The sequence below is a fragment of the Brevundimonas sp. M1A4_2e genome (assembly GCF_053345555.1).
On sequence record NZ_JBKFAI010000008.1, the window covers coordinates 1 to 57671 of the forward strand.

At 67.1% G+C, this 57671-nt stretch carries 51 protein-coding genes (1 of these 51 running past the window's edge); 22 read left to right on the forward strand and 29 right to left on the reverse strand.

Translation table 11 applies throughout. From position 1 onward, the window contains the following. The 7 genes from ACLBV5_RS14115 to ACLBV5_RS14145 form a co-directional block, all read left to right on the forward strand. Positions 1-685 (forward strand): CaiB/BaiF CoA transferase family protein (locus ACLBV5_RS14115; RefSeq protein ID WP_447606070.1); only part of this gene is annotated, 685 nt, incomplete at its 5' end. 155 nt (positions 686-840) lie between these two features. Further along, positions 841-1761, forward strand: coding sequence for an ABC transporter permease (locus ACLBV5_RS14120; RefSeq protein WP_003169797.1), 921 nt, complete (start codon positions 841-843; stop codon positions 1759-1761). Further along, positions 1758-2564, forward strand: coding sequence for an ABC transporter permease (locus ACLBV5_RS14125; RefSeq protein WP_447606071.1), 807 nt, complete (start codon positions 1758-1760; stop codon positions 2562-2564). Before ACLBV5_RS14120 ends, ACLBV5_RS14125 begins: the two co-directional genes overlap by 4 nt. Then, positions 2561-3370 (forward strand): ABC transporter ATP-binding protein, encoded by an 810-nt coding sequence (locus tag ACLBV5_RS14130; protein ID WP_253122574.1) that lies wholly within the window; start codon positions 2561-2563, stop codon positions 3368-3370. Before ACLBV5_RS14125 ends, ACLBV5_RS14130 begins: the two co-directional genes overlap by 4 nt. Further along, positions 3367-4260: an ABC transporter ATP-binding protein gene (locus tag ACLBV5_RS14135; RefSeq protein ID WP_253122572.1), complete on the forward strand. Its 894-nt coding sequence runs from the start codon at positions 3367-3369 to the stop codon at positions 4258-4260. Before ACLBV5_RS14130 ends, ACLBV5_RS14135 begins: the two co-directional genes overlap by 4 nt. Beyond that, entirely contained in the window at positions 4257-5798 is a 1542-nt protein-coding gene (locus ACLBV5_RS14140) for an ABC transporter substrate-binding protein (protein ID WP_447606072.1), read from the forward strand. The genes ACLBV5_RS14135 and ACLBV5_RS14140 overlap by 4 nt, the downstream gene beginning before the upstream one ends. A gap of 2 nt (positions 5799-5800) precedes the next feature. Beyond that, positions 5801-7240, forward strand: coding sequence for an FAD-dependent oxidoreductase (locus ACLBV5_RS14145; protein ID WP_447606073.1), 1440 nt, complete (start codon positions 5801-5803; stop codon positions 7238-7240). A 649-nt stretch (positions 7241-7889) separates the two neighbouring features. Here the strand turns inward: ACLBV5_RS14145 and ACLBV5_RS14150 are convergent. Together ACLBV5_RS14150 and ACLBV5_RS14155 are read right to left on the reverse strand one after the other, a co-directional pair. Further along, the gene (locus ACLBV5_RS14150; RefSeq protein WP_447606074.1) at positions 7890-8525 is read right to left on the reverse strand and encodes a hypothetical protein; all 636 of its coding nucleotides are present in this window, start codon (positions 8523-8525) and stop codon (positions 7890-7892) included. Positions 8526-8542: 17 nt separating this feature from the next. Next, the gene (locus ACLBV5_RS14155; protein ID WP_025977533.1) at positions 8543-8896 is read right to left on the reverse strand and encodes a hypothetical protein; all 354 of its coding nucleotides are present in this window, start codon (positions 8894-8896) and stop codon (positions 8543-8545) included. A 433-nt stretch (positions 8897-9329) separates the two neighbouring features. On the opposite strand from ACLBV5_RS14155, the gene copC reads away from it, so the two are divergent. Beyond that, positions 9330-9689, forward strand: a complete 360-nt coding sequence (gene copC / locus ACLBV5_RS14160; RefSeq protein WP_447606075.1) for a copper homeostasis periplasmic binding protein CopC — start codon at positions 9330-9332, stop codon at positions 9687-9689. Between the two features lies 1 nt (position 9690). After that, entirely contained in the window at positions 9691-10596 is a 906-nt protein-coding gene (copD, locus tag ACLBV5_RS14165; protein WP_447606076.1) for a copper homeostasis membrane protein CopD, read from the forward strand. Between the two features lie 9 nt (positions 10597-10605). Here copD and ACLBV5_RS14170 read toward each other — a convergent pair whose 3' ends face one another. Further along, on the reverse strand, positions 10606-11340 hold the full coding sequence (locus tag ACLBV5_RS14170) for a PepSY domain-containing protein (protein ID WP_447606077.1): 735 nt from the start codon (positions 11338-11340) through the stop codon (positions 10606-10608). 140 nt (positions 11341-11480) lie between these two features. Here ACLBV5_RS14170 and ACLBV5_RS14175 point away from each other — a divergent pair, with 140 nt between their 5' ends. The 7 genes from ACLBV5_RS14175 to ACLBV5_RS14205 all read left to right on the forward strand — a co-directional run bounded on the left by ACLBV5_RS14175 (position 11481) and on the right by ACLBV5_RS14205 (position 16919). Then, the gene (locus ACLBV5_RS14175; protein ID WP_025977537.1) at positions 11481-11762 is read left to right on the forward strand and encodes a hypothetical protein; all 282 of its coding nucleotides are present in this window, start codon (positions 11481-11483) and stop codon (positions 11760-11762) included. After that, the gene (locus ACLBV5_RS14180) at positions 11759-12199 is read left to right on the forward strand and encodes a Spy/CpxP family protein refolding chaperone (RefSeq protein ID WP_025977538.1); all 441 of its coding nucleotides are present in this window, start codon (positions 11759-11761) and stop codon (positions 12197-12199) included. Before ACLBV5_RS14175 ends, ACLBV5_RS14180 begins: the two co-directional genes overlap by 4 nt. Positions 12200-12206: 7 nt before the next feature. After that, complete coding sequence (locus ACLBV5_RS14185) at positions 12207-12761, forward strand: RNA polymerase sigma factor (protein WP_447606078.1); 555 nt, start codon at positions 12207-12209, stop codon at positions 12759-12761. 162 nt (positions 12762-12923) lie between these two features. After that, entirely contained in the window at positions 12924-14738 is a 1815-nt protein-coding gene (locus tag ACLBV5_RS14190; RefSeq protein WP_447606079.1) for a copper resistance system multicopper oxidase, read from the forward strand. Beyond that, a complete protein-coding gene (locus tag ACLBV5_RS14195) occupies positions 14735-16036 on the forward strand; it encodes a copper resistance protein B (RefSeq protein WP_447606080.1) in 1302 nt (433 codons plus the stop codon). Before ACLBV5_RS14190 ends, ACLBV5_RS14195 begins: the two co-directional genes overlap by 4 nt. Before the next feature lie 19 nt (positions 16037-16055). After that, on the forward strand, positions 16056-16442 hold the full coding sequence (locus tag ACLBV5_RS14200; RefSeq protein WP_025977542.1) for a copper resistance CopC family protein: 387 nt from the start codon (positions 16056-16058) through the stop codon (positions 16440-16442). Positions 16443-16589: 147 nt separating this feature from the next. Beyond that, the gene (locus ACLBV5_RS14205; RefSeq protein WP_447606081.1) at positions 16590-16919 is read left to right on the forward strand and encodes an amidase family protein; all 330 of its coding nucleotides are present in this window, start codon (positions 16590-16592) and stop codon (positions 16917-16919) included. Between the two features lie 156 nt (positions 16920-17075). Here the strand turns inward: ACLBV5_RS14205 and ACLBV5_RS14210 are convergent, their stop codons facing one another. From ACLBV5_RS14210 to ACLBV5_RS14255, 10 genes are all read right to left on the reverse strand, one after another. Then, positions 17076-18710 carry an alkaline phosphatase D family protein gene (locus ACLBV5_RS14210; RefSeq protein ID WP_447606082.1) on the reverse strand — a complete coding sequence of 545 codons (1635 nt, stop codon included), beginning with the start codon at positions 18708-18710 and terminating at the stop codon, positions 17076-17078. Positions 18711-18820: 110 nt separating this feature from the next. Then, positions 18821-21874, reverse strand: a complete 3054-nt coding sequence (locus ACLBV5_RS14215; protein WP_447606083.1) for a TonB-dependent receptor — start codon at positions 21872-21874, stop codon at positions 18821-18823. Between the two features lie 89 nt (positions 21875-21963). After that, positions 21964-23163 (reverse strand): hypothetical protein, encoded by a 1200-nt coding sequence (locus ACLBV5_RS14220; protein ID WP_208542171.1) that lies wholly within the window; start codon positions 23161-23163, stop codon positions 21964-21966. 232 nt (positions 23164-23395) lie between these two features. Further along, on the reverse strand, positions 23396-24085 hold the full coding sequence (locus ACLBV5_RS14225) for a response regulator (RefSeq protein WP_025977547.1): 690 nt from the start codon (positions 24083-24085) through the stop codon (positions 23396-23398). Positions 24086-24095: 10 nt separating this feature from the next. Further along, positions 24096-26765: a DUF4118 domain-containing protein gene (locus tag ACLBV5_RS14230; RefSeq protein ID WP_447606084.1), complete on the reverse strand. Its 2670-nt coding sequence runs from the start codon at positions 26763-26765 to the stop codon at positions 24096-24098. After that, complete coding sequence (gene kdpC / locus ACLBV5_RS14235; RefSeq protein WP_447606085.1) at positions 26765-27349, reverse strand: potassium-transporting ATPase subunit KdpC; 585 nt, start codon at positions 27347-27349, stop codon at positions 26765-26767. Before kdpC ends, ACLBV5_RS14230 begins: the two co-directional genes overlap by 1 nt. After that, a complete protein-coding gene (locus tag ACLBV5_RS14240) occupies positions 27349-28107 on the reverse strand; it encodes a TorF family putative porin (RefSeq protein WP_447606086.1) in 759 nt (252 codons plus the stop codon). The genes kdpC and ACLBV5_RS14240 overlap by 1 nt, the downstream gene beginning before the upstream one ends. A gap of 30 nt (positions 28108-28137) precedes the next feature. Continuing rightward, on the reverse strand, positions 28138-30201 hold the full coding sequence (gene kdpB, locus ACLBV5_RS14245) for a potassium-transporting ATPase subunit KdpB (RefSeq protein ID WP_447606088.1): 2064 nt from the start codon (positions 30199-30201) through the stop codon (positions 28138-28140). A 12-nt stretch (positions 30202-30213) separates the two neighbouring features. Continuing rightward, entirely contained in the window at positions 30214-31926 is a 1713-nt protein-coding gene (gene kdpA, locus ACLBV5_RS14250; RefSeq protein ID WP_447606089.1) for a potassium-transporting ATPase subunit KdpA, read from the reverse strand. Positions 31927-31942: 16 nt separating this feature from the next. Beyond that, positions 31943-32029 (reverse strand): potassium-transporting ATPase subunit F, encoded by an 87-nt coding sequence (locus tag ACLBV5_RS14255; protein WP_327020087.1) that lies wholly within the window; start codon positions 32027-32029, stop codon positions 31943-31945. A gap of 367 nt (positions 32030-32396) precedes the next feature. Here ACLBV5_RS14255 and ACLBV5_RS14260 point away from each other — a divergent pair, with 367 nt between their 5' ends. Continuing rightward, positions 32397-32546 carry a hypothetical protein gene (locus ACLBV5_RS14260; protein ID WP_447606091.1) on the forward strand — a complete coding sequence of 50 codons (150 nt, stop codon included), beginning with the start codon at positions 32397-32399 and terminating at the stop codon, positions 32544-32546. An 819-nt stretch (positions 32547-33365) separates the two neighbouring features. On the opposite strand, the gene ACLBV5_RS14265 is transcribed toward ACLBV5_RS14260, so the two are convergent. The 8 genes from ACLBV5_RS14265 to ACLBV5_RS14300 all read right to left on the reverse strand — a co-directional run bounded on the left by ACLBV5_RS14265 (position 33366) and on the right by ACLBV5_RS14300 (position 45758). Continuing rightward, positions 33366-35150 (reverse strand): CIA30 family protein, encoded by a 1785-nt coding sequence (locus tag ACLBV5_RS14265; RefSeq protein ID WP_447606092.1) that lies wholly within the window; start codon positions 35148-35150, stop codon positions 33366-33368. A gap of 17 nt (positions 35151-35167) precedes the next feature. Next, entirely contained in the window at positions 35168-36745 is a 1578-nt protein-coding gene (locus ACLBV5_RS14270; RefSeq protein ID WP_447606093.1) for an N-acyl-D-amino-acid deacylase family protein, read from the reverse strand. A gap of 10 nt (positions 36746-36755) precedes the next feature. After that, positions 36756-37532 (reverse strand): dienelactone hydrolase family protein, encoded by a 777-nt coding sequence (locus ACLBV5_RS14275; RefSeq protein WP_447606094.1) that lies wholly within the window; start codon positions 37530-37532, stop codon positions 36756-36758. Positions 37533-37689: 157 nt separating this feature from the next. Continuing rightward, complete coding sequence (gene ggt, locus ACLBV5_RS14280; RefSeq protein WP_447606095.1) at positions 37690-39423, reverse strand: gamma-glutamyltransferase; 1734 nt, start codon at positions 39421-39423, stop codon at positions 37690-37692. Positions 39424-39427: 4 nt separating this feature from the next. Then, positions 39428-40723, reverse strand: a complete 1296-nt coding sequence (locus ACLBV5_RS14285) for a dicarboxylate/amino acid:cation symporter (RefSeq protein ID WP_447606096.1) — start codon at positions 40721-40723, stop codon at positions 39428-39430. An 81-nt stretch (positions 40724-40804) separates the two neighbouring features. After that, complete coding sequence (locus ACLBV5_RS14290) at positions 40805-44119, reverse strand: TonB-dependent receptor (RefSeq protein WP_447606097.1); 3315 nt, start codon at positions 44117-44119, stop codon at positions 40805-40807. Between the two features lie 89 nt (positions 44120-44208). Then, positions 44209-45171: a FecR family protein gene (locus tag ACLBV5_RS14295; protein ID WP_447606098.1), complete on the reverse strand. Its 963-nt coding sequence runs from the start codon at positions 45169-45171 to the stop codon at positions 44209-44211. Further along, complete coding sequence (locus ACLBV5_RS14300; RefSeq protein ID WP_392353948.1) at positions 45162-45758, reverse strand: sigma-70 family RNA polymerase sigma factor; 597 nt, start codon at positions 45756-45758, stop codon at positions 45162-45164. Before ACLBV5_RS14300 ends, ACLBV5_RS14295 begins: the two co-directional genes overlap by 10 nt. A gap of 215 nt (positions 45759-45973) precedes the next feature. Between ACLBV5_RS14300 and ACLBV5_RS14305 the strand changes: the two genes are divergently transcribed. The 4 genes from ACLBV5_RS14305 to ACLBV5_RS14320 are packed head-to-tail and all read left to right on the forward strand — an operon-like array spanning position 45974 to position 49928. Further along, positions 45974-47311, forward strand: coding sequence for a serine hydrolase domain-containing protein (locus ACLBV5_RS14305; protein ID WP_392353949.1), 1338 nt, complete (start codon positions 45974-45976; stop codon positions 47309-47311). Between the two features lie 55 nt (positions 47312-47366). Beyond that, complete coding sequence (locus ACLBV5_RS14310) at positions 47367-48641, forward strand: FAD-dependent oxidoreductase (RefSeq protein WP_447606099.1); 1275 nt, start codon at positions 47367-47369, stop codon at positions 48639-48641. After that, complete coding sequence (locus ACLBV5_RS14315) at positions 48638-49018, forward strand: RidA family protein (RefSeq protein ID WP_392353951.1); 381 nt, start codon at positions 48638-48640, stop codon at positions 49016-49018. The genes ACLBV5_RS14310 and ACLBV5_RS14315 overlap by 4 nt, the downstream gene beginning before the upstream one ends. A 13-nt stretch (positions 49019-49031) precedes the next feature. Next, entirely contained in the window at positions 49032-49928 is an 897-nt protein-coding gene (locus ACLBV5_RS14320; RefSeq protein WP_447606100.1) for a LysR family transcriptional regulator, read from the forward strand. Positions 49929-50179: 251 nt separating this feature from the next. Here ACLBV5_RS14320 and ACLBV5_RS14325 read toward each other — a convergent pair whose 3' ends face one another. Next, positions 50180-50323, reverse strand: a complete 144-nt coding sequence (locus tag ACLBV5_RS14325) for a hypothetical protein (protein WP_392353953.1) — start codon at positions 50321-50323, stop codon at positions 50180-50182. Between the two features lie 151 nt (positions 50324-50474). Between ACLBV5_RS14325 and ACLBV5_RS14330 the strand changes: the two genes are divergently transcribed. Then, positions 50475-51671, forward strand: a complete 1197-nt coding sequence (locus ACLBV5_RS14330; RefSeq protein ID WP_447606101.1) for a DUF6880 family protein — start codon at positions 50475-50477, stop codon at positions 51669-51671. Here the strand turns inward: ACLBV5_RS14330 and ACLBV5_RS14335 are convergent. From ACLBV5_RS14335 to ACLBV5_RS14365, 7 genes are all read right to left on the reverse strand, one after another. Further along, entirely contained in the window at positions 51668-52249 is a 582-nt protein-coding gene (locus tag ACLBV5_RS14335) for an alpha-ketoglutarate-dependent dioxygenase AlkB (protein ID WP_447606102.1), read from the reverse strand. The two genes, ACLBV5_RS14330 and ACLBV5_RS14335, sit on opposite strands and share 4 nt — an antisense overlap. 5 nt (positions 52250-52254) lie before the next feature. Further along, positions 52255-53343, reverse strand: a complete 1089-nt coding sequence (gene dinB, locus ACLBV5_RS14340) for a DNA polymerase IV (protein ID WP_447606103.1) — start codon at positions 53341-53343, stop codon at positions 52255-52257. Between the two features lie 134 nt (positions 53344-53477). Then, on the reverse strand, positions 53478-54650 hold the full coding sequence (locus tag ACLBV5_RS14345) for a zinc-dependent alcohol dehydrogenase (protein WP_447606104.1): 1173 nt from the start codon (positions 54648-54650) through the stop codon (positions 53478-53480). An 18-nt stretch (positions 54651-54668) separates the two neighbouring features. After that, complete coding sequence (locus tag ACLBV5_RS14350) at positions 54669-55217, reverse strand: SRPBCC family protein (protein ID WP_303684395.1); 549 nt, start codon at positions 55215-55217, stop codon at positions 54669-54671. Between the two features lie 507 nt (positions 55218-55724). Then, the gene (locus ACLBV5_RS14355) at positions 55725-56159 is read right to left on the reverse strand and encodes a hypothetical protein (RefSeq protein WP_447606105.1); all 435 of its coding nucleotides are present in this window, start codon (positions 56157-56159) and stop codon (positions 55725-55727) included. A gap of 217 nt (positions 56160-56376) precedes the next feature. Beyond that, the gene (locus tag ACLBV5_RS14360) at positions 56377-56661 is read right to left on the reverse strand and encodes a hypothetical protein (RefSeq protein ID WP_303684398.1); all 285 of its coding nucleotides are present in this window, start codon (positions 56659-56661) and stop codon (positions 56377-56379) included. A gap of 294 nt (positions 56662-56955) precedes the next feature. Continuing rightward, positions 56956-57671, reverse strand: the 3' portion of a protein-coding gene (locus ACLBV5_RS14365; RefSeq protein ID WP_303684399.1) for a DUF72 domain-containing protein. Its footprint extends 73 nt past the window's final position; 716 of the gene's 789 nt are visible here — the last part of the coding sequence; its start codon lies off the right edge, out of view; the stop codon is at positions 56956-56958.

Here is a 57671-nt window from a genome sequence, read left to right on the forward strand (position 1 = left end):
CGCGCCGGGCGCCGAGCCGATGAAGGTCGGGGTGGCGGTCGTCGATCTGTTCACCGGCCTTTACGCCTCCAACGCCATCCTTGCCGCCCTGTGGCACGCGCGCGCGGCCGGCGAGGGCCAGCACATCGACATCGCCCTGTTCGACGTTCAGGCCGCCATGCTGGCCAATCAGGCGACCAACTACTTCGTGTCCGGCGCCGCGCCGACGCGGATGGGCAACGCCCACCCCAACCTGGCCCCCTATCAGCCCTTCGCCTGCTCTGACGGGATGGTGATCATCGCCGTGGGCAACGACGGCCAGTTCCGCGCCCTGTGCGCCGCCCTGGGGCTGGAGATCGAGGCCCGCTTCGCCACCAACGCCCTGCGGGTCGCCGAGCGCGAGGCGCTGGGGCCGCTGATCGCGGCGAAGACGGCGGGCTTCACCATGCAGGAGCTGATGCAGGCGCTGGAGGCGGCGGGCGTGCCCTGCGGGCCCGTCAACACCATCGATCAGGTGTTCGCCGAGCCTCAGGCCATCCATCGCGGCCTGACGGTCGAACAGACGCGGCCCGATCTGGCCGATCCGATCCGCACCGTCGCCTCGCCCATCCGCCTGTCGAAGACGCCGGTGCGATACGACGCCCCGCCGCCGAGGCTGGGGCAGGACACGGACGATGTGCTGAGCGATATCATGTCTGGCGATTGAGCGCCGTTGACAGGCGCTTCGCTTACCCTAAGGATGATGTCTTAACTTAGATACGACTCTGCGGCGGAGACCGTTCAGGACATGCCCAAGCCTCTACCGAGCGTTTCGGCCCGCAGCAAAGCGAGCCGCCGCCCCTGATGTTTTCCTCTTCTCGTATGCTTGGCGGCTTGAGGGACTTCGCCTTTGTCCTGATCGCCGCAATGACAGTGCTGTTTTTCTTGCTGCGGCTGACCGGCGACCCGGCCCTGGTCATTGCGGGCGAAGGCGCCTCTCCGGCTCAGATCGAGGCGATCCGCGTCGAATACGGCTTCGACAGGAGCCTGATCGTCCAGTACGGCCAGACCATGCTGCGGCTGCTTCAGGGCGACTTCGGCAAGTCGCTGACCGATGGAAGCCCGGCACTGGGCAAGGTCCTGGCCTCCCTGCCCGCCACCCTGTTCCTGGCCGCCATGGCGCTGAGTCTGAACCTGCTGATCTCCCTGCCGCTGGGCGCCTGGCTGGGGCAGAAGCGCACCGGGGCGGCGCGTCGTGCGGTGCGCGGCGTGCTGACGGTGATGCAGGGATTTCCCGGTTTCGTCATCGCCCTGCTGTTGATCAACCTGTTCGCCGCCGGGCTCGAATGGCTGCCCTCGATCGGCTACGGCGGACCGGCGACCTGGGTGCTGCCGGTGATCTCGGTCGTCTCCTTCCTGGCCCCCAAGCTGATCCGGGTGGTCGAGGCCAACACTCATGCCGCCCTGGCCGCCGACTTCGTGCGCACCGCGCGCTCGACCGGGGCGTCCGAAAACCAGATCCTGTGGCGCCATGTCCTGCCCAACGCCCTGCTGGGCGCCGTAGCCCTGATCGGGGCTGAACTGGCCTTCATGCTGACGGGGCTGGTGGTCATCGAGACCATCTTCGCCTGGCCCGGCATCGGCTGGCTGCTGGTGCAGTCCACGCTGAACCTGGACTTCCCCGTGGTGCAGGCCGTGGTTTTCGTCATGGTGGTCAGCGTCTTCCTCAGCAACGCCGTCACCGAGGCGGTGCAGGCCCTGCTGGACCCGCGCATCCGCAGCCGCGCGAGGGCTGCATCATGAGACGCAGCCTGTCCCCCACCATTGTCGGCGCCGGCGTGGTGGGCCTGTTCTGCCTCGCCGTCATGATCTTCGGCGACGCCTTGTCTGGCCACGACCACCGCGCCATCGACCTGTCGATGCGCCTGGCCGCCCCGCTGGCGCCGGGTCATCTATTGGGAACGGACGAACTGGGGCGCGACGTGCTGGCGCGCCTGCTGAACGGCATGCGCTGGTCGGTAGGGTCGGCCCTGTGCGCTACCCTGATCGCCTTCAGCATCGGCACGATCTTCGGCCTGGCGGCGGCGCACAAGGGCGCCTGGCTGGGCGGCGCCCTGAAGCTGCTGACCACCTTCACCCAGTCCTTTCCGTCCTTCGTCATGGCGGTGACGGTGATCGCCCTGCTGGGCGACAGCGGCTTCTGGGCGGTCACGCTGACGCTCGGCCTGGTGACCTGGCCGGTCTTCTCCCGCGTCGTCTACGCCGAGGCCAGCAGCCTGTTTCAGCGTGAATACGTCCAGGCCGCCGAAATGACCGGCATGGGCGTCGCGCGCCTTTACGCCCATCACGTTCTGCCGGCCCTGGTGCCGACGCTGTCGGTGCTGGTGGTCTTCCACTTCGCCGAGATGATCGTGGCCGAAAGCGCCCTGTCCTTCCTGGGCATCGGCGCACCGCTGGGGGCCGCGACCTGGGGCGCCATGCTGAGCGAAGGGCGCGCCTTCATGCTTCAGGCCCCGTGGCTGACGCTGGGTCCCGCCTTCGCCATGGTCGTCATCATCGTGGCCGCCCACAGCGTGGGCCAGCACCTGCGGAACCTGACCCGATGAGCGTTGCCGACCTGAACACGGCGCACGAAATCGTGCTGGATATCCGCAAGCTGAGGCTGGAGACCGTCGCCGACCGCCGCGTGTTGATCCCCAACCTCGACCTGACGATCCGCCGCGGCGAGATCGTCGGCCTGGTCGGCCAGTCGGGGTCGGGCAAGACGCTGACCTGCTTCGCCGTCGGCGGCCTGGTTCCGCCGGGCGTGCGCGTTGCGGGCGGCGAGATTCATCTGGAAGGCCGCCGCATCGACAACCTGGCCGAGGCGGACTGGCGCGCCGTGCGCGGCGGCCGCATCGGCATGGTGTTCCAGGACCCCCTGTCCTCGTTCAACCCGGTGAAGACGGTCGGCTCCATTCTGATCGAGTCGGCGCGTCGCCATCGCGGCCTCGACAAGGCGGCCGCCCGCGCCCTGGCCGTCGAAACCCTGCAAGCAATGCGCCTGCCGGGAACCGACGCCTGCGTCGACGCCTTCCCGCACCAGTTGTCGGGCGGGCAACGCCAGCGCGCCATGATCGGCCTGGCGCTAATCAATCAGCCCGCGCTGATCCTGGCCGACGAGCCGACCACGGCGCTGGACCCGACGGTCCAGTTACAGATTCTGGCCCTGTTGCGGCGTCAGGCCCAGCAGGCCGCCGCCCTGATGATCACCCACGACATCGCAGCCGCCGGCGCTGTCTGCGACCGTATCGCCGTCATGCTGGAGGGCGAGATCGTCGAGGAAGGTCCCACGACGCAGGTGCTGTACGAGCCCCGGCATCCCTTCACCCGCAGCCTGCGGGACGCCGCTCACCTGGGGAGACGGGCATGACCGCGCCGCTTCTGTCGATTCAGAACCTGGGGGTCGCTTACGGCAGCGGACGTGACCGCCGCTTCGTTCTGCGCGGCGCCGGTTTCGACCTGGCGCCCGGTCAGGTCATGGCCATCGTCGGCGAGTCGGGATCGGGCAAGTCGACCCTGGTGCGCGCCGTCGCCGGCCTGGCGACGCCCGCTGAAGGCAGGATCATGTTCGAAGGCGTCGCCCTGCCGCCCCTGGGCAAGCGCTCCAAGGCCATGCTGCACGGCATCCAGATGGTCTTTCAGGACCCCGGCGCCAGCCTGAATCCGCGCCAGTCGATCCGCACCGTGCTGGAAGAGCCGCTGATCGTGGTGGGCAGGCTGGACGGCGCGGCGCGACGGCGGCGGGTCGAAGAACTGATGGACCTCGTTCATCTGGACCGTCGCCTGCTGGACCTGCGGCCCTCCGCCCTGTCCGGCGGGCAGAAACAGCGCGTCGCCATCGCCCGCGCCCTGTCGATGGAGCCCCGCCTGCTGATCGCCGACGAGGCGCTTTCGGCCCTGGACTTCGCCAATCAGGACAAGGTCTCAGCCCTGCTGCTGGAGCTGAAGGATCGGCTGAATCTGGCCATGCTGTTCGTCTCGCACGACATGCGCAGCGTGCGCCGCATGGCCGACCACGTCTGCGTCATCGAAAGCGGTCAGGTGGTCGAACAGGGGCAGGTCGCAGAGGTCCTCTATCACCCCAAGAGCGCCTATACGCAGTTGTTGCTGGCCGCCGCCCTCAATCCGGCCGCCGCCCTAGCCGATCCGCGCCTGAGCGCCGCCCTGGAAGCCGGCGGCCCGATCACGGACGAGGCGCTGGCCGGCGTGATGGACATCATCGGCGCGAACGCCCTCATGCAGGAGCAGTCCCCCTCATGACGCCGAACCGCCTTCGCCGCTTCATCGCCGCCTGTCTGGGCGCCGCCCTTGTCGCCGCCTGCAGCCAGGGCGCCGCGAACAAGCCGACGCCTGCGGCCGGCAGCCAGGTGCTGCGCGTCGCCGCCGCCAGCCTGCCTTCCAGCCTCGGCAATCCGTTTCGGGGCAACAGCCGTCCCGGCTCCCTGCTGTGGCTGGCCATTTACGACGGCCTGACCGCCATCAACGACGACGACCAGTTGGGGCCGGGCCTGGCGACCGAATGGACGCTGGTCGAACCGACGGTCTGGCGCTTCAAGCTGCGCGAAGGCGTGCGTTATTCCAACGATCGCCCGTTCGACGCCGAGGTCGCGGCCGAGGTGTTCGCCTTCCTGCGCTCGGATCAGGGCAAGCGCACCCTGATCGGCTCCGAAGCGCGCGGCATCGTCGAAGCGCGCGCCGTCGGACCGCTGGAACTGGAGATCCGCACCGAGCGTCCCGACCCGGTCCTGCCGCGCCGCCTGGCCGCCATCATGATGATCGAGCCGAAAGCCCTGGCCGAGATGGGCATGGACGCCTACGCCCAGAAGCCGGTCGGCACCGGCGCCTTCGTCATGACCGGCTGGGACCAGCGCACCCGCCGCCTGACCCTGGCCCGAAACCCGAAATCATGGCGGTCGTCGACGATCGACGGCGTGGTCTTCTACGAACTGCCGAGCGCGGCGGGGCGGACTCAGGCCCTGCTGTCGGGCGATGTGGACCTGTCGCTGGTCGACTTGGAGGAGACGGAGCGGCTGGAGCGCAACGGCTTCCACGTTCTTTACAGGCCCTCCATGCAGGTGAAGGCCTACTCCTTCCGCAACGTGGGCGGCGATCCGTCCTCGCCCTTGCGCGACGTTCGCGTGCGTCAGGCGCTCAACTACGCCGTCGACAAGGAGGCGATCGCCTCCCTGCTGCCGCAGAACGCCAAGCCGTCGGGCCAGCCTGCGGCCAAGGGAGTGTTCGGCTACGACCCGACCATCGCGCCCTACCCCTATGACCCCGCCAAGGCGCGCAGTCTGTTGGCGCAGGCCGGTTACCCGAACGGCTTCAATCTGACGATGGAGGTCCTGACCGACGCGGCGCCGGGCGACGACATGATGTCCCAGGCGGTGGCCGAATACTGGCGCGCCGTCGGGGTCGACACCCGCCTCAAGGTCATGACCATGCCGGACTTCCTGGTGAAGTATCAGACCAACAGCTGGTCGGGCGAGGCGCTGGCCCTGTCGTGGAACAGCTTCCAGTATTACGATGTCACCCGCGCGATGGAGGACTTCTCCTGCATACGGCCGACGCCCTTCTTCTGCGACGCGGAAATCACCGACAAGCTGAAGACCGCGCGCGAGATCATGGACGATGACGAGCGGCTGAAGGCCTATCAGGCGCTGGGTCGACTGTACCGGGAGGCGGCGCCTTCGCTGTTCCTGATCGAGCACCAGGACCTGTTCGCCTATACGCCCAGGGTGGGCCACGTGAAAATCCGCCACCGCGTGCCGGTCTATGAAGAAATGACCCTGCGTTGAACATGGCCTCAGGCGCCGGTCCCTGGGACCTCGTTATCGTCGGCGGAGGGGCCGCGGGTATGGCCGCCGCCATCTTCGCGGCGGAGCGCACGTCTCGCGTCCTGTTGATCGACCACGCCGATGTGCTGGGCGGAACCCTCTGGGTCGCCAACGGCCAGTTGAGCGCGGCGGGCACGCGCCTACAGCGCGACAAGGGGATCGAAGACGACGCCCAGGCGCATTTCGACGACATCATGCGCCTAAGCCGGGGCACGGCGAACGAGGCCCTGGTACGGCTAGCGGTATGGAACGCCGCCGAGACGTTCGACTGGCTGATGGAACAGGGGTTCGACGTCGACCCCGCCTGTCCGGTCGACGGCGTCGGCCACGAGCCCTATTCGCGCGCGCGCTACTACTGGGGCCGAAACGGCGGCGCCTCGCTGCGCGACGTCCTGATCCCGCGTGTCGAGCAAGCCGTGGCAGACGGCCGCATCACTCTGCGGCTCGGCCATGAAGCACTGAGCCTGACGACCAACCCCGGCGGCGCCGTGACCGGAGTTAAGACCCGCGACGCCCACGGCGCCGAACATCATTTCGAGGCCGCCCAGACCGTGCTGGCGACGGGCGGCTATTCCGCCTCGCCCGACGTCTATCAGGCCCTGAACGGCGTCCCTCTCTACACCAATCTGCCCTATGCTTATTCGCAGGGGGTCGGGCACAGGCTGGGCTGCAGCGTCGGCGGATGGCTGCGCGGCCGGGAGAACTTCTTCATCAACTTCGGCTTCCTGCTGGACGGCGAAGGACCGCGCCCCGGCATGGTCGGCCGGTTGAACACCTATCCCCAGCGTCGTCCGCCGTGGGAGATCTACGTGAATGCCCACGGCGACCGCTTCGTGCGCGAGGACATGGAGTCAGTCGATGCCCGCGAAAACGCGCTGCTGGAGCAGCCCGAGCAACGTTACTGGGTCGTGTTCGACGAGCGGATCCTGACGGAGGCGCCGCCGTTCATCGCCGGCTTCGACGCCGGCGAAATACGCGCTCTGTTCGCGGACGATCGCCCCTTCTTCTACAAGGCGAATGATCTGGAGGCGCTGGCCCAGAAAGCGGGCGTCGACGCGCATGGCCTGATGCGCGCCGTGCGCGGCTATAATTACGGCGTCCATTCCGGCAACGATTTCCTGGGCCGCCGCCATCTTCCTCTCCCAATCGCGCAAGGCCCTTTCTACGCCATCCGGGTGCAGGGCGCGGCGGTCAGCAGCGCGGTCGGCCTGGCGGTCAACGACCAGCTTCAGGTGATCCGCCCCGACGGATCGGCCATACCGGGGCTGTGGGCCGCCGGCGAACTGCTGGGCGCCGGCCAGACCATGGGACGCGCCGTCTGCGGAGGCATGATGGCGACGCCCGCCCTGACCTTCGGACGCCTGCTGGGCCAGAGTTTCGTCCCCCTGAACTCCAAGGCCTGACTTCAAGCGGGGCTCCGGCTAGTGATCGTCGCGGTTACGTGGACCGCCTGCGGGGCGGATCACTAGCCCAAGCACTCTGGTCTCCGTTGGAAGTCACGCGGCTTTTGATGCACCTCCCATAATGCGGTCAGTTCGGCGACTACGGGGAGCGCCCAAGCCGTTCGACCGTCGAGCGATAGACACCAGTCGCCTGTTGCCGGGCGGGAACCATTTCGGGCGCCGTCCTCTCATGAGAGGCAAAGCCATGACGGGAGAGTCCGATGGGACAACCGAAGCAGTCGAAAGGTCGAGAGCAGAACGCCGCCATTCCGGGCGGCAAGCCAGATGCGGCCACGTCCGATGAAGCCGTGCGTCGGGTGGGACGAGAATCCAGCCGTCGCGCCGGGCCTGACGGACCTGACGCCCGCGAGGTTGGCGACACGTTCAAGAAGACGTCGGCCGCCCCCGCGGCCAGCGCGAAACCACAAAGCCGCCCTTAAGCTGCGGAACGGCCGTCGCGCCTAGGTGAAGCTTCGAGAGCCCCCTCGTGATCATGCCACGCCACGGCAGGGTGCCGGAACGAAGCCTTATCGGCGCGTCATCGCCCTGTCCTGCGCCTTAGACGTGAAGGCGGCGCGATTGCGTTCGCGCCGCCTCCCCTCATCGCGCCTTATCGATATCGCGCGCGCTCGGCCGCGATTTCTTCGGTGGTATAGGGCGCGGCGGCAGGGTCGAAGTTCGTCCAGCCGGCCTCGCGGTAGGCTGCGCCTCGAGCGCCGGCGTCCCAGCCCCGGCTTTCGTCCAGGATCGCCTGCGCCCTGGACCGCTCCGCTTCATCGACGCGAACGCTGACCAAGGTCCCGCCCCGACGCACGCTCTCGGCGTAGACGTGGGCGTCATTGTCATCATGGCCCGCCTCCTTGAGCGCGCCGAGGATGCCGCCGACCGCGCCGCCCGCAGCGGCGCCCGCGACGCCCGCAGCCGCCGCCGACGCAAGCCAGCCGGCAGCCACCACGGGGCCCAACCCCGGCACCGCCAGCATGCCCAGGCCTGCCAGAACGCCGGCGCCGACGCCGAGCGCGCCGCCCGTCGCCGCGCCCTTGCCAGCGCCTTCTGCGACGTCGTTCTCGCCATCGCCGTTCATATCGCCCGGCGAGCGCCCGTGATGGCGGTGGCCCTCATGCCAGTTATCGGAATTGTTGGAGATGATGCTGATGTCGCCCTCTGCAAAGCCTGCGGCTTCAAGGGCGGACACGGCATCCATCGCTTCGGTGTGAGTATCGTAAAGGCGCGTGATCGTGGGCATGGAAATCTCCTTAAGCATCAGGAAGCGGGCGAGGCGCTGACAACGCCCTTGTAGTCGACGGAAACCTTGGACTGGACGCCGTCCTTGACGGCGGTCGCCGTCCAGACGCCGTCTTGGCCTTGGCTCAGGGCGCCGATCTGGGCGTAGCCCTGTTTTTCAATGGCGCTTCGCGCCTGGCCCTCGGTGAAGGAGTTCGCGCCCGGCGTGAGCGTCCCGTCTGCAGCGTTCTGCGTCGTGTCGACAGCGGGATTCCTGGGCGTTTCGGACTCGGACACCACAGGCCCTTCAACAGGCGCCTCGGCGTCGCGACCATTGCCGCACGCTCCCAGCAGAAGGGCGGCTCCCGCCAGGCCGATGAGGGCTCTTGTCATGGACTTTCTCCTTTGATGAGGTGTTGAAGGAAGCCGCCCGGATTCAAACCGTTCCGCCGCGTCGAAGACTTTCTCGTCGACCTTGCGTCCAACATCCTGCGCAAAAGAAGCTCAGGCTGAGGCCGAGCCGCCGCCGCGCCTCCGCTCGGGAGCGGGACGCTTACCGCCAACGTCGATAGGCTTTTCGCGGGCCTGGGCGATCAGGCGAGCCTCTCCGAAAAACTTGGAAGGACCGCGTCAAAGTCCACTTTTATGTCAGCGACCTCGGCTCTTTCGGAAGCGATACCGGCGCCTCCTGGAAGGCCTGAATGAGTCCCGCTCGACTACTGTGTTTTCGATTTCGGCCAGCCAACACCGATCCGATGAGGGAAGCGCCCGCCAGACGCGTAGATGATCACGCGGCCAATATCGGCCAATACCTTGGAGACCGCGCGTGGGTTACTCAAATATCGTCCCCTTCGTCGCCGTCGCGGCCGTGACGATCGCGGCCGGCCCGGCGGCGGCGCACGCCCGTCTCGTCAGCGCGACGCCGGCGCCCGGTTCCGCCGTGTCGGCGCCCCGGTCCATCAGCCTGACCTTCAGCGAGCGGACCATGGCGGCCTTTTCCGGCTTCGACGTGATAAACGCCGCGGGTGCGAAAATCGCGATCAGGGTCGCTGTGTCACAGGACGGCAAGACCCTGACCGGAACGCTGGCTCGGCCGCTGCCTGCCGGCGCCTATGTCGTCAATTGGCGCATCGCTTCCAGCGACGGCCACCGCATGACCGGCCGCCACGACTTCACCGTCCGCTGAAATGGCCGACGTCTGGATCGTCGTCCTGCGCGGCCTGCAATACGCCGCCGGGGCGTTGCTGCTGGGGCTGCCCGCCTTCATGCTCTACAGTCAGCGGGCGGTCGGGCCGCTGCGCCTGGGCTGGCCGCGTCAGGTCCTGATCTGGGCGGCGGCGGCGGCGGCTGTGGCCGCGCCCGCCGCCCTGGTGGCCCAGACCGCAATCATGGCCGGTTCGTTGAGCGAAGCCGTCAAGCCCGCCTCCCTGGCGTTTATGGTCACAGGCACGGGATTGGGCCAGGCGCTGATGGTGCGGACGCTGGCGGCCGTCCTGGCGTTGGGAGCGGCCCTGCTGCTGCGGCCCGGTCGTCCGATGTGGAGCGTGCTGACGCTGCTGGGCGTCATCATCTCGGCCAGCTTCGCCTGGACCGGCCACGGCGCCGCGACCGAAGGCGCAGGCCATGCGGCGCATCTGATCTCCGACGTCCTCCATGCCCTGGCCGCCTCCATCTGGATCGGCGCCCTGGCCGCCTTCGCGGTCCTGGTCGTGCGGCGACCCGCGGAGGATCCCGTCTGGGAGGCGAGCGTGGCGCGCAGCCTGACCGGGTTCGCCGGGGTCGGCGCGGCGGCGGTCGGCACGTTGATCGTGACCGGCCTGATCAACAGCGCCTTCCTGGTCGGGCCGTCGAAGGCGCTTGAACTGTGGACCAGCCCGTATGGCGTCCTTCTGATGATCAAACTGGTCCTGTTCGGCCTGATGCTCGGCCTGGCGGCGATCCACCGTTTTCGCCTCGCGCCTCTGATGGCCAGGGACGCCGGTCAGGCGCTTCCCCATCTGAAGAAGAGCCTGACGATCGAGTTCGCTGCGGCCTTGGGGATTCTGGCCGTCATCGCGGTCATGGGAACGCTGCCGCCACCCGCAGCCCTGTAGCGACGAGTCCTAGAGGGCGGCCTTGCGGCGGGCCGCCCGCACCGCCCGCGCCGTCTTCAGGTCGCGCGCCAGGCGTATCCAAAGCAGGATGAAGCCGGTGATCACGATGCTGAGCGTCAGTGCCGTCAGGCCGATCAGCAAGGGATGGTTGAAGTTGTCGCCGTCCTTGAAGTCCAGGATATGGAGCCGCCAGAAGAAGTCGTAGAAGCGCCAGACCGCCGAGCGCCGCGTCACCACATCGCCCGTCTGCGGCGACAGATAGAAGGCAGTCCGTTCGGCGTCGTTGAATTCCACGCGCCAGATCGCCCCCTCGCGGCCCGTCTCCTTCGGCGCCTGATCCAGCAGAACCGCCTGCCTGGGCGCCGCCCCGCCCCGATAGGCGGCCGCTGCCAGGGCCGAGGCCTCGTCCTCCCTCATGGCGGCGAAGGGCCGGCCGGTCGCGGCTGCCACGGTGACAGGCGCGCCCTCAAGCGGAGTCAGGACCCAGGCAGGTCCGCGCGGCGTGGTTTTCAACTCGGCGCGCGCGGGCGCCACGCCGGACAGGCGCGCGGCTTCGGCCAGCGGCAAGGCCTGATCCAGGGCCAGGGCGACCTGCGCCGGCGCATTCAGCCGATGCTTGATGCGCACCGCTTCGATCGGGATTGCGGTCATGACCAGGCCGCCCCCGACCCAGAACAACACCTGCAAGCCCACCACCAGGCCGACCCATTTGTGAATCTGGGTCGAATAACGCAGGACCTTCATAGCTTCCCCTCAAGCTCAAGGCGCCGCGGCCGCTACGGCCGAATGAACCCTATACGCCTATCGACGCGCGCCCCCTCATGCGCTTTCAAGGGAAGGAACGACGGGCTGCGTATTCACCGTCGGGGCCGCGAGGATTTGCAATGACCGACGACATCGAGCGCATGCTGGCGACGCCGCTTTCAAGCGACGAAACCGCGCATCTGACCGGGCTGGAAGGGCGCGTCTGGCGCCGCATCGAGGAGCGGCAGGCGCAACGCCGCCAGGGTCAGGTGCGCCTGGCCGTCCTGGCCTTCGCGCTGCTGGTCGGCGTGACCAACGGCGGCGTACTGGGCCAGGCCTTCAAGCCCCGGCCGTCCGACATCCAGGTCTTCAGCGTCTCCGCCGGCCTGTCGCCGATGACGAGCGTCGAGGTTGGCGGATGAGCTCGAACTGGAAGTCGATCGCCCTGACCGTGGTCATGGCGGCCCTGGCGAGCGCCGGCGGAGCCTGGCTTGGCGCCGGCTGGATGATGCAGCGGCATGAGACGCCCGGCTTGCATGAGATCGTGCACCAGAAGCTGGACCTCACTGCCGAACAGGATGTCCGCCTGGACGAGATCGAAGCCCGCTTCGCCGTTCGGCGCGAGGCTCTGGAGGCAGACGTTCGCGCCGCCAACCGCGAACTGGCCCAGGCCATCGCCGCCAGCCAGGGCGACAGCCCCGAGGTGCGCGCCGCGGTCGATCACTTCCACGACGCCATGGGCGCGCTGCAGAAAGCGACCATCGCCCATGTGTTCGAGATGCGCGCGGTGCTGACGCCGGAACAGGCTCGCGTCTTCGACAGGGAAATCGCCGGCGCCCTGACGCAAGAGCCCAGGTAAGCCCGGGGTGGCGGCCGACGACGACACAGACGAAATCCGGGCCGCGCAGGGCGATCGACGCGCCTTCTCCGCCCTGATGGCGGCGACCAGCGGCGAGCTGTACCGCTTCGTCCGCCGGTATGTCGGCGATGCGGACGAGGCTCAGGACCTGCTGCAGGAAACCTACGCCTCCGCGTGGATGGCCATCCGGCGCTACGATCCGGCGCGGCCCTTTGCGACGTGGCTGCGCAGCATCGCCGTCAACAAGTGCCGCGACTGGGGCAGAAAGCGGACGGTGCGGCGCATCGTGCGCGGCGTCATGGGACTGGACGGTCCCGAAGCCATGGCCGTGGGCGAGGATGCGCCCGAGCCCGAGGCCCGGCTGGACGCCGGCCGCCGCATGGCCGACCTTGATCGCGTCCTGGCCGACCTGCCCGACGCGCTGAAGGCGCCGCTTCTGCTGGCAGCCCTGGAAGGCCGCTCTCACGCAGAGATCGCCGAAGTGCTCGGCGTCACCCCCAAGGCGGTGGAAACCCGCATCGCCCGCGCGCGACAGAAACTGAACCTGGCCCTGAGGGGTTGAGACCGACGCGCGTCGGACACCCTAGACCTGGACCTTGGCCGAGCCTGCGGCGCCCTGCCGCAACGGCGGGGCGAGGGGCCATCGCATTCTTCGCGTATCCCGATCAAACCTCTTCCCTGCCCGCCATCCCTTGGCGAACGGCTTCCTTGAGACCTGGACGACATGGCGACAACATCCCTGGACCGTCGAACCCTATTGAGAGGCGCCGCCCTGGGCGGCGGCGTCCTGGGCCTGCAGGGCCTACTGCCCGCCTGGGCGCAAACTGGATCGCCGGGCCTTCGCGCCGACCTGCCGACCCTGACCGGGCCGAACATCGACTTGAGGGTCGGGCGCTCCGACTTCACCGTCGGCGGGCGCACCGGCCATGCAGTGACGGTGAACGGCCTTTTGCCAGCCCCCCTGCTGCGGATGCGCGAGGGCCAGAACGTGCGCCTGTCGGTGACCAACACCCTGGACGAGGACACCTCGATCCATTGGCACGGCCTGCTGCTGCCGTTCCAGATGGACGGCGTGCCGGGCATCAGCTTCCCCGGCATCAAGCCGCGCGAGACCTTCGTCTATGAGTTCCCGATCAGGCAGTCGGGCACCTATTGGTACCACAGCCATTCCGGCCTTCAGGAAGCCATGGGCCACTATGGCCCTATCGTCATCGATCCGGCGGGCGCCGACCCGGTCGCCTATGACCGCGAGCATGTTCTGGTCCTGTCGGACTGGAGTTTCCTGCATCCGCACGAAATCCTCGACAAGCTGAAGAAGAGCCCCGGCTACTTCAACCAGCAGAAGACGACGCTGGCGGGCCTGATCGACGGCTCCGACCGCATGGACCTGGCCGAGCGGCGGATGTGGGGCTCCATGCGCATGGACCCGCGCGACATCCTGGACGTCAACGGCTCGACCTACACCTATCTGGTCAACGGCCACGGGCCGGACGAGAACTGGACCGGCCTGTTCCGGCCCGGCGAGCGCGTGCGCCTGCGCGTGATCAACGCCTCGGCCATGTCGATCTTCAACGTCCGCATTCCGGGTCTGGCGATGACCGTGGTCAACGCCGACGGCGAGAACGTGCGCCCGGTCGAGGTGGACGAGTTCCAGATCTCAGTCGCCGAAACCTATGACGTCATCGTCCGTCCCACTGAGGATCGCGCCTACACCATCGTATCCGAGGCCATCGACCGTTCGGGCATGGGCCGCGCCACCCTGGCGCCCCGCCTGGGCATGACGGCCGAGGTCCCGCCGCTGCGCCAGGTCCCGAACCTGACCATGAAGGACATGGGCATGGGCGGCATGGATCACGGCGGAATGGACCACAGCGCCATGGGCCACGGCGCTGCCGGCGCCGACCACGCGGCCATGGGCCACGGTACGGCCGCAAGCGCGGCCGCAACCGCCGCGCCGATGGACCACGGCGGCATGAGCCACAACATGCGCGATCCGAACAACGCCCCGGCCGACATGGCGGTCGGCGTCGGCGTCGACATGATTTCGCCCGCTCCTTCCAACCGCCTGGCCGACAGGCCCCAGGGTCTGGATAACGTCGACCACCGTGTGCTGGTCTACGCCGATCTGGTCTCGCTGACGCCGAACAAGGATCGTCGCGCGCCCTCGCGCTCCATGGAGATCCACCTGACCGGCAATATGGAGCGGTTCATGTGGGGCTTCGACGGACGCAAATTCTCTGAGGTCGTCGAACCGATCCGTTTCGAGCTGAACGAACGGGTGCGCGTGACCCTGGTCAACGACACCATGATGGCCCACCCCATCCACCTGCACGGCCATTTCTTCGAACTGGTCAACGGCCACGACGGACATCAGCCGCTGAAGCACACGGTCAACGTCGCCCCGGGCGGCAAGGTCGCCTTCGACCTGACCGCCGACGCGCCCGGCGACTGGGCCTTCCACTGTCACCTTCTGATGCACATGCACGCGGGCATGTTCAACGTCGTCACTGTTCGCCCGCTGGATGGAGCCGTCTCGTGAACTCCCTTTCTCTTTCGCTCGCGCTCGCCCCGCTGATGGTGGCCGCGGGCGGGCCCGCCCTGGCCCAGAGCCATGCCGGACATGCCGGCCATGCTTCCGCTGCTCAAGCGGCGCCTCCGCCGGCCAAGCCCGCGCATGACTGCCCGATGATGCGCGACGGCAAGCCCTGCCCCACGCACGGCGCAGCCCCCACCGGCGCTCAGGCCGATCCCCACGCGGGCCACGCCACGGCTCCAGCCCCAGCGGCCCAGCCCGACCCGCACGCCGGTCATGACATGAGCAGCCATGCCGGACACGGCGCTGCTGCGGCCGATCCCCACGCGGGCCACGCCACGGCTCCAGCCCCAGCGGCCCAGCCCGACCCGCACGCCGGTCATGACATGAGCAGCCATGCCGGACACAGCGCTGCTGCGGCCGATCCCCACGCGGGCCACGCCATGGCTCCGGCCCCTGCGGCCCAGGCCGACCCGCACGCCGGTCATGACATGGGCGCGACACGCGGTGGTCCGAACATCCCGACCAGCGTGGACGCCGTCGGCGGCCGCATGGTCGAGACTCCTCCCCCCGCCGCCGCGCGCGCGGCCCCCGCCCACGCCGCTGACCTGCTGTTCGACCCGGTCGTCATGGCTGCGGCGCGCAAGCAGTTGCTGGCCGAGAACGGCGACATCCGCTCGACCGCCGTATTCATCGACTCCCTCGAAGCCAACTTCGGCGACGGCGCCGACGGCTACAGTTGGGAGGCCCAGGGCTGGACCGGCGGCGACATCAACCGCTTCTGGTGGAAGACCGAGGGCGAAGGCGAGTTCGGCGGCAAACTGCACGAGGCCGAGTTCCAGGCCCTCTACAGCCGTGCCGTCGCCCCCTTCTGGGATCTGCAGGCAGGCCTGCGCCAGGACATCCGTCCCGACGGCGACGACACGACCCACCTGACCGTCGGCGTCCAAGGCGTGGCCCCTTATTGGTTCGAGATGGGCGCCGCCGCCTTCCTGTCGACCGAGGGCGACCTGACCGCCCGCTTCGAAGCCGAATACGACCAGCGCATCACCCAGAAGTGGATCCTGCAGCCGGCGGTCGAACTGCATATGTCGGCGAGCGACATCCCGGAACTGGAGGTGGGCTCGGGCCTGACCTCGGTCACGGCGGGGCTGCGCCTGCGCTATGAAATCCGCAAGGAGTTCGCGCCCTATGCCGGCGTCGAGTGGAGCCGCTCGCTGGGCGACACGGCCGATTACGCCAAGGCCCGCGGCCAAGACGCCGAGGACATGCGTTTCGTGGTCGGCCTGAAGGCCTGGTTCTAACACTGAAGGATAGCTGACAATGATGCGCACCTTGGCTTTCACCACTGCGCTGGCTCTCACCGCCGGCGCAGCCTTCGCGCAGGATCCCCATTCCGGCCACGCTGGAATGCATCCGCAGGCATCGGCCGCCTCGGGCATCGTCACCAGCCCGGCCGACGGCGCCATGACGCACGGCTCGCCGGAGCGCTTCAACGTGACCTTCCCCCATCCGATGATGCTCAGGACCGTCACCCTGACGATGGAGGACCATGCTCCGATCGTGGTCACGGCGCCGGAAGCGCCTGCCGCGCTCAGCGTCGGCGCGCCCCTGCCGCGTCTCGCGCCCGGAACCTATCGGGCGATATGGGTCGCCGAGGCGCCGGACGGCCACCGCATGACCGGGACCGTCAGCTTCATGGTTCACTAAGAGCGACGCTAGCTCGAGCCCAAGGGTCGACCTGGGGCGCGAGGCAGGCCCCGACGACCTGGAGCCCCTGACCCTCGCCCTGGCCGAGATCGGCCGACGCTCGCCCCCGAAGCCATGAGCGCTGCCTTAGGAATCCTCGGCGGGTCTATGGAGGGCTACCTCGCCCAGTTCGACAGCATCGATGTCTTCATGACCCCGACGCAGAACAAGCCGCCGGTCCCGCTGTCCTATCTGGATCAGGCCCTGCCGGTCGAAACCCAGATGGAACGTCTGTTCGGCTACGCCCCGACGTGGCTCGACAACGTCGCCGGCACGCCCGCGATTACCCTGCCGATGGGCCAGAGTCGTGACGGCCTGCCTCTCGGCCTGCAGTTCTCAACCCGCCCCGGGGGCGAAGCCATCCTGCTTCAACTAGCCTTCGAGCTTGAACGCGAGTTGCAATGGCGCCTGCGCAAGCCGCCGGTCTGGGTGGGGTGATGGACGGAGCCAACGCCCAAGTGACCTCCACGGCCGAAGCCGCAGTCTATGGCGTAGCTGAGCGCCAATTCACGGCCGGACCTCGGTTCCGCTTCTGATCGGATACGCCGGTCCGGGTGGGCCCGCGCGTCGATCTGCCTGAAGACCAGCAAACCCTCAGGCGACGAAACGTCGCCGTCCCTTCTGGACTGTCATCCGGTGCGCGCCTGCGACGGCGGTGCTGCGCGCCTTGATCGTCTCCATGAAGATCCACTCGCCGCCGACGCGGTCCGGCGTGATGTCGATCATCATATAGCCGCGCCCGCTGGTCTGGGCCCAGGCCATCTCCGGGTTGGCGGCGACGAAGGAACGGGCGGCGACCGAGGGGGCCACGCCCAACTGTTTTTCGATGCCGTTGGAGGTCACGGCCTGACCGGCGAACTCCACCCCGGCCGGGCGACCGTCCTCGGACAGTGAATAGGCCCAGGCGTTGTGGCTGTCGCCGGCCAACATGACCAGATCCGCGTCGGCCGCCTGCGCCGCCTTGAGGAAGCGCGAGCGCGCCGCCGGATAGCCGTCCCAGCGGTCCATCCACATGGGCAGGCCGACCCGCCCCGCCCGCGCGGCGTTGGTGAAGGAGCGGACGGCGCCTTCGCTCAGGTCCGAGCGCAGCCAGCTGACGGCGTCGTGGGGCATGACGGTGCGCCCCATGATCGTGCCCATACCCACCACCTGCCAGGCTGTCTTGGGTGCGTTGATCCGCAGTTCGCGCGCCAACCAGGCCTCCTGGGTCGAGCCCAGCATGGAGGCCGAGGCGTCCTGCCAGGCGCCGTCGCGGAAGGCGGTCAGGGCGGCTTCCGTCCCCTCGCGATAGGCGGCGCCGATGTCGGCCTGGCGCGTGCGGCCGATCAGGCGCGATTCCGTGCGATAGAGGGTGGCCAGATCGCCGATCGGATAGGCTTTCCACGGCTCTTCCGAGATCGGCATCCATTCCAGATAGGCCTGAGCGGCGGCGGCGCGGCGCGTGCTCCAGTCGCCTTCGGTGGCCGCCTGATGGTTCTGCGCCCCGCCTTCCCAGCTGTCGTTCGTCGATTCATGATCGTCCCAGACGCAGACCATGGGCGCCGCCGCATGCACGGCCTGCAGGTCGGGGTCGGCGCGATAGCAGGCGAAGCGGAGGCGATAGTCGGCCAGAGCCACCATCTCGTGGTCATGGGCGGGCAGGACCGCGCGCTCGGCGATCCGGTCATCCACGGCGTAGGAGCCCAGGCCGTACTCATAGACATAGTCGCCGACGTGCAGCCACAGATCGACGTCGTCGCGCGCCGCCGCATGGGCATAGGCATTGAACCAGCCCATCGGCAGGTTGGAGCAGGAGAACAGCCCGATGCGGAACCGCTCGGCCCGGCCGACCGGCAGGGTCCGCGCCCGCCCCGTCTGCGACCGCGAACCTTCTGGGCCGATAAAGCGATACCAGTAGGTCGTGCCGGGTTGCAGACCGTCCAGGGTGATCTTCACCGTCCAGTCGCGATAGGCGCCGGTCCGCACCACGCCGCGCGCTGCGACCTGATGGAAGCTTGGGTCCAGGGCGATCTCGGCGTCCAGGCGGACCTCGTCGACGCCGCCCGAGGGAACGTAGCGGCTCCACAGCAGCAGGGAGTCCGGCCCTGGTTCGCCGCTGGCCACGCCGTGGGTGAAGCCGGAGGCGCTGAGAAGTTCGCGCGCCAGCGCCGCGCCGCCCGGCAGGCCCAGCGCCGCCAGGCCCAGGCCGCCGCCCAGCACCAGCCGCCGTCGATCAAGCATCAGAGGCATGCCATATCCTTTGGAAATGCAATCGAGCGACAGGGCCGCCCGCTTAGGCCCAATACGGCCGCGCCGTCGCGAGACGACGCAGCCGCCGGGCCTTCAGACGTTCAGGCGGATCAGAAGACGCCCTTGACGCCGATGTTCCACATCGAGCCGTAGACGGTGTACTGCTGCACCCGATCACGCTCGTTGGAGTAGATGACGTCCGGCGAGTTGAAGATGTTCCGACCGGCCAGCATCAGGTCGAAGCGGTCGTTGATCTTGTAGTTCACGCTGACGTTCCACAGTTCGCGCGGCGAGTGGTAGAGGACGCCGTTGTTGGCCGTGGTCGGCGTGTTGTTCAGACCGCTGACGCGATACTTCGACTGCCAGTTGCCGTTCAGCTGGAAGTCGAAGCGCCCGATGTTGTAGCGCACGCCCCAGTTGGCGGCCTGTTTCGGCGTGCCCTGACGCTCGCCGTCCGGATCCAGGTAAGTCACCGAGCCATGCAGGCCCAGGCCGCGCCAGGCGCCCGGCAGGAAGGTCAGTTGCTGGCTGTATTCCGCGACATAGCCGCGGTTGGTGCTGGTCCCCGGCAGGTTCTGGGCGCTGCGGAAGGTGTAGCCGGCGTATTCGGCCGGATCGAAGCCGACGTCCTCCGGGTTTACCGTCATGCCGGTGACCTGCATGTCCTGCATGTCGAGCTGGTAGGCCGACAGACCGATGATGCCCGCCGGCGCCAGATAATACTGCAGGCTGGCGTAATACTTCGTCGAATGCTCCGGCTTCAGCTCGGGGTTCGGCACGGTGACGATCATGGTGTCGTCGTTGACCGACACCACCCCGCCCAGGTTGCCGTAGTCGGGGCGCAGGACCGCCTGACTGAAGGACAGCTGGCCGACCAGCTTGTCGGTGAAGTCGTACTTCACCCCGCCGCTCCAGAACCAGTCGTCGTACTCGCCCTTGCGATCCTGATAGGTCCCGTTGTTGTACTGGTACAGCAGCCCCTCGACGGTGTTGACCGACAGGCCGGCGTCCGCGACCTCCTTGGCCGGACGGATGACGGCGATACGGGCCGCCGTCTCGGTCTTCTCATAGCGCAGCCCCAGGTCGAAGCGCGCGCGGCCGGCGTCGGCCTGGGCCTCGACGTAGGCCGAGGTGATGTCTTCCTTGACCCGCTTGTTGTTGTCGAGACGGCGCTTCAGGTTGCCGACCTCGTCCGCCACGAAGTACTCAGGGTGTTCGCGGTAGATGTCGTACATTCCGTAGTGGCTATCGGCGCGCCAACCTTGGGCGTTCATGTTGCCCGCATCGAAGCCGATCATCTCGAAGCGGTATTTCTGCGTCCACGGCACCACGGCTTCGGGGGCGGTCTGGGTCAGATCGCCGGTCGAGCCGACATACTGGAACTGCTGATAGGAGCCCTCGTCCGTACGCCAGTCATTGCTGCGCGCGCCCAGGCCGCCCATCAGGGTGAAGTGGACGTCGCCTAGGCTGAGCCGCTTCTTCGCGTCGAGGTTCAGCGAATACATGTCGTTGACGGCGTCCGATTCCGCCGTGCGGACGTTGTTGCCGATGTCGATGTCGCGATTGAAGTTCATCGGATCGCTCCACGAACGACCCGCCGTCTGGCGCAGATACCAGGCGTTGGAGTCCGTGGAGTCGCGCTCCATCTCGAAGCCGATCCCCGTCAGGTGGTTGTCGGTTCGCTGGAAGAAGCCCTTGCTGGTGTCGCGGAAGTTGAACTCCGCCGACGAGTAGCTGGCGCGCAGCGCCGCTTCCCACGTCTCGCCCTTATATTCCAGCTTCGGCGCGATCAGATAGGTCGGCGTTCCGGCGTAGCGGTGCGAATAGCCGGTGTGCAGCCGGGTGTTCCGGCCGTCCGGATTGACCACGATATGCGTCCCCGTCGAGTCAGGCGTGGCGTAGGACTTCGTCGTCGTGCCGAACGTCAGATAGGTGTACTGGTTGAAATACTCGACGTCATAGAACGAGTAGTTGCTGCGCAGCGAGAAGATCAGGTCTTCGGTGAACTTGTAGTCGACCGCCAGGTTGGCGGCGGATCGGCTGGTCAGCTTCGGCCCCGGACGCCACATGACCTGGTAGGGGATCACCCGGCCGTCAGCCAGGTAGGACCAGTCGGTCTGGATGCGATCCTGCTGCACATAGTTGGCGTTGTGGCTGGCGCTGACCGCGACGCCCAGGCGGCCGTCCAGGAACACGTCGGCGTAGGAGAACTGGGCCGAGGGATAAAGGCTGGCGTGCTTCTTGTCGTCGGGCATGTAGTGGCGCGACAGGGCCGAGTCCGAGGTCGCCACCCCGCCCACCTGAAAGCGCAGCTGCCGCTCGGGCAGCTGGAAGGCGTACTTGCTGCGCAGGTTGATGCTGCCGCCCGGCGAGTCGGCGTCCATGCTGGCCAGCAGGGTGTGGTTCAGCTCGATCGTCTCGATGCCGGTGATCGACATCTGCTCGAACGAGTTCTGACGGCCCGAGTTGTTGTTCGAGGTGGCCGTGGCCATCCTGGCCCCGTCCATGGTGAAGGTGGAGTATTTGGGCGGCAGGCCGCCGATGCGCACGGCCGTGGCGTCGACCTCGGTATAGTCGATCGACAGGCCCGGCATCGACTTCATGAACTCGCCCACGTCGCCCATGGTCAGGGCGCCGAAATTGTCGGCCGGGACCACGTTCTTGGCGTTCATCGCCACGCGGCGCTCCATCAGCGCCTTGGCCTGGCCTCCGCGTGCGGCCGTGACCACGATGTCCTCCACGGCAGACGCCTCATCGGAGCCAGCATAGAGCGGGGCCTTCAGCGCGATGTCGACAACCGTGGTCTGGCCTGCGACGACGCTGGCTGTGGCCCGCGCGTCCTGCAGGCCGGCGTAGCGGACCACAAGCGTGACCTCGCCCGTCGGCACGCCGCTGAGACGGAAGGCGCCGCCGTCCTCGGAATAGGCGACGATGCCCGTGCCTTCGACGCGAACCTCGGCATTGCGCAGATACTCGCCGCTGACGGTGTCGAGCACCCGGCCGCGCAGGGCGCCGGCGGCGGCGGGCGCCTGGGCCGCGGGCTGGCTGGTCGTTTGCGCCACCGCCGCCTGAGGCGTCACGGACGCAAAGGCGGCCGCCATCAGCGGATACAGCAAGAGGGCTCGCGGGCTGGCGCTGGCGAGGTGGCGAGAACGGGCCTTCATGGGAGTTTACTCGAACAACTAGGAGGGAAGAGAAAAAGCGAGGGGGATGCCGCTCACAGCGAGCGGCGCGCCGAGAGGGCGGGCGCAGCTCAGGGCGTGGAGCTTCGTCGCCGGCGCTCTTCGGCGTCGACGGGCGCGAACGGCGTCTGCGGATCGCCGGTCCAGCGCATCAGGGTCAGGTCGGCCGTCTGGCTCCCCTTCCCGCCGGAATTCATCGCCAGATAGAAGAGGCCGCGTCCCAAGGACTCCAGGCCGACATCCGCCTTCCAGCGCCAGCCGCGCAAGCCAGTGGCTGGATCTTCCAGGCCATCGGCCGCCAGGGGCAGAAGCATCCCCTGCTCCCATCCTGGGCCGGACGACGCAGGCACGCCGATCAGGTCGCCGCGCACGGGCCGGCTCCCGGCCTCGACGGCGAACAGCAGATAGTTGGGAAACTCCGCCTTGCGGCCCTGATAGACCCCCAGGAACCAGCGCCCGAGTTCGGCGTCGTAGGCGAGGGTCTGCACCCCATAGGTCGTATTGCCGGTACGGACAAAATACTTGCCGTCAACGGCGGCGGGGCCCTCGCGATGCGGCGCGGCCTCGGACAGCGGACGGGCGTGACGCTCCCAGTCAGCGATGTCGTACTGCAGCAGGACCTGGTGGTCGTTGTCGGCCCGCGTCACATCGCCATAGACGCCGTAGGCCACCGTCAGCAGCGAGGGGCCGTCCCTGCGCCCGAAGCGCGGCCCAAAGGCCACCCCGTCGATGCCCGAGGCGCCGTAGCGATGGTCGCGCGTCTTGGCCGTATCGCCGTCGAAGCGTCCGTCCCCGTCCATGTCGGCGACGTAGTCCCGCGCGACCTCGGCCAGATGAACGGTCTTGAACAGGTCGCTGCGGCCGGCCTCGACCCCGACCCGATCCAGTCCGCTGACATCGATCACCGCGATGTAGAACGCCTGATCCGCCTTGTATTCCAGCGAGCCGTAGAGCTTTCCGTCGGCTGGATTGAAGGCTAGGTCGCCCAGGTGCCCGGTCCACCCGACCAGCGTCCCCACCAACCGACCCTCGAGGTCGTATTTGGCGAGCAGGTTGGTGAAGGAATAATAGATGAAGCCGCCTTCGAGATCGACGGCGACGCCCTGCACATGGCCGGCGTCCCACGTCCCGCCATTCTGGCTCAAAGGCAGCCGCAGCAGAGACTGTCGCTCGGCGGTCGAGGCCGTAGCCTGATGCGGCTGCCACGCGACTAGCGCCGCCGTCACAAACGCCACGCCCGCCCGCTTCAGCGGCGCAATACTGAACTTCATCCTTGCCCCCTGCGACAGCCTGGGGGTCTAGGGCGGGTTCATGATCGCTCGCTCACGCTTCAGCTACATTCGCGCCAAGTTTGGATGAAGATAGCTTTGCGATTAGGCCGCCCACGGATAAGCGCCAGGGGAAGACTGGCTGGCTCCCCATGCAGACAATGGCGCCCCGCCTTCGAAGCTGACCTCTAGACGCGCTTAGCCGTACTCCCAAAGTCGCGCCTTGAGGCGTTGATCAATCCACCAGGCGATAACCGACCCCTGGTTCGGTGACGATCAACCGGGGCTGTGCGGGGTCGATCTCTAGCTTCTGGCGCAATTGGCCGATGACCACGCGGAGGTACTGGGTGTCGTCCGCGTGAGCCTTGCCCCAGACGGCGGTCAGCAGGTCGCGATGGCTGACCACCTTGCCGACGTTGCGCGCCAGATGGGCCAGGACGTCGTATTCCTTGGGCGTGACGCGCACGGCGACGTCGGCGCGGGTAATCAGGCGGCGCTCCAGATCGATGATCACCTCGCCCGCCGTCAGCGGCCCCTGCATCTCGACGCGCGACGCAGCTTGCCGCAGGTTGGCGCGGACCCGGGCCAGCAGTTCGCCGACGCCAAAAGGCTTTTCGACATAGTCGTTGGCGCCCAGATCCAGCGCCGCGATCTTCTCCGCCTCCCTGTCGCGCGCCGACAGGATGATGATGGGGCCGGCGTAGAATTCTCGCGCCCGCGCCAGAACGTCCTTGCCGTCCATGTCGGGCAGGCCGAGGTCCAGCACCACGGCGTCGGGGCTCCACAGGGCGATGCCGCGCAAGCCCTCCTGCCCGCTGTCGGCGCGGCGCGGCTCATAGCCGGCGGCGTCCAGCGCCGGCGACAGGAAGCGATGGATCTGGGGCTCGTCGTCGATGACGAGAATCTGGGGACGAACGGCGGCCATGCGGCGGACCTTAGAGCAGGCTCGGGTGGGTGACGACGGCCTTGGGCAGGCTGATCAGGATACGGGTCCCTTTTCCGTCCATGATCGGGCTGGCGGCGGCGATGCGGCCGTTCATGGCCTCGACGAAGCCCTTGGCGATGGCCAGACCCAGGCCGGCGCCCTTGGTGCGGTCCGACGGCTCCTCCATGCGGCGGAACTTGTCGAAAACCCGTTCCAGCTCGGCGGTCGGGATGCCCTTGCCCTCGTCCTCGATGGAGATGACCACCGCCCCCCGGTCCTCATAGGCGGCCAGTTCGACGGTCGAGCCGTCGGGGCTGTAGGCGATAGCGTTTTCCAGGATGTTGACCAGGGCCTGTTCCAGCAGCCCCTGATCAACCATGACCAGGCTGAGCTGGGCCGGGAAGTCGCGGGTCATCTTGCGCGCGCCCAGACGCCGCGCGACCCGCTTGCCCGCCGCGTTCAGCACGTCGCGCACATCGACCCAGTCGGCGCGGATGTTCAGCCCCCCGCCCTCCAGACGGGTCATGTCCAGCAGGTCGCCGACATAGCGGCTGAGGCGCTCGGCCTCCTCGCGGATCGACAGCAGCAGGTCGGCGCGGACCTCGGGCTTCAGCTTGTCGCCGAGATCAATCAGCGTGGTCGAGGCGCCCAGCACTGTGGACAGGGGCGTCCTCAGGTCATGGCTGACCGAGTTCATCAGCGCTCCCCGGAAACGGTCGGTGCGGCGCAGGGTCTCGGTCTCGACCGCCTGACCGGCCAGATCGGCGCGCTCGACCGCGACCGCGCCCTGATCCAGCAGGGCCAGGGCCAGTTTCTCCTCGTCCGAGCCGGGCGACAGGGCCGCCGCCTCGATCCCGGCCACGCCCGCACGGTCCCGCACGCCTTGCAGCGGGCGGAAGGTCCAGCGCGCCTGCGGCAAGGTGCCGGTGCCGTGACCCGCCGGTTCCCCCTTCTCCCAGGCCCAGCGCGCGGCGGCCATGGCCTCGGCGTCTAGCGGGGTCTTGGTCGGCGCGCCGGCGACCAGGGTCAGTTCGTCGTTGACGGGCAGAAGGACGACGGCCCCCGCCCCCGCCGCCGCCGCCGTCTGCTCGGCCAGGATGCGCGCGGCGGTGGTCCGATCGCCGACGCCGGTCAGCCTCTGACTGGCGGCCAGCAGAGCGGAGACCGCCGAGGCCCGGCGCTGCGCCGTCTTCGCCTGCTCGCGCACCCGACCCGCCAGGAAGCCTGTCGTCAGGGCCACGGCCCAGAAGACGATCAGGGTCAGGACATCGGTCGGCGAACCGATGGCGAAACTATATTTCGGCTGAAGAAACAGGAAGTTGTAGGTCAGGAAGGCGACCGTCGCCGCCGCCAGGGCCGGTTTCAGGCCGTAAAGCACCCCCGCCGCCAGCACCGCCGATAGGTAGATGACGCCCAGATCGACACGCTCGAACGTGCGGTCCAGCAGCAGGGCCAGGCCCGTCGCCGCCACGACGCAGGCGGCGCCGACCGCATAGCCGCGCCAGCCGCCGGTCAGACGCAGACGCGGCTCCCGCAGCGTCTTCTCTTCCAGATCGACCCCGTCGGTGATGACGTGGATGGCGACGCCGCGGGCCTGGCGCAGCAGTTCCGCCGCCAGCGACCGCCCCAGCCATTCCGACAGGCGGCTGTCGCGCCCCTTGGCCAGGACGATCTGGGTGACGTTGTTCTGATGGGCGTGATCCATGACGGCGCGCACCACGTCGTCGCCGCTGAGGACCACCGTGCGGCCGCCCAGTTGCTCCGCCAGCTTCAGCGCGTCCGACAGCTTGCCCGCCGAGCCCACGCCGTGCCGCGCGCCCGAGGGGCGGTCGACGTGGGCCACGGTCCAGGGCGCGTCCATCATCATGTCCGACAGCCGCCGCCCGGCGCGAACCAGGGGCGCGGCCATGGCGTCGCCGGCGATCAGCACCAGAATCCGCTCGCCCGCCGCCCACGGCCCCGGCACCCCCTGCTCGCGCAGTCGGGCCACCAACTGATCATCCACCGTCTGGGCCGCCCGGCGCAGCGCCAGTTCGCGCAGGGCCGTCAGGTTCTCGACCTTGAAGAAATTGTCCGAGGCCAGCCGCGCCGTCTCGGGCACATAGACCTTGCCCTCGGCCAGCCGCTTGCGCAGTTCCTCCGGGGTGATGTCCACCAGTTCGATGTCGTCCGCGCGCGACAGGGCGCTGTCCGGGACGCTCTCGCGCTGCCTGACGCCGGTGATGCGCAGCACCACGTCCGACAGGCTTTCCAGGTGCTGGACGTTCAGCGTGGTCCAGACGTCGATCCCGGCGTCGAGGATCTCCTCCACGTCCTGCCAGCGCTTGGGATGACGCGAGCCGGGGGCGTTGGAGTGGGCGTATTCGTCGACCAGCAACAGGCCGGGGCGGCGCGCCACGGCGCCGTCGAGATCGAATTCCAGCAGGGTCCGGTCGCGATAGGCGATGGGGCTGCGGGCCATGACCTCCAGCCCGCGCAGCAGGCTCATGGTCTCCTTGCGGCCGTGGGTCTCGACCACGCCGACGACGACATCATCGCCCTCGGCTTTGCGGCGGCGGGCGGCGCGCAGCATTTCGTAGGTCTTGCCGACCCCAGGCGACATGCCCAGAAAAACCTTCAGCCGCCCACGCTTTCGCGGGGCGGCCGGGGTCTTGCTCGTCGGAAGGATGGGCGGCGCCATCAGCCCTCCGCAGGACGCGGGAAGCGGGCGTCCAGCGCCATGTTGGTCAGCAGCACATTGACGCGCGGCTGGCCCAGCACGCCGAATGTTCGGCCTTCGACATGCTGTTCGATCACCTTGCTCACCTCTTGCACCGCCACGCCTCGCGCCTCGGCGATGCGGGCGGCCTGAAGCCTAGCGTAGGCCGGAGAGATATGCGGGTCGAGGCCCGAAGCCGAGGCTGTCACGGCGTCGGCGGGGATAGCCGCTGCGCCCGTTTCGGCGCGCAAGGCATCGGCGTCCGTCTTGACCCGGGCGATCAGATCCGGGTTCAGCGGGCCGAGGTTGGCGCCGGAAGACGACGAGGCGTCATAGCCGTCGCCCGCCGCCGAAGGGCGCGGATGCAGATAGATCGGCTCCGCAAAAGTCTGGCCGACCAGGGCCGAGCCCACGACCTTGCCGGCCTTGTCCCGGACCAGGCTGCCGTCGGCCTGCTCCGAGAAGACCGTCTGAGCCACGCCCGTCACCGCGAACGGATAGGCGACGCCCAGAACGCCGGTGAACAGGGCGATCATCACGACCGCCGGACGGATGTGGTTCAGCATCAGAAGGTCGCCTTCAGGCTGGCTGCGACGCGACCGTCATAGGCGGCGCCGAAGTCGTGTTCGTCGGTGTCGAAATAGCGGACGTCCAGCGCCAGATGGTCGGTCAGCTGATAGGCCGCGCCCAGGTTCCAGGTGGTGTAGTCAAAGTCCGACGACACCCACTGGCGCCCCACCGCCGCCGAGATGATCCACTTGTCGGCCGGGCTGATCGCGCCGTTGATCTCGGCATAGGTCGCCTCGTCCTCGGACGCGCCGAAGAAGTCCGGCGAGTAATAGATCGCCGCCCCCAGGGTGGCCGGGCCGACCGCGCGCGAGGCGGCGGCCTTCAGCTCGACATAGTCGTGGTCGGCCCCGTCCGGCTGGCCGGCGTAGACATAGCTGACCACGCCGAAGTCCCAGTTGAAGCCGCCGAACTCGGGCCGGACGCCGGCGTAGAGGTCGATCTCGGCGTCGGTGTCGGCGTCTCCGGCGAAGGAGACGTTCCCGGCCCAGGCCCCGGCGTAGAAGACGCCTTGCGTCACATCGACCCCGGCCGAGATCGCCGGATCGCCTTCATTCTGGCTGACGCCCCGGAAGACGTAGTCAGATCCAATGGCGGCGTTGAAGGCGACCTCGGGACGGGCGCCCTTCGCAAAGTCCTGGGCCTTGGCGTCCGTGGGCGCCGTGCACAGGCCCAGGGTGATGACGGCGACCAGGCAGGCCCCGCCCACCAGGGCGTTGTTCAGGTCCGAGCCGTCGAGTTTCTTGCGTTTACGCATGGTGGTTTCCTTGATCGCTCAGGGCGGGCTTCAGGCCAGGCCGAGGGCGGAGATGACGATGTCGATGAGCTTGATGCCGACGAAGGGCGCGATCAGACCGCCCAGGCCGTAGATCAGCAGGTTGCGGCCCAGCAGCTTGCCCGCCCCCACGGCGCGGTATTTCACCCCGCGCAGCGCCAGCGGGATCAGGGCGACGATGACCAGGGCGTTGAAGATGACCGCCGACAGGATGGCGCTCTCCGGGCTGGACAGCTTCATCACGTTCAGCGCCGCCAGCGACGGCAGGCCGACCACGAACATCGCCGGGATGATGGCGAAATACTTGGCCACGTCGTTGGCGATGGAGAAGGTGGTCAGGGCACCGCGCGTGATCAGCAGTTGCTTGCCGACCTCGACGATCTCGATGACCTTGGTGGGGTCGCTGTCGAGGTCGACCATGTTGCCGGCCTCGCGGGCGGCCTGGGCCCCGGTCTGCATGGCCACGCCGACGTCAGCCTGAGCCAGAGCCGGGGCGTCGTTGGCCCCGTCGCCGCACATGGCGACCATGCGTCCCTTGGCCTGTTCGGCCTTGATCAGGCGCATCTTGTCCTCGGGCGTCGCCTCGGCCAGGAAGTCGTCGACCCCGGCCTCGGACGCGATGGCCGCCGCCGTCACCGGGTTGTCGCCGGTGATCATGACGGTGCGCAGACCCATGCGGCGCAGATCGGCGAAGCGCGCTTTCACGCCCGGCTTGACCACGTCCTTCAGGTGAATGACCCCGACCAGGGCGTCGTTCTCGACCACGGCCAGAGGCGTGCCGCCCGAGCGGGCGATGCGATCCACGGCGGCGCGGAACTCGGCGGGCGCGGCGCTTTCGGCCAGACCCAGCGACTTCAGCACGGCGTCGACCGCGCCCTTGCGCCACGACTGGCCGTCCGCTTCCAGACCCGACTGGCGGGTCACGGCGCTGAACGGGATGGTCCTGGCGCCGACAGGCAGGTCGCCCGTCACCCCGGCGTTGCGGCCCAGCTCGACGATGGAACGGCCCTCCGGCGTCTCGTCCGCCAGCGAGGCCATGACCGCCGCCCGCATCGCCACGTCGGGACGCACGCCCGGCACGGTGATGACCTCGACAGCCATGCGGTTGCCGAAGGTGATGGTGCCGGTCTTGTCGAGCAGCAGGGTGTCGACGTCGCCTGCCGCCTCCACCGCACGGCCTGAGGTCGCCAGCACGTTCACCTTCAGCAACCGGTCCATGCCGGCGATGCCGACCGCGGACAGCAGTCCCCCGATCGTCGTCGGGATCAGGGTGATGAACAGAGCGCCCAGGACGATGGGGTCCAGCTTGATCCCCGAATAGGCGCCCAGACCCAGCAGGCTGGCCACCGCGATCAGGAAGACCAGGGTCAGCCCGGCCAGCAGCACCGACAGCGCCAGCTCGTTCGGCGTCTTGCGACGGTCCGCGCCCTCGACCATGGCGATCATGCGGTCGAGGAAGGTGGCGCCGGGGGCCGAGGTGATGCGCACCTTGATCCAGTCCGAGACGACCGTGGTGCCGCCGGTGACGGCCGAGCGGTCGCCGCCGCTTTCACGGATGACAGGCGCGCTTTCGCCGGTGATGGCGGCCTCGTTGACCGAGGCGACGCCTTCGATGATCTCGCCGTCCGAGGGGATGACGTCGCCGGCCTCGACCAGGACGATGGAGCCGATCTCCAGCTCCCCCGCCGGGGTCGGGACCACCGTGCCGGTCTTCGAATCGACGATCAGCTTGGCCTTGGTGGTGACGCGGGTGGCCCTCAAGGAGTCCGCCGCCGCCTTGCCGCGCCCTTCGGCGATGCTTTCGGCGACGTTGGCGAACAGGACCGTGGCCCACAGCCACAGCGCCAGCTGGATGGCGAAGCCCGCCGCCTGGCCGCTGGCTGTCGCCACGACCGCCGAAGCGGTCGCCAGCAGGGCGACGATCCAGGTGGCGAAGATCACCGGGTTGTTGAGCAGTTTCGTCGGGTTCAGCTTGGCGACGGCGTCGCCGAGCGCCCGGCCGAGCATGGCCCCGGACAGCCCGCCCGCGATGGGCGTTGACCGGGGGCTCGACGGATCGAGCGTGACTTGGGTCATAGGATTATCCGATCAGAACCGGGCCACGACCTGGAGCATGTCGAAATGCTCCCCGATCGGACCCAGCGAGAGGGCGGGAAAGAACTGCAGGCCGCCGAGGATCAGGATCACCCCGATCAACAGGCCGATGAACAGCGGGCCATGGGTCGGCAGGGTCCCGGTCGAGGGGGCCAGCTTGGGCTTGGCGACCAGGGCGCCGGCGACGGCAAGCACCGCGACAGCGGGCACGAACCGGCCCAGCAGCATGGCCAGACCCAGGGTGGTGTTCCACCAGGGGGCGTTGGCGGTCAGACCCGCAAAGGCCGAGCCGTTGTTGCCGGTCGCCGAGGTATAGGCATAGAGAATCTCGGACAGGCCGTGCGGCCCCTTGTTCAGCAGACCGGCCAGGGCTTCGGGCAGGACCGCAGCCACGGCCGAGAAGCCCAGCACCGACAGCGGCACGACCAGAACCGACAGCATGGCGAACTGGATCTCGCGCGCCTCGATCTTCTTGCCCAGGTATTCAGGCGTGCGACCGACCATCAGGCCCGCCACGAAGACCACCAGCATGGCCATCAGCACCATGACGGCGATGCCCGAGCCGATCCCGCCGGGCAGGATCTCGCCCAGCTGCATCAGGAACATGGTCACAGCCCCGCCCAGCGGCATGTAGCTGGCGTGCATGGAGTTGACCGAGCCGTTCGAGGCGCCGGTCGTCTGGGCCGCCCAGGCCACGGAGGCCGGGACGCCGAAGCGGACCTCCTTGCCCTCCATATTGCCGGCCGAGGTCTCGACCCCGGCGGCGACCAGAGCCGGCGCCGGCTGGCTCTCGATGACGTAGAGCGCCGAGCCGGCGGCGCCCAGCAGCAGGATCGCCGCGATCACCAGGGCGCGCACGTCCTTCTTGGCCAGGACGCTGCGGCCAAAGGCGAAGAAGGCCGCCCAGCCCAGGACGTTGATGCTGATCGCCGTGATCAGCGTCGTCAGCGGCGTGGGGTTTTCCAGCGGGTGGGCCGAGTTGACGTTGAACACGCCGCCGCCGTTGATGCCCAGCTGCTTGATGGCCAGCTGGCTGGCGGTCGGGAACAGGCTGATCGTCTGCGATCCGCCTTCCAGCGTCGTCGCCTGGGCCGCGGCCGCCAGCGACTGCACCACGCCCAGCCCGGCCAGAACCACGGCCACGATGAAGGCGATGGGCAGCAGGACATAGAGGCTGGTGCGCGTCAGGTCGGCCCAGAAGTTGCCGACGCCCTCGCCGCGATTGGCGATGAAGGCGCGGGCGAGAGCCGCCGCGATGGTCGCGCCGGTGGCCGCCGACACGAAGTTCTGCACCGTCAGGCCGACCATCTGGGTGAAGGTCGACATGGTGGTCTCGCCGCCATAGCTCTGCCAGTTGGTGTTGGTGACGAAGCTGACGGCCGTGTTGAAGGCCAGATGCGGGCTGACGCCGTCAAACCCCTGCGGGTTCATCGGCAGGACGCCTTGCAGACGCAGAATGGCGTACAGCAGGACAAACCCCGCCAGGTTGAAGGCCAGCAGGGCGCCGGCATAGCCCAGCCAGCCCTGGCTGCGCGTCGGGTCCACGCCGGCGGCGCGATAAAACAGGCCCTCGACGGGCCTAAGCACCGGGTCCAGCCAGGTGCGTTCGCCGTTCCAGACGCGCGACATATAGATCCCGATCGGCCAGCCGAGCATGACGGCGAGGCCGAGGGTCAGGGCGATTTCCGCCCAACCTTGAATATTCATGAGAAGGCGGCTCCGCTCAGAACCGCTCGGGGCGCAGCAGGGCCGCGACCATGTAGCCAGCAATGACGAGGGCGCCGGCGCCCCACAGGACGTTCAGCAGCATCGTCACAACCTCTTCAACGCAACAGCGAGGGCGGCGAAGGCCAGAAAAGCCCCGCCGCCGATCGCCAGAAAAATCACATCGGCCATGCCGACACCTCCAGCTCGACTGAGAGCCGGAAGAGACGCCCTGAGGACCTAAGCGGGCCATGTGGAAAGCGCGGCCGAGCATAACGCCTGCATAAGGGCGCGCTTTGTTCGAGACGGTGCTGCGGCGATGCATCCAGCCTGATCAAGGCCGACGCCGACCGCCAACGCGGCGTGCCCGGGCGACCACGGCCTGCCGCCCGAGGCCGCCAGCCGAGCTATCGACGAGCATCTGGCCGTGCTGGACGAGGCCGAAGCGACGGCGACCCGCACCATGATCGAGCGTGCGCGCGAGCATCATGATCTGTGGCCCGCCCGGCTGGGGGGCGGACATGACCTATGGCTCGGCCGAGATGCTGGACTGGCGGGTTCACGGTCGGCGTGACTTCTCGACGCCCCGGACCCAGGCCCCGCCTCGTGACACCCAGCGCTAGGTGCCCAGGACTCCGCCCGCGGCATCGCCGAGACCGACGCCGACGACCGCGTGAGGCGGGAGCCAACCGCAGCGTCCGCTTCAAGCGGCGATCTCAGCAGCCGCCTTTTTCAAATCAGTCGGAAGCTGACCTAATGAGCCGCATCAAGCCCACTGCGCCCCTTCCGCCTCCGTAGATCTACTACCGCAGACCCGAGGGAGCGCACTCGCCGAACGCGACCGCTCCCCCCCTCTTCCTCATTCCCACTCGATTATATAAACCGACTTATCGGTCTGTTATTGCTTAATTTTTCAAATCCCAAAACGCCCAAACCGTTCGCAGCACCGACAAAACTTAGTCATCTTGAAAACAATGAGAAAATATACTGATGTAACAAGTACGTCATCGCGACATCTTTCGATACATATTGACAACGCCACAAAGCTGACTAGCTAAAAAGTTTAGCTGATACCGACTAGAGAACCAGACTATCACAATATCCTTTTCTTCAAATCGCTCGCCTTCAAAGAAATAACATATCGCGCTTCAGAGCGGGTCCGACTTTTCACCGTCGCGACGCTTTCTAGAGTCAGCCGGTGCAACACTCAGGCCAGGGCCCTAAGGGTAATCGAATATCGCGCGCCGTCGCGATCACCGAGGTGGCCATTCTCAGAGCTGACCTGACCGGCGTGTGCGGAAACACTGACCAGAAAAGCTTGGCAGCCTTATATATAGCGGGCCGGCTCTACTTTGCCCCCGCCTCCGCATCGTCCAGAAGGCTGTACAGGTTTTTTAAAAGGACGCGATCTTGCGCGTTTAAACGCCGGAAGCGATCGGGCCTCAGTAGAGCGCGACATTGTCGAGCTCGAGCCAAACCGCCTCGCCGCCTTCTCGGCTGGCTCTGACCGTCAAATCGAAGAACAAAGCCTCTGTCTCAAGGGACCGCCTTGACGACCGAAAAGCCTCGAACGGAACATCAACGGTCCGCCATTCGGCATCCGCCACAACCTCGGCCAAGCTAACGCCGCCTGGGCCGCGCAGGCGAACCTGATAGGCGCCGCCGTCGCCTCGCACGTCGAAGCGCAAGCCCTGGTAGTCTGACAGGTCGACAGGCTCCACGCCGCCCCGGCTGAGCGGAAAGGTCACACCAGCGAAGGGATCGTCCTTATAGGCCATGCGCGCGGCCAGACTGAGATAATGATTGCGGCCAGCGCCCTGGACCAGCTGAGTTATCAGCTCAGTCCGCTCCCCGCCGCTGTCGAAATGATCTAGGCGCGCCGTGTCCAGCGCGGTGCGACGATCCGGCCGTTCGAAATCGTCGATCAGGCCTCCGATCTTGATCGCCGGCATCAGGGCCGGCGCGTCATCCCGCAGCGGTTTGCCCGCACTGTGAACCTGGCGTCCGTCGATGAAGACGCCATGGATGCGTCGCACGTCCGCGATGTCGCGCCACGGCGTCCCGTCGATCAGGACCAGATCAGCGCGTTTGCCGACCTCGATGCTGCCTCTGTCGTCGTGCACGCCCATGGCCTTGGCGCTATTTGATGTGGCGGCCAGTAGGGCTTCAGTCGGGCTCAATCCAGCCTGGACCAGCAATTCCATCTCGCGGAGGGTCGCTACCCCGTGCGGCGTGCCCGGCATGCCGGCGTCAGTGCCCACGGCGATCAACACTCCCGCCTCGTGCAACCGGCGGACGTTGTTCAGCGCATGCGCGAACTTGCGCGTCTGCTGGCGCATTCGCGGCGTGTCCATATTCCGCGGCCGCGTCGCGCCCGGTTTGACCGGCTCGTAAACGGCCAAGGTCGGCGCATAGGCCACGCCCCCCGCGCGCATCAGCTCGGCCGTCGCTGCGTCGACCTCCCGGTCCTGCAGGCTGTGGACAATGACGTCCACCCCTGCCCTAACCGCCTGGGCGCCCCGCTCCACTGTCACCGTATGTGTCACGACGCGCAGGCCGCGTTCGTGAGATGCCGCGACCAGTGCGCTGAGCACGCTCTCGTCCATGCTGCTGTTGTCCGCCGACAAGCCGTAACGCCAGCCGTCCGCGAACGCCTTGATGAGGTCAGGCGAATAGGCGGCGATCGCCTCGACGCCGGCGCGCGCTCCGTCCGGCGTGTTGACCCAGCGGGTGGTGTTCTGATCGGCCCAGTCGGCCCCGTGACCGCCCGGCGTGCTCATTCGGGCGGTCAGGTTGACGTGCGGCGAGACGAGGTTGGCGAGCCAGCGACGACGAGGTTCGAACGCTTCCGGCGGCTGGTGGAAATCGTTCACGGTCGTCACCCCCGCGGTGACATAGGCATGAGCGATAGACGGGGTGGCTGCCGGCGAACCGCCCGGCGTCCAATGGGTGTGCAGGTCAAAGAAGCCCGGCAGCAGCGCCTTCCCCCGCGCGTCGACGATGGTCGCGCCAGAGGGCGCGCGTATGGTCGGGGCCACTTGAGCGATGCGGCCGTCGCGCACCAGAACGTCGCCCTGGAAAGGCGCGGCGCCGGTGGCGTCAAAGATGGTCGCGCCTACGATCAGCAGCGGCGACGCAGGGTCCGCCGTCCCGCCGCCCAGCCCCACAACCGCTGCGCAGGCGACAGCGACAAGACGTGCTCGCCTGCGCCAGATTCCGTTGCTCATGCGTCCGGTTCCTTCATTCATGGGCACGGTGCCTGCGACGTACGCCGCAGCGGCCGGCCGGCCAGGTCCCCTGTGACTCGGCTCTCAGACACCGCCATCCGGCCGTTGACGACGACGTGGCTCACGCCGGTCGCCAGGGCGTCCGGGTCGAGGTAGGTGGCTCGCGGGGCGTAGCTGTCCGGGTCGATCACGGCGACATCGGCATAGGCGCCCTCCCCGATCCGGCCGCGCCCCTCGAGGCCGAAGAGGGCCGCCGTGCGGCCGCTCGAGCGGTGCACGAACGCCTGGGCGGAAAGAACCTCGCCCTCGCGGACATAACGATCATACAGCCGCGCAAAGCTGGCGGCGCGGCGGGGGTGGCCCGCCGAGGCGTCAGAGGCCGTCACCACCCAGGGACGCGCCATGAAGGCGCGGATATCCGTCTCGACCTGGTTGAAAGAAGCGATGGACGAGCCGCCGGCGCGAAGCTGTCGCAACGCCGCCTCGACAGGATCCACGCCCCAGTGAGTCGCTGCCTGCGCCAAGGTCTTGCCGCGCACCTCGTCCAAGGCGCCGGCCGTAAGCAGGATCGCGTCCGGCCCGCCGCGGCGGCGCAGGTTATCTTCCATGGCCGGCCGAATGCGCGCCATTTGCTCGGCGTCATTCAGGCGCGCGAGGAGTGCTTCGTCTCCATCCGCCTGGGCCCAGCGCGGCAGAAGAGCAGCGCCCAGCCCCGTGCCGGAGGCGTCCCAGGGATATTGGTCGGCGTGCACAGTCAGACCGTCCGCTTGGGCGGCCTCGATCTGGGCGATAACGGCCGGCGCCGCGCCGTGTACATCGACGCCCAGCGCCTTGATGTGGGCGATATGGACGGGAACGCCGGCCTTGCGGCCGATGTCCAGAGCCTCGCCCACGGCGGCCGCAAGGCCGATGCCATAAGAGGACTCGTCGCGCAGATGGGTGTCGTAAAGGCCGCCATGGGCCGCGACAGTCCTGGCCAGGGCGACCACCTCCTCGGTGGTTGCATAGCTTTGCGGAGCGTAGAATAGCCCGGTCGAGAGGCCCAGCGCGCCTTCGCACATGGCCTGCGCCGCGAACGTCGCCATCCGCGCCATTTCAGCGGCATCGGGCGCGCGATCGGCCTGGCCCATGGCCGCGCGGCGGATGGTGCCAAAGCCGATATAGCTGGCCACGTTCGGGCCGACCCCGCGCTGATCGATGCGCCGGAACAGGTCCCCCACTCCGGCCGAGGCGGATGTGCCGTCGTTGCCCACGAATACGGTGGTCACGCCCTGCATCAGAGCTGCTTCCACGCGGCGGCGCTGCGCGTCCCGTGAAGATATATCGGCTAGATAGTGGGTATGCGGATCAATAAAGCCGGGGACGACCCATTTGCCTTCGGCTGACACCTCGATATCGGCCTTCGCTCCCGATGGGGCCGCACCCACGAAGACGATTCGATCCTGTCTAATGCCGACATCGGCGCGGCGCGGGGGCGCATCGCTTCCGTCGAAAACGAGGCCGCCGCGGATGAGGATGTCATACGTTTGGGCCGCCGCCCCGCCCCCGCTCAAGACGACTAGAGCGGCCGCCAGTCCGAGTGTCCGAGATTTCATGCTTATCTCCTCAGCGCGGCGCCAGAGCCTGCTCAAAATACTCCGCAAGCCGCTCCCGTACGGTGCGGGTGGCGGCCGCATTCGCAGGGACGGACTGGCGGCGGCGACCGGGATCGTCGAAGCTGTGGGTCGCGCCGGCGAAGCTGTTGAAGCCCACAGGAGCGTCGGCCCCCGCGCCGGCGGCGAAGGCGCGGCAACGGTCGTGGCTGACTTCCTCGTCCGCCGTGCCGATGAAGATCTCTACCGGCGCATAGGCGCGATAGCCGCGTCGAAAGCGGTTCTGCAGCCCGCACCCTGGATACATGGACACCGCCGCGCGGAAGCCCAGTCGACGCATGTCGCCCGGCTTGTCATCCGCCATGGCGGCCAGCACAGCGCTGCCTCCATTGGACCAGCCCATCAAACCGACACGGTCGCCGTCCACGCCATCAAGGCTGCGCAGGAAGCGCAGCGCGCCATAGGCGTCTAGCGGACGAATGGTCACCTCATTTACGGTGGTGGGGCGCTGCGAATAGGTGCCGGCCGCGAAACCACCCGGAAACCCTCTCGCCCCGAAGCTGTCGACGATCAGCGCATAATAGCCCCGACTGGCCCAGTACTCGGCCCAGTAGCGGTGACGGATCGTCAGGGTGCTGGCGTCATAAACACCTTTGGCTAGGCTAGAATAGGCGCCCGCCCGGCCGTGCATGAGCACCACGGCGGGCGCCTTGCCGTCGCGCTCGTCCACAGGAGCGTAAAGGTACCCGGTCAATTCGGTGCGCGTCTCGTCCATAGAGCGAAAGACCACGCGCTCGGCCTGGGGCCGTGCCGAAGAGCGCGTCGCCGTGAGCTCACCGGTTTTAGGCGAGACTGTCTGTTGCGCCGCCGCCGGCGCGGCTGTCGCTAAAAGCAGCGCAGCCGTCAAACTCGATACCAACTTCAACTCATATCTCCCCGCGTTGAACTCAGTCAGCTGCGATGGCGGCCGCGTCGGGCCGTCGGCTGTCGGCCGCGCCCTCTAGCCCGCCGTCTGGTCGGATCAGAATGGACTGGATGCTGCCGATGGTGGAACGACGCCCGATCCGGTGCCCGCGCTGCGCAAGCAGGTCCGCCGTGTCGCCATTGAAGCCCGGCTCCACCTGCAGGCGCCCGCTGGCGCCGTCCTGGTGCGCCCGCGGCGCGTGGGTCGCCTGAGCCACCGTCATGTCGTGGTCGATCATGTTGACGATGAGTTGGAACAGGCTGTTGGGGATGCTGGCGCCGCCCGGCGTGCCGGTGACCAACCAGGGTTTGCCTTCGCGGAACACAACCGTGGGGGTCATAGTCGAGATCATCCGCTTGCCCGGCTCCATGCCGTTCGCCCGCAGCGGCCGTCCATCAGGCCCCATCCTGCGATTGAAGTTCTTCATCTGGTCGTTGAGAAGGAAACCGGCGCCGTCGATCACCGCCCCCGAGCCATAGGACGCGCCCAGCGTATAGGTGTTGGAGACGACGTTGCCCTCGGCGTCCACGACGGAGAAATGGGTCGTGCTTTCGCCCTCGACCGACCACGGATCCAGCGGATGAAGCGCCATCAGGGGCAGGGTTCGATCCGGCTGGATCAACCGCGCCCTTTGGTCCGCGAAGGCTTGAGAAACCAGCTGGCGGGTCGGCACCTCGCTGAAATCGGGATCGCCGATCCAGCGAACGCGGTCCAGCTGCGCCAGCTTCATCGCTTCGGCCATCAAATGAAGAGATGCGGCCGTCCCGGCCCCGGCGCCCTTCAGGTCGAAGTTTTCCACGATATTCAGCATTTCCAGCAGCATGACGCCGCCGGACGATGAAGGGGGCGTCGCCACCACCCGATAGCCGCGATAGTCGGCCTCGATCGGCTCGCGAAATACGGGTCGATAGGCGGCGAGATCCGCCTTGGTGATCAGACCATTGTTTTCGGCCATGGAGGCGACGACGCGATCGGCCACCGCCCCGAGATAGAAGGCGGCGGCCCCCCCTTGCTCGATCTGCGACAGGGTCCAGCCGAGGTCCGGCTGCACAAAGCGCTCGCCGGCCGCATAGTCTGAACCGTCCGCCTTGAGGAAGGCCTGCCGTCCGGCGGCATAGGGCTCCCACATGGGCCTCGACCACGCCAGGCCCTCGGCTTCGTCACGCGATAGAACCACGCCGTCCTCGGCCAGACGCCGCGCTGGCCGGACCACCTCGGCCCAGGGCAACCGCCCCCAGCGCCGATGAGCCGCCTCCAGCCCGGCGACCGTCCCCGGCACGCCCGAGGCGCGATACCCGCGGCGCAAATCCGCCGGGTCGCCGCCCTGGCTCTCGGAGAACAGGCCGACATGGGCGGCCATAGGCGCGATCGACCTGTAGTCGACGACGAGCGTTTCCCCCGTCTCCCCAATATGGGCCAGCATATAGCCGTCCCCGCCCAGATTCCCGGCGCGGGGGAGCGTCACCGCCAGGGCGAAGCCGACGCCCACTGCCGCGTCAATGGCGTTGCCGCCGCGCTTGAGGATATCGGCGCCCACCTGGCTGGCGATGACATTCTGGCTGACCACCATGGCGCGTTCCGCGCGGACCGGGTGCTGAATGGCCCCATAGTCCAGCAAGGCCGGTCGTGACGCGGACTCGCCATGCGCCGCGCCTGCTCCCACCGGCAAAAGGGTGGCGAGAAGTGCGCCAAGCATCGGACGGACGAAACGTGCCACGGCGCTACTCCACCGGCTTGGCGACATAGGCCGCCATGTCGAGTTCATCTTCCCAGCGCGCGACGGCCACGCAGACCGACAAGTCCGAGGTGCAGTTCGGCACCGTGCGCAGCATGTCCAGCGGGCGATCGAACGGCAGGATGAAGCCGACGATCAAGGCGGTTTGCTCAGGCCCCAGGCCGATCACCGAAAGCACGGCCGCCAGCAGGAACAGCGAGGCAGACGGCACCGGCGCGGTGCCCAGGGCGACGAGCGTCGTCACCGCCATGATCGCCAGGTAGTCGGCCAGTTCCAGGTGAACGCCGAAAACCTGGGCCGAGAAGGTCGCCAGCAGCCCGACATACAACGCCGTCCCGTCCATGCTGAGCGTGACGCCCAACGGCAGCACCGTGGAGGCGACGGTCGGGCTCACGCCCAGATTCATCTGCGCCACTCGCATGGCGACTGGCAGGGTCGCAGAGGAAGATGAGGTCGAAAGGGCCACAATCACGGCATCGGCGATGTCCCGGAAAAACGGTAGGACCGGCAGGCGCGCCAGCAGGCGTAGCAGACCGCCATGGATGATGATCGTCTGCACTGCGCAGCCCAGGATGACGCAGAGCGCCAACTTGAAGATGCTGAGGAAGGCGCCGGGGCCGCTGGTCCCCACCACCCAGGCGATGAGGCCGAAGACGCCGAACGGCGCCAGCTCCATGACGAAATGGACGAGCCGAAGCATCAGGCTGGACGCTGAGTCGAAAACAGCCTTGAGCGGCCGCGCCTCCTCCCCCACCACCAGCAGGCCCAGCCCGAGCAGAAGGGCGAAGAAGATCACCGACAGAGTGTCCCCGGACGCAAGAGCAGCGATGGGGTTGATGGGAATAATTTCCAGCATGGCCTGCCCCAAAGGCTTGGCTTGCTCGATCGTCTCGGGCGTCACCCCCGTCAGGTCGACCCCGACGCCGGGCTTGATCAGGGCCCCGAGGGTCAAGCCCACGGCCGACGCGACCAGCATGAGCCCCAGATAAAGCGCCAGGGTTCGACCGCCGATCCGCCCCAGGCGGGACGGGTCGGCCATGGAGGCCACGCCAGCGACCACCGACACGAAGATCAGGGGCACGACCAGCATGCGGATCAGGCGCACGAAGACGTCGCCCATCCACTTGAGGTTGACCGCCGATTCCCGCAGCAGCAGCCCCGCCGCCACGCCGCCTGCCAGGCCGATGAGGATGCGTCCCCACAGGGGAATGTCGAACCAGAAACGGCGCGCATATCGGCGCAGCCCGCCGCGACCCGGCGAAGCGGAGGAAAAATCGATCATAGGAACTCCTGGCGCGACCTCACGGCCTGGCCACAAGAAATCACAGGCCTTGCCGGACGTGCTGGCCGGCGAGGCGGAACATCAAAAGCTCTTGCGCAGCGTGGCGTACCACCAGCGACCGCGGTTCGAGTGGACCGAACCGTTATAGCCGAACCGGTTATCCGCCAGAGGCGGATCCTTGTCCTCGATGTTGCGCGCGCCGAAGCGGATGCGGGTGTCCGCCAGCGGCCCGTCGTCGAAAGTGTACTGGACGTAAAGGTTGTGTGTCAGCCAGTCCTCCACGATCCAGTAATCCCCGGTGACCGCGTCGGTGGCCGAGCTGTCATAGAAATCGCTAGTGTAGGACGAGTAGAAGCCCGCGGCCCAAGGTCCCTTGTTCCAGCTGAGTGTCGAGTTCCAGCGCAGCTTGGGCCGGCCATTGCGGCGCAGAAGATCCTCCGCCCCCGTGACGTTGACCCCCTGGATCACGCCGGCGTCCAGAGCATCCAGCAGAACCTGATGATCCGGCCCCGCCTCCTGATACAGCTTCAGTCTCTGTGCGACGTTCACCGTCCAGCGGAAATTGCCCAGCGGGGTGTTGCGCAGCGAGTAGTGCAACCGCCAGTCGATGCCCTCGGACTCACGCGGCTGCAGATTGGTATATCGATCTGAAATCGACACGAGATCGCCCACCGGGGCCAGACCGGCCAGTTCGGCGTCGGCGATCTGCTGTTCTGTGGGGTCACGGCGCTGGATGTTCGGATTGGTCTGACCGATCTGGCGCAGGTAGTAGTCCATGATCAGCTGGTTGGTGCCGCCCAAGATTCCGACGAGATCCGTCTGGCGGATGGACCAGTAGTCCGCCGTCAGCGTCAGCGAACCATATTTGCGCGGCCAGAGCTTGGGCTCCAATACGACGCCGAAGGTGAGGTTTTCCGACCGCTCCGGCTTGAGTTCAGGATTGCCTGAGCGCGACTCCACCCGGCCTTCGGAGTAGCAGTAATCGTTCGTCTGGGTGATGCTGGTGATCGCGCCGATGGCCAATTGGACCGCACAGGCGGCATAGTCGCGCCGGCTGTTGGAGCGTTCGAAATCGCCCTGCACCAGTTGCAGGATGTTGGGTGCGCGGAAACCTTCAGACCAGGCGGAACGGAACATCAGCCATTCGGTCGGGCGATAAGCGGCGGCGATCTTCGGCGCCAGCACTGAACCGAACAGCGAGTAGTGTTCGGCGCGACCGGCCAGTTGCACGTCGATGGAACGCACCAGAGGAACGCCCATCTCGGGCGAAACCACAGGAATAGCCAACTCGGCGAAGGCCGAATAGACATTCCGGCCGCCATAGGAGTCCGGCGTGAAGGATACGCCCATGGCGTCGCTCGGCGAGATCACGCCCGCCAGATCGGTGAAGGTGATCGTTCCGTCCAGGCGGTCGTCACGATCCTCCTTGATGGTCTCGCGTCGCATCTCCACGCCTGCGGCGAAACCGACCGGCCCGCCTGGCAGCTGATAGATATCGCCTCGCGAGACGCGCGCGTCCCACTGCATCAGCTCAGTTTCCGAGCGGCGGCCGATCTTGACCATGAAGCTGTCGATCGTTTCCGCCGCGTTCAGCCCGGTCTGGCCAAGAGACGGCTGCGCCAGATTTCCACCGATGAACGGGTTGTAGGCGTCCGGGGTGGTCCGGTTGATGGCTTCCTGCAACAGCGTCATGGAGACGCCGTCCATCAGGTCCGCAACCGAGGCTTTGGAGTAAAGCAGCCCGCTTTCCCAATCGAAACCACGCCAATGCCCGCGTAGACCGCCCAGCAGGCGATAGGTCTCGTTCTCGACTTCGATCACCCGATTACCGAGGTCGGCGAAGCGATAGTCCTGCACCTCCACCGCTGCGCCGCCTGCCGGGAAGGCGGTGGTTCCGGTTCCGGTCGTCAGCCCGGGAATGCGCGCGGTCACCCCGACAGCGCCGAGCGGATTCCAATAGGCGGTCGGCGACATCAACACGCGCTGATAGGCGAGCGGCGTGTCCTGGGGACGCTGCGACCAGCTGTCGGCATGATAATAGCCCAGCTCTCCGAACGCTTCGACGCCGTTGCCGAACTCGTGATTCAGGAAGCTGAAGACGTTCACGCGTTCCACAGCCGACGAGATCGTCCGCATCTGGTCCAGGTCGAAACGCAGGTTGTTGTCGTCGGACAGCGTCGCCAGCGTCGAGTTATCCCAGCAGGTTCCCTCGCGCGGGCCCGCTGCCAGACACCCCGGATTCGTCGACGGCTGGATGTGGAAGGACCCGGAGGTCGCCGTCAGGGTCTGGCCGCCCACCCGCGTCGTCGCGTTCGCGGGCTGCCAGGTCGTGGGGTTGAGGCGGATTCCTTCGGCCCAGGCCGTGATCACCGAATGGGTCCCGTAGTCCAACCCTGTCGCCCGCCCGTCAAAGCGCGCCAGGCGGCCCTCGACCGTCGCATAATCGCGCTCCCATACATAGAGGGCGTCGCGCGTCAGAAAGTCCGCCATCACGGAGATGTTGGTGCGCCCGTCGTTGAAGTCTCGCCCCATCTGAAGGTTGAAGGAATATTCCTCCATGCCGCCCTCGTCCGACCCCCAGCCCGCCTGGGCCGTAAAGCCGGTGAAGTTGTCGCGCAGGACGGTGTTGACTACCCCGGCCACGGCGTCCGTGCCGTAGAGGGCGGCGGCGCCGTCCGCCAGCACCTCGACCCGGCGGATGCCCATCGTAGGGATGGAGTTGGTGTTGACCGTCGTCACCGGCACGAAGTTCTCGACCTGAGTGCCCGGATGGTTGACAAGGCGACGCCCGTTCAACAGGGCCAGGGTGTTGCCCGTGCCGATGGCGCGCAGGTCGATCGACGCCACATCCCCGCGGGCGTTATTGATCCCGCCGTCGTCGCTGGCGGCTTCGTTGAAGTTCACGTCCCCGGCTTGAGGGATAGCCCGAAAAAGGTCGTCGCCGTCGGCCGCCGCAATAGCGTCGATCTCTTCCTCGCCTAAGACCGTGACAGGCAGAGCCTCATTGATCCGCACCGACGCGATGCGCGACCCGACGACCACCACGTCATCCACCTGCGCAGCTTCGTGGGAAGGCGCGCCCTGCGCTCGGCGGCGCAAGACGATCACGTCACCTTGGCGCTCGGCGATCTCCAGGTCCGCCCCGGCGATGATGCGATTGATAGCCGCCTCCACCTCCATGCGACCGTGAATGGAAGGTGAGCGCAGGCTCTCGAGATGGCTGGTCGGCGCCGAAATCTGCACGCCCGCCTGCCGCGCCAGCTCTGTCAGCGCTTGACTGATCGGCTGCGCGGGAAGGTCAAACTGCCGTTCTTGGGCGATAGCGCTGGTGCTTAAGGCTGCGGCCAGAACGGCGGCGGCTGCGCTCGCAACAAGGCTGCGTTTCCAGTTGTTCATTTGCTCCCCCCGAGGAATTCCGAGCGCTTTGAACAGCGCCTTCCTTCCCCAGACGGGGCGCGGTCTCAAAAACCGCCACTCCTGGAAAATTAAATCGAAGACAGACGGATTTCGGTGGGTGTGGCGGAAAAAGCCAGCCCCAGGCTGGTGGCGGCTGCCTTGGCGAACACTAACGGCGCGCGCGCGTCAAACAGCCCGGTGATCCGCTGGTGGGCGGCGGCGGCATCCCCGAACGATATCCGTTGCAGACTGAAGCGGGCGAAAGCGCGCGCCGCGTCGGCCAGCGTCTCGTCGTGCAGCGCCAGCCGGCCCTCTCTCCAGGCCAGAGCGCGCGCGGCCTGTTCGGCCTCGAAAGGAACGACTGAGGGATGCTGGTTAAGAGTGACCTGCTGGGCGGCGTCGATCAGCAGGCGCGCGGAATCCGGGGCCTTGAGACTGGCCCTGCCAGCTAAGGCGGCGACCTCAAGGGGGCCATGATCATACCGGCGAATGAGCACGCTCGCCTGATCCACGACTACCGAGGAACCCGCGGTCAGGATGCGAAACGGCCGCCGGTCGTCGGCGATCTCGAACAAGGCCTCGCCCGCGGCCATAACAACTTCGCGCACGCTGCGGTCGTAGCGGAGGGACACGGACGTCAGAGCGCTGAGGCTCATACGCGAGCCGTCTTCGAGACTGAATTCCTTCACCTCTCCAAGACCCGTTCTATAGGACTGCGAACGGCGCCACACCGCGGCCCCGACCCCGGCCACGCCGAGGCCGAGCACCGCCACGGCGGCCACGGCTTCGCGACGTGAGGCCAGTCTGCGCGAGCGTTCCTGAGCTCGTCTCGCCACGTGGGCGGCGGTATTGGGCGGGGCGAGAAGCGCCGCCAAACGGCGGCTGTTCGCTGCCACAGCGCGCGCCCGCGCATAGGCGCCGACGCGGCGAGCGTCCTGGCTCAGCCATAGCTCAAACTCAGCCGCTTCTCCGGCCGTCAGGTCGCGCTCGACGCGCGCAGCCCAAAGCGCCGCCGCGTCGTCGATCTCCCCGCTTGTCTCGTTCAGTCCCATCCAGACGTCTCTCGGCCTTTCCCGCCAACAACGCCCAACCGGCGCGCCATCTTACTAGACGTAACCGGAACTGAATATCCGCCGTCCGCATAGGCGTCCATCAGAAGTCGGAACGCGCGAGCGACGTGTTTCTCCACGGTGCTGACGGGTATCCCTGTCCGTTCTGCGATCTCCTTCATGCTGAGTCCCTGCACCCGGCTGAGCATGAAAATGGTGCGCGTCTTTTCTGGAAAGGTCGACGTAATCTCGATCAGAATGCGCAGTTCGTTACTGGCCTCCGCATGGTCCTCAGGCGTCAGGACATCGACCGCATTGGCCAATTTCTCCAGATCAGCCAGGTCGGTGATCGAGACGATATTCTTGCGCCGATACCGATCGGCAACCACCGAATGCGCAGTCCGAAACAAATAAGCTCGAACGTGGACAACCTTCTCTAAGCCGGGCGCCTGCACCAGACGCGCATAGGTCTCCTGGATGATGTCATCGATATCGAACTCAGCATGCCGGGCCTTTCGCAGCCAGCCGCGCAAGGCCGGTTCGGCCGGCAACACATGCCGCGCCAGCCACTCGTCCCGCAAATCCAGCATGATCGATTATCCTCCCCGGACGGAAGGATGGGCGAACATGGCGGCGGAACACAAGCCTCCCCAGGCTGACCGCGTGCCTTTATCCAGCGATCCATAACGCGGAGGTTATGCCCGATAGCAGCATCACCCTCTTGCAGACCTGGACCATTTCGCCACCCTCGTTTCGTTGATTTCGGGGCGCTGTCCCAGGGGGCTCGATGCTCAGAATTTTGACCGTGACGGCCGCCGTCCTTATCGGAACTCCAGGCCATGCGCTCGATCGCGCCGCAGCAGAGGCGATCATCGCGGATCCGCGGGGCCTGGGAGCTCCAGGCTGCGCCGTGGGCGCCTTCCGCGACGGCGTTCCCCTGTTCATCACAGCGTCCGGCGCCGGCGACATTGCGCGCGGCACGCCCCTGGACGGGGACACGCTTTTCTACGCCGCCTCCATATCCAAGCAATTCACCGCCCTGGCAGCCGCCCTGCTGGCTGAGAGCGGTCGGCTGGATCTCGACGCTGACATAAGGCGATATCTGCCGGAATCGCCTGACTACGGGCGGCCGGTCACGTCGCGCATGCTGATGACCCACACGGCGGGCGTGCGGGACACCCTGGACCTGATCCGCATGGCCGGGCTTGGCCGCGCGGCAGATGTCAACAAGGACACGGCCCTGCGTCTGGTGCTTGCCCAACAGAGCACGAACTTCCCACCGGGGACCAACTATACCTATTCCAACGGCGGCTACCTGCTCCTGGCCGAGGTGGTCGCCAGAGCTTCGGGCATGCCCTTCGCCGACTATGCCCGTCAGGCCATTCTGGAGCCCCTGGGCATGACGCGAAGCGTCTTCCTCGCGGATCGACCCGCCTCAGGGCCCAACATCGCCCACGGCTATGCACTGACGCGCCGCGGTTTCGAGGTGCGCGACACCTACCCCCGGTTCAGCGGATCAGGCGGCTTGATGATTAGCATGAACGATCTGGCTCGGTTCGAGCATGACATTGCGGTCGGCCATAAAGTCTGGACCCCCGCGGTCGCGCGCTTGATGACCGCGCCGGGCCGCCTCGATAACGGCGCAACGGCTCGGGACGATCGCAACGGCCTAGCCTACGCTGGCGGCCTCATGATTGGAGCCCGTGGCGGCCGATCGTTTATACAGCACGGCGGTTCCGCCGAAGCCTTCAAGAACTTCTATGCGCGCTTGCCCGAACAGCGTCTGTCGCTCGCGCTGTTCTGCAACCGGGACGACTGGGTCGCTCAGGACAAAGCGGACGCTATCCTGGACGCCATTGCCACAGAAACTGACAGTTCCGCCCAGCCGGCGCCCGCGTTCGAGGGCCGTTATGGTTCACCCGAGGTCGGGGCGACCTACACTTTGACAACGACGGGCGATGGGCTGGACGCCGTCGTCAGTCGAGATGGGGCCGCGGACGCGTCCCGTCGGCTGCAGTTCAAGCGGGATGAAGACGGCGCCTATCGCGCCGGTGGAACGCGCCTGACCTTCGACCACGACGGCGGTGCCTTCACCTTGTCGACCGCGCGGGTCACGGCCCTGCGCTTTCATCGGCTGGACTAGCCGGACGCAGACTCGCCGCTCGGCCTCAGCCTCCTCCTGAAATTTCGGTCTCATAATGTTGAGCTTGCAAAACCGCGCGCCTGCACGTGGCCGGGCGCATGACGCCCCTCGACGGCTTATCGTCATAGGGACGGGGGTCATCGGCCTCGCCACGGCCTACGCCTTTGCCCGTCGGGGATGGTCCGTGACGGTTGTGGACCAGGCTGAGGGCCCGGCCCTCGGCGCCTCGTTCGCGAACGGGGCGCAGTTAAGCTACGCCTATACAGACGCCCTGGCGCACCCTGACCTGCTGCGCAGGCTGCCGCAACTGACGATCGGCCTCGATCCCAGTTTTAAGGTTCGGGGCCTCCTCGACCCGGACTTCGCGCCCTGGGCCTTGCAGTTCCTGCGCAACTGCACCTGGACGCGCTTCAGCGACCATACCCTAGCCGGCCTGCAACTGGCTTTGGAATCCAGCGCGGCGCTGGAGGCTCTGATGGAACGCCATCCGTTCGAATTTCACCACGCCGTCCCCGGCAAGCTGCATATGTTTCGAAGCAGAGCCGCGTTTGAAACCGCTCGACGGGTCGTCGATATCAAGCGACGCCACGGAGGCCGACAGGCGGTGTTGTCCTGGCGCGAAGCGGTCGCAATCGAGCCTGCGCTGCGCGCCGCCGGCGAGGTCGTCGGCGTTATTCACACGCCGGATGACGCGGTAGGCGACCCCTTTCGCTTCTGTACCGAACTGCTGAAGGTTCTGACGCAACAGTACGGCGTGACCGCTCGCTTCGGCTTCAAGGTCGTACGTCTGGAAGCCCAGGAGGGCCGCGCGTGGGTCGCGAACGCAGCCGGCGACGTACTTCGCGCCGACCTATTGGCGATCTGCGCGGGCGTTGACGCGCCGCAGCTCTTGCGCAAGCTGGGACTGTCGGCCCCGGTCTGGCCGATGAAGGGTTACTCCTTCACCGCCGCCGTCGGGCCGGAAGCGCCTCGTCTGAGCGTCACCGATTCCGCCCGCAAGGTGGTTTTCTGTCGACTGGCTGATCAAATCCGCGTCGCTGGTCTGGCCGAACTGGGCGCACAGTCGACTGCGGTGGATCGCAGACGCGCCGCTCAACTGATCGACCTGGCCCGTTCCGTCCTGCCCGCCGCCGCTCACTACGACGCCGTGACTAGCGTGTGGGCCGGCCTTCGGCCGATGTCGCCGTCATCCCTGCCGATCATAAACCGTCCGCGGCCAGAGCTCGTTCTGAACCTCGGTCACGGGATGCTCGGATGGACTTACGCCATGGGCGCCGGCGAACGGGCGGCGGCTTTGTCGGCCTCATCACGTCTTGAAAGGATCCCATGACCCAATCTCCGTCCCGTCTCGCTCCTCCGCTCAGTGCCGCCCGTCAGGTTGGCGATCTGCTTTTCGTCTCCGGCCAACTGCCCCGAGGAGCGGACGGCGAGATCGTAGACGGCGACATTGTCGTCCAGACCCGGCGGTCGCTCGCCAATCTGCAGGCCGTGCTGGCCGCGCACGGCGCCCAGACCTCCGATGTGGTCAAGGTCACGGCTTGGCTGACTGACCCGAGCCATATGAGCGGCTTCAACGCCGCGTATAGCGAAACCTTCAAGCCGCCCTACCCGGCCCGAAGCGTTGTCATATCGGGACTGATTGCGGGCGACGTGGAGATCGAGGCCATCGCGCAGCATCCGCAACCGCTCGCGACGGCCCGAGACTAAAGGAGGCGGGTTGTTGCATACGCGGCAGGTCGAGGTCTTTCACGCCATCTATGTCCACGGTTCGATCAGCGCGGCGGCGAGGACCCTGCGCGTCTCTCAACCCTATGTCAGCACGGCGCTGCGCCGCCTCCACGACCAGCTCGGCTTTAAGCTCTTCGTACTAGTGCGCGGGCGTCTCGTCCCCACCGACGAAGCCCACGTCCTGTTCGGCGAAGCGAACCATGTCTTTGACCGCATCGAGTCGCTGCGCCGCGCAGTAAAGAACATCCGGACGCACGGGGGCGGCCACATCAGGCTTGCTGTCGTTCCGTCTCTGGGTTTGGACATCGCCCCGCGCGCCATTGCTAGGTTTCGGGAACATCACCCCGGCATCACGATGGAGATCCAGACCCTGCACCACGACGACCTGTTTCGTTCGCTGCGGGAACGTGAATGCGACCTGGCCATAGCCTATGATCCCCCGGACCACGCGCGGCTGTCGCGGACCCGGTTGGGCCAAGGGCAACTCATGGTCGCTCACAAGCCCGACGCCTTATATGCGACGCGCGATGGACTTGCCCTGACACAACTGCACGACCAGGAGATCATCGGCGTCTCGGGCAGCGGCCCCATCGGCAACCTGCTCGCTCGGGCTCTAGAAGTGGAACGCGTCGCCGTGCGCGAGGTGATCTCGGTCCAGACCTTCTTCGTCGCCGCAGCATTGGTCCGCTACGGCGCTGGCGTCTCGGTGGTCGATGAGTTCACAGCACGCGCCGGCCTGTTTCAGGACATCGTATTCCAGCCGCTGAACCCGTCGCTACGTTTCAGCGTCGAATGCGTGCATCTCGAAGACCGACCTATTTCCGGCATTGTGGGCGAATTCATCGCCCATTTCCAAAATGTGCTCCCAGAGTCGTCTAGACAAACCTAATCCAGCAGAAGGCGGCAATCGGGAAATAAAGCGCTGCCCCCAGGTCCAGTTCTGGGCAGAGCCGGACGCGGCCGGTCACAAGAGGTCGCCATTATCAGAGCGGTCACTACCACTCAATTGCAACCACCCATTTAAGGCAAAGCTTGTTCGACCCCTCTGACGGCGCCGCAGCGCACCAGGGCCTCAAGGCCGACGCCGCACCTCCCAGTCCAGGGTCCACCGCCCTGCCCCGGCCGGCTTGAGTTCTGAAGTCACGCGGGCACCTGACGGTCCAGCCCGTCTAGGAGCAGCGACGTCCCGCTGACAGCAGCCACCGTGGCGTTGGTCTGCCAGAAGGGCCCCGACATGCCACGCATTGAAAAACGGATATGAACCGTGTCGTTGACCTTGGGCATGAGCGCCTTCCTTTCAGCCGAGCAGCGGCCTTCTTGCGGCGCCTTGTACACGGCCAGACGAACGGCGCCTCCCGCCGAGCCGGGGCCAGCGTCGGGATGAGCATGCTATAGACGCCCGGGTGGCGAACACCCTTCCTGCCCCAAGGACCTCATGGCGCGACAATCTCGGATTTCGACCCGGCTATCCGCAGCCAGCCTGGTCCACCTCGGCGCGCCGCGCCTGGCGGAACTCCTTATCGAGGCCGGCGCCGGAAACGCCAATCTCAAGCGCCGGCTGCGTCTCGAGCTGGCGGCCGAGATCAGTCCTGACATCCTGGCCCTGGAGATCGACAAGCGCATCACCGCCGTCTCGGCCGCGCGCACCCGCGTGTCCTGGCGAAAACGCGGCGAACTGATAGAGGACCTGAACGCACACCGCCGGATGATCGTCGAGCGTCTGGCGCCCGAAGCGCCCGGCGAGGCGCTCGCCGTCCTCGTCCGCTGGTTCGACCTCTATTCCGGCCTGTCCGCCCGCGTAAAGGACACCAAGGGCGAACTCCCCGCCGCTTTCGAGGCCGCCGCTCCTGAACTTTTCACCCTGGCGGAGACAGCCGGGGACGAGGCCTTGCGCGACCTGGTCGACGCCCTGCGCCGACACCCGCAGGATTACGCTCGCTGGGCATCCGCCGCCGGCGAGACCCTGGGTCCACGCACCGCCCGCCGGCTGCTCGACAGCCTGGACGCCTCGGTCAGGAAGACCCCGGCAGGCCGCAACCTTTTACGTCGCCTAGCGGACAAGGCCGGGGACCTCGACCTCTGGCTGTCGCTCATCACCCCCGAACAGGCCGGATCCCCCGACATAGCCGCAGACATCGCCCGCCGCCTCCTGGACGCCGGCCGCGTCGCCGAAGCCCGCGCCGCCCTGGAGGCCGCCTTGAGCCCCTCCCCGCTAAACCGCCCCTGGACCTTTGGCCACAGCCCGAAGAACGGCGCACCGCGCCTGACCCCGGCGTGGGAAGCCGCCTCCATCGAAGTGCTCGACGCCGAAGGAAGCCGCCAGGAGGCCCAGGACCTGCGCTGGAGCCTGTTTGAACGCGACCTGTCGGCTCCGGTTCTGCGTGACTACCTCTCGCGCCTGCCCGACTTCGACGACGTCGAGGCCCTGGACCGGGCCTTCGTCCACGCCGCCAGCCATCCGGACTTCGAGGCCGCCATGCGCCTCCTGATGGACTGGCCCGCTCACAGGGAGGCCGCGGCCCTCGTCCTGGCCCGACCTCGGGAAGCCCGGCAGGCTCGCCCGGTGTCTGCGGACTGGGCCTCTCGCCTGGCCCAGCGTTATCCCGAAGCCGCCGACATCCTGGCGAGCTAGACGCTCTGGCCAGCCAGGGTCCTGAAGGTGATGGAATAGCGCAGCGCCGTCATCGGCGAGATCGAATGCTCCCAGTCGCTGCGCGCCTCGCCTGACAGCCGATAGGCCGATCCAGGCGCCAGCGGCGCGGCTGATCGACGCCATCCCGTCCCGTCCTTCCGGCGCAGACGCATCATGCAAGGCGCGAGAAAGGAGACGCCGAGGATCTCCCCGTAAACCGGCCTGTCGCGGTGCCAGCCGATGCCGGCTCCGGGGGCGTATTCATTGACCAGAGCCTGGACGAAGGCCTCTTCATCAAGGTCCAGCCGTCCGGTCAGACGGCCCAGAAGCGCCTTCAGGAAGTCCGGCCACGGCGCGGCCGTCTCCAATCGACGCCGCTCCAGATCATAGCGGCGTCCGAAAGCGGCGATCTGTCGGAAGCCCTGGTAGCCCATGTGCTCATAAGGCCTGAAATCCAGCCGCTGTAGTTCCTCGACCACCGCTGCCTGCTCGCATGTCGACAGGACATCCGGCCAATAGTCGAAGCCCGGAGGCACGGCAGGCTGGGGGGCGCGCCCGAACAGGTCCGCCTGGAGCATGGCTGTCACAGCGCCAGCTCGCCCACAGAAGCCCTTGAGGGCGCTCCCGGCGACGCCTTCTCCAGATTGGACAGGGTCACGCCGACAAGACGCACGCCCCTGGTCGGCGGATAGAGGGATCTTGCCAGCAGCCGGGCGATCTCGCGCAACCGTTCCTTCGAGGCGACCGGCTCATTGAAGGACCGGCTCCTGGTCGATTGCTGGAAGTCCGCCCATTTGACCTTCACCGTCACGGTCCGGCCCAGCGATCCGGCCTTTTCGCACCAGGCCCAGACATCATCCGCCATCTCGTCCAGCCGGGCCTCGATCGCCGCCGGATCGACCAGATCGCTGGCGAAGGTGGTCTCCGAGCCGCTCGACTTGCGCTCGCGATCCGGATTGACCGGGCGATGATCCTCTCCCCGCGCCACGCCATGGTACCAGGCGCCGGACTTGCCGAAATGATGCTGAAGAAAGGTTAGGGACTGGCGTCTGAGGTCCGCGCCCGTCTCGATGCCCAGGCGGTTCATCTTCTCAGCCGTCACCGGCCCGACGCCGTAGAAACGCTTCACCGGCAGGACCTCGACAAAGGCCTCCCCTCGCCCGGGCGGGACCACGAACTGGCCGTTGGGCTTGCGCTGGTCCGAGGCCAGCTTGGCCAGGAACTTGTTGTAGGAAATCCCGGCCGAGGCCGTCAGACCGGTCTCCTCGAGGATGCGCGCGCGGATCTCCTCGGCCGTCGCCGACGCCGTCGGCAAGCCCCGGATGTTGGCGGTCACGTCGAGGTAAGCCTCGTCCAGGGACAGGGGTTCGATCAGGAGCGTGTAGTCGGCGAAGATGGCGTGGATCTGCGCCGAGACGGCGCGATAGACCTCAAACCGGGGCGGCGTGAAGATCAGTTCCGGGCACTTGCGCAAGGCGGTGCTCGACGGCATCGCCGACCGCACGCCGAACTCGCGCGCCTCATAGCTGGCGGCGGCGACCACGCCGCGCGAAGCGGCGTGGCCTACGGCGACGGGACGACCGCGCAAGGCGGGATCGTCCCTCTGCTCCACCGAGGCGAAGAAGGCGTCCATGTCCACATGGATGATCTTGCGAGGGGGGGCGACGTCCATACGCTACGCCTAGCAGAAAGAAAACAAAACAAGAACATGCTTCGTGCTCCCAACAGGCTCAGCCATGAATGCCCGTCGCCAATGCAGACGACCATTTATCCTGCCCCTAGAAGCCCGCCGCCCGGGCGGCGCGTTTAAGGTTTGAGGACAACTTTGGTCCACTCGTTGGGATTGTCGTGGAAGTTCTTGTAGGCCGTTGCGGCCTCCTCAAGGGGCAGGCGATGGCTGATGAGGTCGGTGGTGTCGATCTGACCGTCCATCACCAGTTCCAGCAGCCTGGGCAGGTATTTCTGCACATGGGTCTGGCCGGTCTTCAGGGTCAGCCCCTTCTGCATGAAGGCCCCGATCGGCAGCTTGTCGCCGATCCCGCCATAGACTCCCGGCATGGAGATGCGCCCGCCCTTGCGGCAGGCCATGATCGCCTCGCGCAGCACGTGCTGGCGATCCGTGCCCAGTTTCGTCTCCTGCTTGACGGCGTCGATGATGTTGTCCGGCGCGAAACCGTGCGCCTCCATGCCCACGGCGTCGATGCAGGCGTCGGGTCCGATGCCCGCCGTCATCTCCTTGAGCGCCTCCAGCACCTTGACCTCGTGATAGTTGAGCACCTCGGCCCCGTTCTGTTTCGCCAGGGCGAGACGACGCGGATGGTGGTCGATGGCGATCACCCGCGCCGCGCCCATGTGGATGGCGCTCTTGATGGTGAACAGGCCGACCGGGCCGCAACCCCACACCACCACGGTGTCGCCCGGCTCGATCCCTGCGTTTTCCGCCGCCATCCAGCCGGTCGGGAAGATGTCAGACAGGAAGAGCACCCTCTCGTCCTCGACGCCGTGAGGCACGACGATAGGTCCGAAGTCCGAATAGGGAATGCGCGCGTACTCGGCCTGCCCGCCCGCATAGCCGCCGGTCAGGTGCGAATAACCGAACAGCCCGGGGGCGGGATAGCCGTAGGCGACCTCGGAGGCGTCGGACTTGTCGGCTGGATTGGAGTTGTCGCAGGCCGAATACTGCTCCTTGCCGCAGAAGAAGCACTGGCCGCAGGCGATCACGAAAGGAACCACCACCTTCTGCCCGACCCGCAGGCTGGTGTTTCCCCGCCCCACCTCGACGACCTCGCCCATGAACTCATGGCCGAGAATGTCTCCGCGGTGCATACCGGGTATTACGCTGTCATAGAGGTGGAGGTCCGAGCCGCAGATTGCGGTCGCGGTGATCTTGATGATGGCGTCGCGAGGATTGACGATCTCCGGATCGGGGACCGTGTCCACCCGAACATCGTGTTTGCCGTGCCAGGTCAGTGCGCGCATGAAATATGTCCTTGATAATCAGCCGCGGGGAGCGGCGCCGGGAGCCTGGGAAGTGGAAACCTCCCCCGTCTCCATCAGTTGTTTGAAGCGGCGAAGTTCGCGTCGTGCCTGGATGCGCGGTTCACGCTGCATCACCTTGGCCACAAGCTTGCCCACGGCGCCGGCGGGAGGGTCATAGCTGATCATGACCCGGACCTCGGTCCCCCGCCCGAAGGCGTTGTCGCGGAACTCGACCCAGCCCTCGTGATCGACGTCCGCTGCCTCCGTGGAACGCCAGGCGATCTTTTCGCCCGGCCGGTCTTCGACGATCTCGGTTTCCAGTTCGACATCCATGCCGCCGGGCCCGGCTATGACCCAGTCGCGTCCGTCGCTGCTGACCGACCGCACATTGGCCATGAAAAGAGGAAGATTCCGGAACTCCCGCCAGAAGGCGTAGAGTTCGGATCGGGGCCGGTTGATCATGGCGGCCTGGATGGACGAGGAGGCGTGATCCCCCTCATGTACGTCGTCGTTCAGAAATCCTGTCGACGCCATGTCTGCGTCGGTGCTTCTGGGCTCAGTCTGCATGGGTTCTCTCCTGGTTCCGGGGAGGCGCGGACGCCTCCTCCGATCCTAGTTTCTCGCGCGCTATGGCGAGGTCTCGAACAAGCCTGGTCCGTGTCTGGTCAAACCGCGCCTTCTCTTCGGCGGCCCGCGCCTCGAGGCCTTGCATCTCGGCGCGAACGGCTGCCGCGCTTTCGGCGTGGGCCTGATCGAGCGCCTTCAGCTCCTCAGCGAGGCGCTGGGCCCGATTCTGCTGGGCCGTGGTCGCTCCCTTGCGCGCCCTGGGGGGCGCCCCACGGCGGCCGGCCTTGCCGATATCGACCGTCAAGCCACGCTCGATCACCTCTCCAGGCCGCGCTCTTGCCGCCTCGGCGTCCTCTGCATCGGGCGCCTCCCTGGCGAGGCCTGAAGCGAAGATATCCTGCCGGATGCCCCAGGCGGCCAGAGCCTTGGGCCTGGAGGACGCAGCCACCGTGAAGCGATGGAAGCCGTCCGACCATTCAAAGAGCTTCAGCCTAGGAGCCATGTCGATCAGATCGCCGCCTGGATTTCCCGCGCCTTCCGCAGGTAATGCTCGACCTTCGGCGGTGCTGTCGGGGCATCAGCGGCAAGCGGCGGCGCAGCCGTATTGTGCGTGAAGCCGCGATTCAGGACCACGACCTCCTGGCGGGTGGAGGCCTGCCGGTCGATATAGAGCCGGTCGAAATCCCCAACGCCCGCCGACCTCGGATTATCCAGCAGGCCCCTGGCCCGCTCAGGAGCGACGTCGCCGGACCGGATCTCGCTCATGGCTGCGCCAGGCGCATAGCCGAGTATAGTGTTCCCCATGGCGGCGAAGGTTTGATCGACTGGAGCTGAGACAGCGTCCTGGGCCTTGTCGACGCACCCGTCGTCCCCTTGCGGATTGCGGGCGGGGAGAAGCCCAGTGACGAAAGCGACGATGATCGGGGCATGGCGCAAGGTCATGAGCTCCTCTTGGGTGTGACTAAGCAAGCGCGCCGCGCGTCCTCCGGTTTCCCTTTGGCGACTTGGGGCGGGGTCGAGAGCTTGGCGAGCCCGGAGCAGCGGGGCCGCGAGCCATTGTCGGGAACACGACACAAGCCCGAACGCCTGTTCGCCTTGGCCGGAACCCCCGCGTTGGCTCTCCGTTCGGGAACCGCCGGCCGAGCGCTGGGGGTCTCGGTCAGCCGAGAGCGCCAAGGCGAAGACTGCGCTCGCCCCGTCGCCCCGTCGCGCGGCGGCGGGGCTCCTGATCGTCGATGAGCCCCAGGTCCCGACGGAGATCGGTGAGAAATGCGCTGGTGACCTCTCTCTCCGCGCTCTCTCCAAACTTGGCGTCCGCGCAGAGTAGGAGGCTCCCCACCTCCTCCTGCTCAGGCAGCCCCTTCTCCACCCGGGCGTCGATCTGGGTCAGTTGAAAGGCGGCGGTCGAGGCGAGCGAAAGCGCTCCGGACTGCTGGGGGTTCATGGGCGGTGTCCTTCCGGCGATATAGGGCAATCCTTGTCGCCGGTCTGGCGCTCGTGGTTCGTTTCCTCGCCTCCTTCATGCTCGGCTGGACCCAAAGCGCGCGAGCGGCCGCCTAGAAGGCGCTGGAGCATGGCGCCGCGGCCCATTGGACCGTCGCTTATCTCGCCGCCCCCCGGCTCAGATGCGAATCTTCCAGACTGGCAGAGCGAGCGTCTGTCGACGGCGTTCGTGGCGGTCCTGGCGATCTTCCTACGGCAGCTCGGCTCTTTCGAATACACGCCGGTCGTCGCAACCTCACGACCAGACCGCAGGCGGGGCGGACCTTGCCATCCCAGCGAGCGCCAGCGCGTCCGCTGCCGCCGCACCCGAAGCGGTGTTGTCGAAAATGACCCAGCGCTCGGCCCCGACTTCGCCCGCCGCCACCACCCGCTGAAGGACGGTCTTGAGCCGATCGGTTCCATAGGCCGAGCGATACATGTGCGGACAGCCGTGCAGGCGAAAATAGACCTGGCCCTCGGAGCCGCCGGGAAGGCCTGCACCCGGGGCCGGCTCCGGATCGGCCGCAACACGCGCGACCCGCCGAGAGGCGAGCCAATGATCCGCCGAGGCCGTGAACCAGGAATCGTGCCGCGGCTCCAGCACGATCGACGCGTCGATCTGGGCCCTACAAGCGTCCAGAAAAGCGCCTGTCCGGGTCTTGTCAAAGGCCAGGCCCGGCGGCGTCTGGATCAGGACTGGTCCGAGGCGGTCTCCCAGCCCGCGGAGATCGGCGGCCAGGTCCGCGAGCAGATCTTCGCAGTTCTCCAGCTTGCGGCGGTGCGTGATGTCACGCGGCGCCTTGACCGCGAAACGAAAGTCCGCAGGCGTGGCGGCGGCCCAGCGCTCAAAAGTCGAGACCCGGTGACGGCGGTAGAAGGTGGAGTTGATCTCCACGGCGCCGAGACGGCTGGCGTAGCGTTCGAGTCCGCCGCCCGCGACAGGAAACCGGTCTCTCACCCCTGCGGGAATGG

Coding starts and splice junctions, on each gene's coding strand:
- ACLBV5_RS14265 (WP_447606092.1), bottom strand. CDS start 35,150: ATGAGCAACGGAATCTGGCGCAGGCGAGCACGTCTTGTCGCTGTCGCC.
- ACLBV5_RS14285 (WP_447606096.1), bottom strand. CDS start 40,723: ATGATCGATTTTTCCTCCGCTTCGCCGGGTCGCGGCGGGCTGCGCCGA.
- kdpB (WP_447606088.1), bottom strand. CDS start 30,201: ATGACCCAAGTCACGCTCGATCCGTCGAGCCCCCGGTCAACGCCCATC.
- ACLBV5_RS14290 (WP_447606097.1), bottom strand. CDS start 44,119: ATGAACAACTGGAAACGCAGCCTTGTTGCGAGCGCAGCCGCCGCCGTT.
- ACLBV5_RS14335 (WP_447606102.1), bottom strand. CDS start 52,249: ATGCTCCAGGCGGACCTGTTCGGGCGCGCCCCCCAGCCTGCCGTGCCT.
- ACLBV5_RS14345 (WP_447606104.1), bottom strand. CDS start 54,650: ATGCGCGCACTGACCTGGCACGGCAAACACGATGTTCGGGTGGACACG.
- ACLBV5_RS14200 (WP_025977542.1), top strand. CDS start 16,056: ATGATGCGCACCTTGGCTTTCACCACTGCGCTGGCTCTCACCGCCGGC.
- ACLBV5_RS14270 (WP_447606093.1), bottom strand. CDS start 36,745: ATGAAATCTCGGACACTCGGACTGGCGGCCGCTCTAGTCGTCTTGAGC.
- ACLBV5_RS14350 (WP_303684395.1), bottom strand. CDS start 55,217: ATGCAGACTGAGCCCAGAAGCACCGACGCAGACATGGCGTCGACAGGA.
- ACLBV5_RS14150 (WP_447606074.1), bottom strand. CDS start 8,525: ATGCCCACGATCACGCGCCTTTACGATACTCACACCGAAGCGATGGAT.
- ACLBV5_RS14145 (WP_447606073.1), top strand. CDS start 5,801: ATGGCCTCAGGCGCCGGTCCCTGGGACCTCGTTATCGTCGGCGGAGGG.
- ACLBV5_RS14225 (WP_025977547.1), bottom strand. CDS start 24,085: ATGGCCGCCGTTCGTCCCCAGATTCTCGTCATCGACGACGAGCCCCAG.
- ACLBV5_RS14190 (WP_447606079.1), top strand. CDS start 12,924: ATGGCGACAACATCCCTGGACCGTCGAACCCTATTGAGAGGCGCCGCC.
- ACLBV5_RS14210 (WP_447606082.1), bottom strand. CDS start 18,710: ATGCCTCTGATGCTTGATCGACGGCGGCTGGTGCTGGGCGGCGGCCTG.
- ACLBV5_RS14240 (WP_447606086.1), bottom strand. CDS start 28,107: ATGCGTAAACGCAAGAAACTCGACGGCTCGGACCTGAACAACGCCCTG.
- ACLBV5_RS14315 (WP_392353951.1), top strand. CDS start 48,638: ATGACCCAATCTCCGTCCCGTCTCGCTCCTCCGCTCAGTGCCGCCCGT.
- copD (WP_447606076.1), top strand. CDS start 9,691: ATGGCCGACGTCTGGATCGTCGTCCTGCGCGGCCTGCAATACGCCGCC.
- ACLBV5_RS14175 (WP_025977537.1), top strand. CDS start 11,481: ATGACCGACGACATCGAGCGCATGCTGGCGACGCCGCTTTCAAGCGAC.
- ACLBV5_RS14220 (WP_208542171.1), bottom strand. CDS start 23,163: ATGAAGTTCAGTATTGCGCCGCTGAAGCGGGCGGGCGTGGCGTTTGTG.
- ACLBV5_RS14255 (WP_327020087.1), bottom strand. CDS start 32,029: ATGCTGCTGAACGTCCTGTGGGGCGCCGGCGCCCTCGTCATTGCTGGC.
- ACLBV5_RS14215 (WP_447606083.1), bottom strand. CDS start 21,874: ATGAAGGCCCGTTCTCGCCACCTCGCCAGCGCCAGCCCGCGAGCCCTC.
- ACLBV5_RS14130 (WP_253122574.1), top strand. CDS start 2,561: ATGAGCGTTGCCGACCTGAACACGGCGCACGAAATCGTGCTGGATATC.
- ACLBV5_RS14180 (WP_025977538.1), top strand. CDS start 11,759: ATGAGCTCGAACTGGAAGTCGATCGCCCTGACCGTGGTCATGGCGGCC.
- ACLBV5_RS14330 (WP_447606101.1), top strand. CDS start 50,475: ATGGCGCGACAATCTCGGATTTCGACCCGGCTATCCGCAGCCAGCCTG.
- ACLBV5_RS14310 (WP_447606099.1), top strand. CDS start 47,367: ATGTTGAGCTTGCAAAACCGCGCGCCTGCACGTGGCCGGGCGCATGAC.
- ACLBV5_RS14355 (WP_447606105.1), bottom strand. CDS start 56,159: ATGACCTTGCGCCATGCCCCGATCATCGTCGCTTTCGTCACTGGGCTT.
- ACLBV5_RS14360 (WP_303684398.1), bottom strand. CDS start 56,661: ATGAACCCCCAGCAGTCCGGAGCGCTTTCGCTCGCCTCGACCGCCGCC.
- ACLBV5_RS14125 (WP_447606071.1), top strand. CDS start 1,758: ATGAGACGCAGCCTGTCCCCCACCATTGTCGGCGCCGGCGTGGTGGGC.
- ACLBV5_RS14155 (WP_025977533.1), bottom strand. CDS start 8,896: ATGACAAGAGCCCTCATCGGCCTGGCGGGAGCCGCCCTTCTGCTGGGA.
- ACLBV5_RS14295 (WP_447606098.1), bottom strand. CDS start 45,171: ATGGGACTGAACGAGACAAGCGGGGAGATCGACGACGCGGCGGCGCTT.
- ACLBV5_RS14120 (WP_003169797.1), top strand. CDS start 841: ATGCTTGGCGGCTTGAGGGACTTCGCCTTTGTCCTGATCGCCGCAATG.
- ACLBV5_RS14135 (WP_253122572.1), top strand. CDS start 3,367: ATGACCGCGCCGCTTCTGTCGATTCAGAACCTGGGGGTCGCTTACGGC.
- ACLBV5_RS14325 (WP_392353953.1), bottom strand. CDS start 50,323: ATGCCCAAGGTCAACGACACGGTTCATATCCGTTTTTCAATGCGTGGC.
- ACLBV5_RS14140 (WP_447606072.1), top strand. CDS start 4,257: ATGACGCCGAACCGCCTTCGCCGCTTCATCGCCGCCTGTCTGGGCGCC.
- dinB (WP_447606103.1), bottom strand. CDS start 53,343: ATGGACGTCGCCCCCCCTCGCAAGATCATCCATGTGGACATGGACGCC.
- kdpC (WP_447606085.1), bottom strand. CDS start 27,349: ATGCTGAACCACATCCGTCCGGCGGTCGTGATGATCGCCCTGTTCACC.
- ACLBV5_RS14205 (WP_447606081.1), top strand. CDS start 16,590: ATGGAGGGCTACCTCGCCCAGTTCGACAGCATCGATGTCTTCATGACC.
- kdpA (WP_447606089.1), bottom strand. CDS start 31,926: ATGAATATTCAAGGTTGGGCGGAAATCGCCCTGACCCTCGGCCTCGCC.
- ACLBV5_RS14300 (WP_392353948.1), bottom strand. CDS start 45,758: ATGCTGGATTTGCGGGACGAGTGGCTGGCGCGGCATGTGTTGCCGGCC.
- ACLBV5_RS14230 (WP_447606084.1), bottom strand. CDS start 26,765: ATGGCGCCGCCCATCCTTCCGACGAGCAAGACCCCGGCCGCCCCGCGA.
- ACLBV5_RS14170 (WP_447606077.1), bottom strand. CDS start 11,340: ATGAAGGTCCTGCGTTATTCGACCCAGATTCACAAATGGGTCGGCCTG.